This is a genomic window from Blautia sp. Sow4_E7 (genome assembly GCF_052116245.1).
Taxonomy (GTDB): Bacteria; Bacillota; Clostridia; order Lachnospirales; family Lachnospiraceae; genus Blautia_A.
Genome location: NZ_JBQKLL010000001.1, coordinates 115,343 through 173,013 on the forward strand (window position 1 = coordinate 115,343; position 57,671 = coordinate 173,013).

The 57,671-nt window shown below is 44.8% G+C and carries 54 protein-coding genes (2 of these 54 running past the window's edge); 7 read left to right on the forward strand and 47 right to left on the reverse strand.

All coding sequences use genetic code 11. The features are described 5' to 3' along the window. The 3 genes in view from ACTQ50_RS00535 to ACTQ50_RS00545 are tightly spaced (at most 35 nt apart) and all read right to left on the reverse strand, a layout consistent with a single transcriptional unit that may run on beyond the window. Window positions 1–489, reverse strand: the 5' end (the start) of a protein-coding gene (locus ACTQ50_RS00535; RefSeq protein ID WP_441482487.1) for a Na+/H+ antiporter NhaC family protein. 933 nt of this gene lie to the left of the window's left edge; the window shows 489 of its 1,422 coding nt (coding positions 1–489); it begins with the start codon at window positions 487–489; its stop codon lies off the left edge, out of view. Window positions 490–524: 35 nt separating this feature from the next. Then, a complete protein-coding gene (locus ACTQ50_RS00540; RefSeq protein WP_441482488.1) occupies window positions 525–1,697 on the reverse strand; it encodes a MalY/PatB family protein in 1,173 nt (390 codons plus the stop codon). A 23-nt stretch (window positions 1,698–1,720) separates the two neighbouring features. After that, complete coding sequence (locus ACTQ50_RS00545) at window positions 1,721–2,902, reverse strand: MalY/PatB family protein (protein WP_441482489.1); 1,182 nt, start codon at window positions 2,900–2,902, stop codon at window positions 1,721–1,723. A 205-nt stretch (window positions 2,903–3,107) separates the two neighbouring features. On the opposite strand from ACTQ50_RS00545, the gene ACTQ50_RS00550 reads away from it, so the two are divergent. Next, on the forward strand, window positions 3,108–3,779 hold the full coding sequence (locus tag ACTQ50_RS00550; RefSeq protein ID WP_441482490.1) for a helix-turn-helix transcriptional regulator: 672 nt from the start codon (window positions 3,108–3,110) through the stop codon (window positions 3,777–3,779). A 75-nt stretch (window positions 3,780–3,854) separates the two neighbouring features. Here ACTQ50_RS00550 and ACTQ50_RS00555 read toward each other — a convergent pair whose 3' ends face one another. Together ACTQ50_RS00555 and ACTQ50_RS00560 are read right to left on the reverse strand one after the other, a co-directional pair. After that, window positions 3,855–4,271, reverse strand: a complete 417-nt coding sequence (locus tag ACTQ50_RS00555; protein WP_441482491.1) for a GNAT family N-acetyltransferase — start codon at window positions 4,269–4,271, stop codon at window positions 3,855–3,857. Between the two features lie 132 nt (window positions 4,272–4,403). Beyond that, window positions 4,404–5,408, reverse strand: coding sequence for an aldo/keto reductase (locus ACTQ50_RS00560; protein ID WP_441482492.1), 1,005 nt, complete (start codon window positions 5,406–5,408; stop codon window positions 4,404–4,406). Between the two features lie 262 nt (window positions 5,409–5,670). Between ACTQ50_RS00560 and ACTQ50_RS00565 the strand changes: the two genes are divergently transcribed. Together ACTQ50_RS00565 and ACTQ50_RS00570 are read left to right on the forward strand one after the other, a co-directional pair. Further along, on the forward strand, window positions 5,671–6,009 hold the full coding sequence (locus ACTQ50_RS00565) for a hypothetical protein (RefSeq protein ID WP_441482493.1): 339 nt from the start codon (window positions 5,671–5,673) through the stop codon (window positions 6,007–6,009). A 389-nt stretch (window positions 6,010–6,398) separates the two neighbouring features. Next, on the forward strand, window positions 6,399–6,767 hold the full coding sequence (locus ACTQ50_RS00570) for a metal-dependent transcriptional regulator (protein WP_441482494.1): 369 nt from the start codon (window positions 6,399–6,401) through the stop codon (window positions 6,765–6,767). Window positions 6,768–6,917: 150 nt separating this feature from the next. On the opposite strand, the gene glgB is transcribed toward ACTQ50_RS00570, so the two are convergent. Further along, complete coding sequence (glgB, locus tag ACTQ50_RS00575; protein WP_441482495.1) at window positions 6,918–8,699, reverse strand: 1,4-alpha-glucan branching protein GlgB; 1,782 nt, start codon at window positions 8,697–8,699, stop codon at window positions 6,918–6,920. Between the two features lie 180 nt (window positions 8,700–8,879). On the opposite strand from glgB, the gene ACTQ50_RS00580 reads away from it, so the two are divergent. Continuing rightward, window positions 8,880–9,425, forward strand: coding sequence for a TetR/AcrR family transcriptional regulator (locus ACTQ50_RS00580; protein ID WP_441482496.1), 546 nt, complete (start codon window positions 8,880–8,882; stop codon window positions 9,423–9,425). Window positions 9,426–9,450: 25 nt separating this feature from the next. Continuing rightward, complete coding sequence (gene recQ, locus ACTQ50_RS00585) at window positions 9,451–11,343, forward strand: DNA helicase RecQ (RefSeq protein WP_441482497.1); 1,893 nt, start codon at window positions 9,451–9,453, stop codon at window positions 11,341–11,343. Window positions 11,344–11,681: 338 nt separating this feature from the next. Here recQ and pflA read toward each other — a convergent pair whose 3' ends face one another. From pflA to ACTQ50_RS00605, 4 genes are all read right to left on the reverse strand, one after another. Continuing rightward, window positions 11,682–12,410 carry a pyruvate formate-lyase-activating protein gene (gene pflA / locus ACTQ50_RS00590; RefSeq protein WP_441482498.1) on the reverse strand — a complete coding sequence of 243 codons (729 nt, stop codon included), beginning with the start codon at window positions 12,408–12,410 and terminating at the stop codon, window positions 11,682–11,684. 17 nt (window positions 12,411–12,427) lie between these two features. After that, window positions 12,428–14,683, reverse strand: coding sequence for a formate C-acetyltransferase (gene pflB, locus ACTQ50_RS00595; protein ID WP_441482499.1), 2,256 nt, complete (start codon window positions 14,681–14,683; stop codon window positions 12,428–12,430). 357 nt (window positions 14,684–15,040) lie between these two features. Beyond that, the gene (locus ACTQ50_RS00600) at window positions 15,041–16,216 is read right to left on the reverse strand and encodes an FAD-dependent oxidoreductase (RefSeq protein WP_441482500.1); all 1,176 of its coding nucleotides are present in this window, start codon (window positions 16,214–16,216) and stop codon (window positions 15,041–15,043) included. 91 nt (window positions 16,217–16,307) lie between these two features. Next, window positions 16,308–17,171, reverse strand: a complete 864-nt coding sequence (locus ACTQ50_RS00605; RefSeq protein ID WP_441482501.1) for a shikimate dehydrogenase — start codon at window positions 17,169–17,171, stop codon at window positions 16,308–16,310. Between the two features lie 318 nt (window positions 17,172–17,489). Between ACTQ50_RS00605 and ACTQ50_RS00610 the strand changes: the two genes are divergently transcribed. Beyond that, the gene (locus tag ACTQ50_RS00610) at window positions 17,490–18,371 is read left to right on the forward strand and encodes a LysR family transcriptional regulator (RefSeq protein WP_441482502.1); all 882 of its coding nucleotides are present in this window, start codon (window positions 17,490–17,492) and stop codon (window positions 18,369–18,371) included. A gap of 221 nt (window positions 18,372–18,592) precedes the next feature. On the opposite strand, the gene ACTQ50_RS00615 is transcribed toward ACTQ50_RS00610, so the two are convergent. The 16 genes from ACTQ50_RS00615 to ACTQ50_RS00690 form a co-directional block, all read right to left on the reverse strand. Continuing rightward, window positions 18,593–18,760, reverse strand: coding sequence for a hypothetical protein (locus tag ACTQ50_RS00615; RefSeq protein ID WP_441482503.1), 168 nt, complete (start codon window positions 18,758–18,760; stop codon window positions 18,593–18,595). Next, a complete protein-coding gene (locus ACTQ50_RS00620) occupies window positions 18,760–20,628 on the reverse strand; it encodes a heavy metal translocating P-type ATPase (RefSeq protein WP_441482504.1) in 1,869 nt (622 codons plus the stop codon). Before ACTQ50_RS00620 ends, ACTQ50_RS00615 begins: the two co-directional genes overlap by 1 nt. 246 nt (window positions 20,629–20,874) lie before the next feature. After that, complete coding sequence (locus ACTQ50_RS00625; protein ID WP_441482505.1) at window positions 20,875–21,723, reverse strand: hypothetical protein; 849 nt, start codon at window positions 21,721–21,723, stop codon at window positions 20,875–20,877. 321 nt (window positions 21,724–22,044) lie between these two features. Continuing rightward, a complete protein-coding gene (locus tag ACTQ50_RS00630) occupies window positions 22,045–23,721 on the reverse strand; it encodes an alpha-glucosidase (protein WP_441482506.1) in 1,677 nt (558 codons plus the stop codon). Window positions 23,722–23,739: 18 nt separating this feature from the next. Further along, a complete protein-coding gene (locus tag ACTQ50_RS00635; RefSeq protein WP_441482507.1) occupies window positions 23,740–24,576 on the reverse strand; it encodes a carbohydrate ABC transporter permease in 837 nt (278 codons plus the stop codon). After that, window positions 24,576–25,454 carry a carbohydrate ABC transporter permease gene (locus tag ACTQ50_RS00640; protein ID WP_441482508.1) on the reverse strand — a complete coding sequence of 293 codons (879 nt, stop codon included), beginning with the start codon at window positions 25,452–25,454 and terminating at the stop codon, window positions 24,576–24,578. The genes ACTQ50_RS00635 and ACTQ50_RS00640 overlap by 1 nt, the downstream gene beginning before the upstream one ends. A gap of 23 nt (window positions 25,455–25,477) precedes the next feature. Further along, window positions 25,478–26,815 (reverse strand): ABC transporter substrate-binding protein, encoded by a 1,338-nt coding sequence (locus ACTQ50_RS00645; RefSeq protein WP_441482509.1) that lies wholly within the window; start codon window positions 26,813–26,815, stop codon window positions 25,478–25,480. 190 nt (window positions 26,816–27,005) lie between these two features. Further along, the gene (locus ACTQ50_RS00650; RefSeq protein WP_441482510.1) at window positions 27,006–27,998 is read right to left on the reverse strand and encodes a LacI family DNA-binding transcriptional regulator; all 993 of its coding nucleotides are present in this window, start codon (window positions 27,996–27,998) and stop codon (window positions 27,006–27,008) included. A 73-nt stretch (window positions 27,999–28,071) separates the two neighbouring features. Beyond that, the gene (locus ACTQ50_RS00655; protein ID WP_441482511.1) at window positions 28,072–28,803 is read right to left on the reverse strand and encodes a glycerophosphodiester phosphodiesterase; all 732 of its coding nucleotides are present in this window, start codon (window positions 28,801–28,803) and stop codon (window positions 28,072–28,074) included. A gap of 241 nt (window positions 28,804–29,044) precedes the next feature. Further along, window positions 29,045–30,370 (reverse strand): ABC transporter substrate-binding protein, encoded by a 1,326-nt coding sequence (locus tag ACTQ50_RS00660; RefSeq protein ID WP_441482512.1) that lies wholly within the window; start codon window positions 30,368–30,370, stop codon window positions 29,045–29,047. A 135-nt stretch (window positions 30,371–30,505) separates the two neighbouring features. Further along, on the reverse strand, window positions 30,506–31,429 hold the full coding sequence (locus ACTQ50_RS00665; protein ID WP_342978929.1) for a carbohydrate ABC transporter permease: 924 nt from the start codon (window positions 31,427–31,429) through the stop codon (window positions 30,506–30,508). Then, on the reverse strand, window positions 31,429–32,286 hold the full coding sequence (locus ACTQ50_RS00670) for a carbohydrate ABC transporter permease (protein WP_342978927.1): 858 nt from the start codon (window positions 32,284–32,286) through the stop codon (window positions 31,429–31,431). Before ACTQ50_RS00670 ends, ACTQ50_RS00665 begins: the two co-directional genes overlap by 1 nt. Before the next feature lie 63 nt (window positions 32,287–32,349). Next, a complete protein-coding gene (locus tag ACTQ50_RS00675; RefSeq protein WP_441482513.1) occupies window positions 32,350–33,474 on the reverse strand; it encodes an ABC transporter ATP-binding protein in 1,125 nt (374 codons plus the stop codon). Between the two features lie 98 nt (window positions 33,475–33,572). Next, a complete protein-coding gene (locus ACTQ50_RS00680) occupies window positions 33,573–34,367 on the reverse strand; it encodes an HAD-IIA family hydrolase (protein ID WP_342978925.1) in 795 nt (264 codons plus the stop codon). 259 nt (window positions 34,368–34,626) lie between these two features. Beyond that, window positions 34,627–34,902: a metal-sensing transcriptional repressor gene (locus ACTQ50_RS00685; protein WP_295278943.1), complete on the reverse strand. Its 276-nt coding sequence runs from the start codon at window positions 34,900–34,902 to the stop codon at window positions 34,627–34,629. Window positions 34,903–34,907: 5 nt separating this feature from the next. Continuing rightward, window positions 34,908–36,593, reverse strand: a complete 1,686-nt coding sequence (locus ACTQ50_RS00690) for an AAA family ATPase (protein WP_441482514.1) — start codon at window positions 36,591–36,593, stop codon at window positions 34,908–34,910. A 169-nt stretch (window positions 36,594–36,762) separates the two neighbouring features. Here ACTQ50_RS00690 and ACTQ50_RS00695 point away from each other — a divergent pair, with 169 nt between their 5' ends. Continuing rightward, window positions 36,763–38,154 carry a sodium-dependent transporter gene (locus tag ACTQ50_RS00695; protein WP_441482515.1) on the forward strand — a complete coding sequence of 464 codons (1,392 nt, stop codon included), beginning with the start codon at window positions 36,763–36,765 and terminating at the stop codon, window positions 38,152–38,154. 231 nt (window positions 38,155–38,385) lie between these two features. Here the strand turns inward: ACTQ50_RS00695 and ACTQ50_RS00700 are convergent, their stop codons facing one another. The 21 genes from ACTQ50_RS00700 to ACTQ50_RS00800 form a co-directional block, all read right to left on the reverse strand. Continuing rightward, window positions 38,386–38,937: a response regulator gene (locus tag ACTQ50_RS00700; protein WP_441482516.1), complete on the reverse strand. Its 552-nt coding sequence runs from the start codon at window positions 38,935–38,937 to the stop codon at window positions 38,386–38,388. Continuing rightward, window positions 38,906–39,112: a hypothetical protein gene (locus tag ACTQ50_RS00705; RefSeq protein ID WP_441482517.1), complete on the reverse strand. Its 207-nt coding sequence runs from the start codon at window positions 39,110–39,112 to the stop codon at window positions 38,906–38,908. The genes ACTQ50_RS00700 and ACTQ50_RS00705 overlap by 32 nt, the downstream gene beginning before the upstream one ends. Further along, window positions 39,094–39,510 carry a sensor histidine kinase gene (locus ACTQ50_RS00710; protein ID WP_441482518.1) on the reverse strand — a complete coding sequence of 139 codons (417 nt, stop codon included), beginning with the start codon at window positions 39,508–39,510 and terminating at the stop codon, window positions 39,094–39,096. The genes ACTQ50_RS00705 and ACTQ50_RS00710 overlap by 19 nt, the downstream gene beginning before the upstream one ends. Then, complete coding sequence (locus ACTQ50_RS00715; protein ID WP_441482519.1) at window positions 39,507–40,214, reverse strand: hypothetical protein; 708 nt, start codon at window positions 40,212–40,214, stop codon at window positions 39,507–39,509. Before ACTQ50_RS00715 ends, ACTQ50_RS00710 begins: the two co-directional genes overlap by 4 nt. Then, a complete protein-coding gene (locus ACTQ50_RS00720; protein WP_441482520.1) occupies window positions 40,186–40,875 on the reverse strand; it encodes a YoaK family protein in 690 nt (229 codons plus the stop codon). The genes ACTQ50_RS00715 and ACTQ50_RS00720 overlap by 29 nt, the downstream gene beginning before the upstream one ends. A 137-nt stretch (window positions 40,876–41,012) precedes the next feature. Then, entirely contained in the window at window positions 41,013–41,579 is a 567-nt protein-coding gene (locus tag ACTQ50_RS00725; RefSeq protein WP_441482521.1) for a Fe-S-containing hydro-lyase, read from the reverse strand. A gap of 2 nt (window positions 41,580–41,581) precedes the next feature. Beyond that, window positions 41,582–42,424, reverse strand: a complete 843-nt coding sequence (locus ACTQ50_RS00730; RefSeq protein ID WP_441482522.1) for a fumarate hydratase — start codon at window positions 42,422–42,424, stop codon at window positions 41,582–41,584. A gap of 118 nt (window positions 42,425–42,542) precedes the next feature. Next, window positions 42,543–44,156 (reverse strand): FAD-dependent oxidoreductase, encoded by a 1,614-nt coding sequence (locus ACTQ50_RS00735; protein ID WP_441482523.1) that lies wholly within the window; start codon window positions 44,154–44,156, stop codon window positions 42,543–42,545. 14 nt (window positions 44,157–44,170) lie between these two features. Then, on the reverse strand, window positions 44,171–44,845 hold the full coding sequence (locus ACTQ50_RS00740) for a 2Fe-2S iron-sulfur cluster-binding protein (RefSeq protein ID WP_441482524.1): 675 nt from the start codon (window positions 44,843–44,845) through the stop codon (window positions 44,171–44,173). Window positions 44,846–45,017: 172 nt separating this feature from the next. Next, window positions 45,018–45,872: an FAD/NAD(P)-binding protein gene (locus tag ACTQ50_RS00745; protein ID WP_441482525.1), complete on the reverse strand. Its 855-nt coding sequence runs from the start codon at window positions 45,870–45,872 to the stop codon at window positions 45,018–45,020. Further along, window positions 45,872–46,933 (reverse strand): 4Fe-4S dicluster domain-containing protein, encoded by a 1,062-nt coding sequence (locus ACTQ50_RS00750; protein ID WP_441482526.1) that lies wholly within the window; start codon window positions 46,931–46,933, stop codon window positions 45,872–45,874. Before ACTQ50_RS00750 ends, ACTQ50_RS00745 begins: the two co-directional genes overlap by 1 nt. A 3-nt stretch (window positions 46,934–46,936) precedes the next feature. Next, entirely contained in the window at window positions 46,937–47,911 is a 975-nt protein-coding gene (locus ACTQ50_RS00755) for a 4Fe-4S dicluster domain-containing protein (protein WP_441482527.1), read from the reverse strand. Continuing rightward, on the reverse strand, window positions 47,899–48,342 hold the full coding sequence (locus ACTQ50_RS00760; RefSeq protein ID WP_117851105.1) for a hydrogenase iron-sulfur subunit: 444 nt from the start codon (window positions 48,340–48,342) through the stop codon (window positions 47,899–47,901). Before ACTQ50_RS00760 ends, ACTQ50_RS00755 begins: the two co-directional genes overlap by 13 nt. Continuing rightward, complete coding sequence (locus tag ACTQ50_RS00765) at window positions 48,333–50,321, reverse strand: 4Fe-4S binding protein (protein WP_441482528.1); 1,989 nt, start codon at window positions 50,319–50,321, stop codon at window positions 48,333–48,335. The genes ACTQ50_RS00760 and ACTQ50_RS00765 overlap by 10 nt, the downstream gene beginning before the upstream one ends. A gap of 7 nt (window positions 50,322–50,328) precedes the next feature. Further along, entirely contained in the window at window positions 50,329–50,730 is a 402-nt protein-coding gene (locus ACTQ50_RS00770; protein WP_441482529.1) for a 4Fe-4S dicluster domain-containing protein, read from the reverse strand. Then, a complete protein-coding gene (locus ACTQ50_RS00775; protein ID WP_441482530.1) occupies window positions 50,730–51,524 on the reverse strand; it encodes a CoB--CoM heterodisulfide reductase iron-sulfur subunit B family protein in 795 nt (264 codons plus the stop codon). Before ACTQ50_RS00775 ends, ACTQ50_RS00770 begins: the two co-directional genes overlap by 1 nt. Window positions 51,525–51,739: 215 nt before the next feature. Continuing rightward, window positions 51,740–52,687 (reverse strand): L-lactate dehydrogenase, encoded by a 948-nt coding sequence (locus ACTQ50_RS00780; RefSeq protein ID WP_441482531.1) that lies wholly within the window; start codon window positions 52,685–52,687, stop codon window positions 51,740–51,742. A 446-nt stretch (window positions 52,688–53,133) separates the two neighbouring features. Then, window positions 53,134–53,796 (reverse strand): HD domain-containing protein, encoded by a 663-nt coding sequence (locus tag ACTQ50_RS00785; protein WP_441482675.1) that lies wholly within the window; start codon window positions 53,794–53,796, stop codon window positions 53,134–53,136. A gap of 246 nt (window positions 53,797–54,042) precedes the next feature. Further along, window positions 54,043–55,257, reverse strand: coding sequence for a peptidase T (pepT, locus tag ACTQ50_RS00790; RefSeq protein ID WP_441482532.1), 1,215 nt, complete (start codon window positions 55,255–55,257; stop codon window positions 54,043–54,045). Between the two features lie 37 nt (window positions 55,258–55,294). Then, window positions 55,295–56,806 (reverse strand): 4Fe-4S dicluster domain-containing protein, encoded by a 1,512-nt coding sequence (locus ACTQ50_RS00795; protein ID WP_441482533.1) that lies wholly within the window; start codon window positions 56,804–56,806, stop codon window positions 55,295–55,297. A 296-nt stretch (window positions 56,807–57,102) separates the two neighbouring features. Continuing rightward, on the reverse strand, window positions 57,103–57,671 hold the 3' portion of the coding sequence (locus ACTQ50_RS00800; RefSeq protein WP_441482534.1) for a glycyl-radical enzyme activating protein. It continues 223 nt past the right edge of the window; 569 of the gene's 792 nt are visible here — the last part of the coding sequence; its start codon lies beyond the right edge, outside the window; it ends in the stop codon at window positions 57,103–57,105.

Sequence of the window (57,671 nt, forward strand, 5' to 3'; positions counted from 1 at the left end):
TCCTGAAATAACAGCCCCAGCTGCCATTGCAACCGGAATTCCAAGACCTTCTGCCATTCCGCAGAGAACAACACCAATAGTACTGATAGAGCCCCAGCTGGTACCTGCGCACACAGCCATAAAAGCAGGCAGAATGAAACAGATTGGTAAAAATAAACGTGGGGTGATGATCTTCATTCCGTAATAAAGCAAAGTTGGAATTGTACCGGAAGACATCCACACTGCAACCATACATCCTACCAGAAGCATGATCATGGACGCAGTTGCGATCTGCCTTACACCTTCCGACATTGCTCCATCGATTTTGTTCCAGTCAAATCCCAGATACATACAAAATACAATCATTACAAAAAGAGCTGCCAACGCTGCGATCGTTACCTCTGCACCGAAAGCGATCAGAACTACAAGTACCAGAATTGGACCAAAAAAACCAAATAAAGCTCTGCCAACTGTTATTTCTTTCTGATTTTTATTTTCTTTTTTCTCCATAGTAATCTCCCTTTTCATCCTGTGAAAACCTATGATCATTTGCCAAATGAGACACGGATCCTTTCCAACGCCTCTTTCAGGTTCTGATTGGTAACGGCAAAATTAATTCTCACAAAGCCCTCTCCTGCCGAACCAAAATTTTCCTCTCCGTCATCCAGATGAATCTGTGCTTTTTCCATAAAAAACTTGTCCAGATGTTTTGTTCCAATTCCAGCTTTCCTGCAGTCCAGCCACAGAAGGAAACTGCCTTCCGGAACATACGGGATCAGCGGCAGGTCATATTTTTTAATAAACTCAAGAATTTCCTGAAGGTTTTGATAAAGGTACTGGGTAAGCTCCTTCATCCAGTCATCAGCTTCCCCTTTCATGACCGAGGTCACTGCTGCAATTGCAAAGCTATTTACAGCATATCCAAAAGAATATGCTGTAATCTGTTTCATCCATGCTTTTCTCATCTCGGGATCTGCGACTGTAATAATTGCGTGAGGCAGGCTCATAATGTTATAGCCTTTGCTGAGGCTCACAATCTGCACACTGATCTCCTGCGCTTTTTTATTCACTGCAAGAATAGGCGTATGCTTGTTATTTCCGTAAAGTACAAGACAATGTACCTCATCAGAAATGATTTTTACATTGTTTTCATAGCAGATATCAACTAAACGTTCCAATTCTGCCTTAGTAAAAACTCTTCCTGTAGGGTTATGAGGATTTACCATTAAATACAAAGACGGGTGATATTTTTTGATCTTTTCCTCAAAATCAGCAAAATCAATCTCATAATGTCCCTCTACCGGCTTCAGAGGATTTTCGATCAGGTTTTGATTCGCCCCCTCCACCGCCCATTTTAGCGGACCAAATACAGGAGTCTGAACAATAATGTTGTCTCCTGGCTTTGCAAAAATCCCCAACGCCATCCGGACTGCACCTATGGTACTTGGAACATTGCTCAGCCATTCTTTTTCAATTTTCAAGCCATAATTTCTCTCATACCACCCAGTTACTGCATCGTAGTATTCCTTGGTATGCTGCCTGTAGTTATAACAGTTCTCCTGCGCGATCGGCACAAGGGCCTTCTGGATGCATGGGGCACAATAGTAGTCCAGATCCGCGGTTCCCATTCCAATCACTTTTTCCGGCATATCTTCCATTCCCCATCGATAAGAAGCATTCTTCCGGTGATCTGGTGTTGAATCAAAATTGTACTTCATTTCTTTCCTTCCTTTCTTGTATATTATATATGTTTGAAACAAAACTCCTTAAGGCGTGCAGCCCCTTCCTTAAGATGTTCCTCATCGCACGCGAGATTAAAACGAATAAAACCAGCTCCGCCTTTTCCAAGAAAATAACCATTTTCTACTATCATATGTTCTTCCTGTTCCAGCAGGTGTGTCAGCATTTGCGGCTGTATCTTCAATGCACGCATATCGATCCATGCAAAATAAGAGGAATCCGATTTTATTACCTTACACATCGGCATATTCTCTTCAAAATATTTTTCCAGAAATCTATGGGCAGCCATGATCTTTTCCATCACTTTCCTGCGCCATTCTTCACATTCCCCAAGAGCCGCTATCGTTGCTTCAATCCCCATAATGTTCTGTCCGTAATCCATACTCATTGATGTTAAGAATTCCCGGTATTTTTTATAGATTTCAGGATTTTCCGTAACTAAAAAGGCATGCCGAAGAGCTGCTGTATTATATGTTTTGCTGGTAGAATAAAGTGTAACTGTATATCTTGAAATTTCCTTCGATAGCGAAGCAATAGGAGTATAAGAGGTTCCTGAAAACAAAAGTCCGCAGTAAACATCGTCTGATATGATGTATACCTGATATTTTAAACAAAGTTCTGCAATTTTCTCAAGCTCTGCTTTTGTCCAGGCATGTCCAATAGGATTATGAGGATTGCACAGCCATAACAGACGGCTTCCGCTTGCAAAGCAGGCTTCCAGTCTTCCAAAATTAATGCTGTATCCATTTTCTATTAATTCCAGCGGACATTCTATGATTTTTCGATTATTAAGTCTTAAAATTTCTTTATAACAAAAATGAACAGGAGTAAGAATTGTAACCATATCCTGAGGTCTGGTCAAAAGGGAAATGATTGCCCAGGCGCCCATGTAAATCCCAGCACTCTGAGCTATCGAACATCTTGCATCAATGTCCCATCCGGCTATACTCAACAACCAGTTATGAATTACTTCATAGTAGCGTTCCGGAATCATAGGGTAACCAAGATGTCCTCTGTCAAGCACTCCCCTCATAGCATCAAGTATGGGTTCAGGAGAACGGTAATCCATGTCAGCAGTTCCAAAGCACAAAAGATCTGTATAAGAAGTCCTCTCACGCTCATATTCCCATTTCAGACGGTAAAGCCCGTCATTTGATGCGATCACAGGTATTTGCTCACTCATAAAGCCACCTCCTGATTAATTTTCCTCATTATATAGCTAAAATAATTTAACGTCAATATGAAATATTTCATTCAAAAACCCACATTTATTTCATTCCAGAAGACGGTATTACATTGTAAAATTTTCGTTCCTGTGGTACATTAAGCATAGAATAATTAAAATGATTTCTCACTGAACAGTTACGAATAATTTTTCGGAGGTGACTATGAAACTAACCAAAACAGACCGTGCCATCATAAATTCTTATGCTTCCATGATCGAAGGTCTTTCTGTTTATCTGGGTTCCATCTGTGAAATTAGTCTTCACAGCCTGGAAGATTACGAACACTCTGTTGTAAAGATTATGAATGGATACCATTCTGGCCGCTCTGAAGGTGCACCGCTTACAGACCTTGCATTAAATATGTTGAAACGAATTGAGGATAAAGGACTGGCTGCAACCAGTTCCCATATTTCCTATAATGCGATCAACTCCATGGGTGAACGTTTAAAGTCCTCCACCATTCCAATTATAGGAGAAAATAATCGCGTAATTGGAATATTATGTATCAACATGTACCTGGATTCTCCTCTTTCAGAAGTTCTAGAAAGTATTACAGGTTCTGGAACAGAGCCCACCGAACAGGAATATTTCGCAACCAATACTTCCGACACTATCAGTCAGGCCATCATGGCTGCCCGCACTCAGGTTATGTATGATTCCTCAATTTCCTCTGTGAATAAGAATAAAGAACTGATCCGGATTCTTCATGACAAAGGTATTTTCTCCATAAAAAATTCCATCAAACAAGTAGCAGAAGCCCTTGGAATTTCCATAAATACCGTTTATCTTCACCTGCGAAGCATTACAAAAGACACTGAAAAACAGACCGACTAAAATGTTTTAAACTTCATTTTATGCAAAAAAAGTCAGAAAAAGCAAAAGTTTTTATTGCTTTTCTGACCTTTTTAACTATTCCAAATGCTTCTCCAACAGCACCAGCTGCACGTCCGGTATCCCGTTAAATACCGTAGGCACAATCCCGATTTCTTTATAGCCAAGCTTCTTATACAGTCCTCTTGCAGCGACATTTCTCGCATTGGTATCCATTCGAAGCTCCGGGCAGCCGTGACTTAAAGCGTAATCCTCATAGAATTTTACAAACCGCTTTCCATAGCCTTTTCCAGCAGCAGAAGGTGAGATCACCAGGGTGTGAAGGACGCATACCTCCTCGTCCCAGGCTTCGAATTCCCAATCGCCTTCTGCATAGGAATCCACCTGAACTTTATTGATCCGTATACACATACTCATCCACGTACAAATTGTACATTTCCTCATATGGCAGCTGCCGATTGCAATATTCAGGCAGAGCACTGTCATAGTGTACATATAACTGCCCACTGTCCCTGTGATATTCCCATACGGTATCAAAGATTTTTTTGAAAAATGTGATTTTTTCCAGCATGATCCAGTTCCTTCACTGTTATCCTGAATTTTCTATTCTTCTCGTAACTGACGTCTTTATCTGGCTGTATTCTCAGCCGCGATCTCATCAATTCTTGCAAGCTCTTCCTCTGTAAAAGGTGCACAGTGAATTGCTTTTATATTGTCAAGGATCTGCTGTGGACGGGATGCTCCGATAAGTACGCTGGTCACTTCTTCCTGTGCAAGAAGCCAGCCAAGGGCCATCTCAGAAAGCTTCTCATCACGTCCTGCAGCCATGTCGTTCAGCTCCCGGATCTGTTGCAAACGCTCTGGTGTCAGATTGCTTTCCTTCAAAAATCTGCCGTCTGTACGGATACGGCTGTCCTCCGGAATGCCATTGAGATAGCGGTCTGTAAGCTGTCCCTGAGCAAGAGGACTGAAGGTGATCAGACCTTTTTTCAGAATTCCGGTGGTCTTTTTCAGGCCATTTTTCTCTACGGTTCTGTCAAAAATAGAGTAACGGTTCTGATTAATTACAAAAGGACAATGAAGTTCCTGTAAAATCGCCGCTGCCTGTGACAGTGTTTTTCCGTCGTAATTGGAAAGTCCCACATACAGTGCCTTTCCGCTCTGTACTGCACTGGCCAGCGCTCCCATGGTTTCTTCCAGCGGTGTCTCAGGGTCCATTCTATGATGATAAAAGATATCTACATATTCCAGTCCCATACGCTTCAGGCTCTGGTCAAGACTTGCCAGAAGATACTTGCGGCTGCCCCAGTTTCCATAAGGGCCCTCCCACATATCGTATCCAGCCTTGGTGGTAATGATCAGCTCGTCCCTGTATTTTCCCAGGTCCTCTTTCAGGATCCTGCCGAAATTGATCTCCGCACTTCCAGGTTCCGGACCATAATTATTGGCCAGATCGAACTGTGTGATTCCGTTGTCAAAAGCTGTAAAACACAGCTGTCTCATGTTCTCAAAATTAGAAGTATCACCAAAATTATGCCACAGTCCAAGTGACACCTTCGGCAGCATAAGTCCGCTGTCACCGCAGCGGTTGTATTCCATTGTGGTGTAACGTTCCTTTGAAGCAATGTACATAATAAAAAACCTCCCTGAAAACGATAATCAAGTTCATTATACTCCCAGGGGATTGATTTGTCATGGGAAAATGTGAATGTTTACACCATACATTTCCTATAGTATAATGAGAAAGATTTTGATAAATTTCTTTTTTAACGAAAGTGATCTTTTTATTCATGGTAAAGCAAAGCAGACGTTATCCTCTTCTGGACCCGTAGATGATAAACCATTATCTTTTTATAACAATATTGACATTTTTCAGAAAGGATACATTTTAGAAATGCAAAAACAGTTTTTTAAATATATCACCCAGAGCGTAGCTGCTATGATCGGTTTTTCCATCTATATTCTTGCAGACACTTTTTTCATCTCTGTCCAGTCCGGTGCAGATGGACTTGCGGTTCTGAACCTGATCCTGCCTGTTTATGGACTGGTTTATGCCATCGGATCCATGATCGGCATTGGCTCTGCAACCAGATATGCCATTGACAGATCCCGGCAGGAAAATACAGATTTCTATTTTACCCAGTCTGTTTTCTGGGGCTTGCAACAGCGGTCTGCCCTGGGATTACCATGCTCATCTGCACCACACACTTTCTTGGAAAAAGAAATGGCGTAGAATTCAAGTGGAGAAAGCCTTCCGTCCGCCATCTTTTTTCCTGCTGCCAGCTTGGAATTTCCGCCTTTGTAGGTGAAATTTCTTCTGCCATTACTACTATTATTTTTAATATGCTGATCCTTGAAATTGCTGGAAATGTAGGAGTTGCCGCCTATGGAGTGATCGCCATCGCCCTCAGTTGCCGTAATCCTCTCAAAACTTCTGGGATTAAACGGCGTCTGGGGCTCGTTCCTCTGTTCGGAAGTGATCACATTTATAGTAATTCTACTGCTTGCGAAGCTGGGACCTTTTTCTTCTGCAAAAAATAATTGCCCTAATCGGTAAACTATGGTATTCTATAAGTATTATACTTGTACTGTTACACAAACTAGAAATTGAGGTGATCTATCGTGAAATCTAATGAATCCGCTGAGAACTATCTGGAAACCATTCTTGTCCTCAGCAAAAAGAAACCTGTTGTTCGTTCCGTTGATATTGCTGACGAGCTTGGCTTTAAGAAATCAAGTGTCAGTGTTGCCATGAAGAATCTTCGTGAAAAGAACCATATCACTGTCACTCCTGAGGGATATATTTATCTTACCGAATCCGGTCAGAAGATCGCAGATATGATTTACGAGCGTCATGAATTTTTATCATCCTGGCTGATCAGCCTGGGCGTTGATCCGGAGACCGCTACCTCCGACGCATGCCGTATCGAGCATGTGATCAGCCCTGAGAGCTTTACCGCCATCAAGGAACATCTCGCTCCTGATAAATAAGCTATATACATTGCACTTTCGCTTTGCATTTTCTTACACTTACAGAAGCTCTTGATTACGGTACACAGTAATCAGAAAGACCTGTACTCCAGATAAAACCAATGATAGGGTTCCATCATTGTAGAATTTTATCCGGAGACAGGTCTTTTTTTATTTCACCAGATAATATCTTGCAGAGAACGGTCCCATTTTAAACACTGCTTTGCCCCCTGTAATTACCTTTTCCTTCTTGGTATAGCGCTTTTTGCCGCCATATTTTACCATATCGCTGGCAAGGAGAAGTTCATATCCGGCATAATCTTTTTCCAGGGTGTACTCCTGTGTTTCGTCGGAGAAATTGAATACAGCCAGGATCTTCTGGTCTCCGCTGATTCTCTCGAACAGGTACAGGCACTTCTGCTCCTGATGACAGTCTACCCATGAGAAACCATCCTGACTGAAGTCTCTCTGGGAAAAGGCACTGTTTTTCAGATAGCATTTATTCAGATCTGCCATAAATTTGTGGAAGGCCTCATGGATCGGGAATTTCAGCAGGATCCAGTCCAGCTCGTCCTTTTCACACCACTCCTTCAGCTGGGCCAGTTCATTTCCCATGAAATTCAGCTTTGCTCCCGGATGGGCATACATATACATGTAGAACGCTCTTGCCTGTGGGAATTTTCCATCATAACCGCCGTTCATCTTCTGGGCAATGGTCGCTTTCCCATGGACCACCTCGTCGTGGGACAGGGGCAGGATATACCGCTCATTGTAAAAATACATCATGGAAAAAGTCAGCTTATGATATTTTTCCCGTCTCTCGTTTGCATCTGCCTTGAAATAGGACAGAGTGTCGTGCATCCAGCCAAGATCCCATTTGTAGTCGAAACCAAGTCCGCCTTCCCATACAGGTCTGGTTACGCCCTGGTATGGGGTGGAGTCTTCGGCAAAAAGGAGACAGTCCGGGATCCGCTCTTTCAGGCCCTGGTTCATGGTGCGGATGAATTTCAAAGCCGCCAGGTTTTCTCCACGGCTGGCATCTCCCTGCCAGTAGATCAGGTTTCCAACAGCATCCATGCGCAGGCCGTCGAAATGGAATTCGTTCATCCAGTAGTAGGCGGAGGACTGAAGGAAGCTGCACACTTCTCCTCTGGAGTGCATGAAGTTACAGCTGCCCCATTCATTGCGGCCTACTGCCATGTTTGGATATTCGTAAACGGCAGTTCCATCGTATTCTGCCAGTGCATAATCATTTACGGCGAAGTGAACCGGAACAAAGTCCAGAATAACGCCGATTCCTGCCTGATGGCACTGGTCTATAAAGGATTTCAATTCTTCCGGCTTGCCATAGCGGGAGGTAGGACTGAAATAGCCAGTGTCCTGATAGCCCCAGGATTCGTCACAGGGATACTCGCAGAGGGGCATGATTTCTACATAATTATAGCCATGTTCTTTCAGATAGGCGATGAGGATCGGGGCCAGTTCCTCGTAGGTGTACCAGTCTTCCTGGCCTTCGCCACGTTTTTTCCAGGAGCCGAAGTGCATTTCGTAGATGTTTACTGGTTTGTTGTAGCTCGCTTTGCGGTTTTTCAGCCATTTGCTGTCGCCGAATTCATAGCCGCCAAGGGCGTAGGTCTTTGAGGCAGTGCCGGGGCGCATCTCACTGTAGAAGGCGTATGGGTCTGCGTGGTCTACAAAGGAACCGTCCTGACGGTAAATTCTGTATTTGTACATCAGATCAGGACCTACGCCGTTTATGGTACATTCCCAGAAGTTGCCGTCGTGGACGCGGTTCATAGGGGTTTCGGTCCAGCCGTTGAATTCGCCGATTACGGATACGCGCTGAGCTGCCGGGGCAAAGGTGCGGAAGGTGGTGCCACCGTCCCAGACGTGGGCGCCAAGGTACTGGTATGCTTCAAATTCCTTTCCTGTATAAAAGTTGTAAAAATCCATGTTTTTGCTCTCCCATTCATTGTATAAAAAGATATTAGACAGTAGTTGGTTTTCTTTGTATAATGAGTATAATTGCGTGGAGGAGAAAATGCCACCGACGAAAAACGACATTGGTTGGATATCCAACGCTTTTTAGAATGTGTTGGATTTCTAATTTATTGAAATAGGGGATAGATAGGTATGGATATCAGAGTTGAGAAAACCAGACAGAGTATTATTAATGCTTTTATAGAATTGCGTTCGCATAGGGAACTGGAGAGGATTACGATTAAGGAGTTGTGTGGGAAGGCGCAGATCAATAAGTCTACGTTTTATGCCCATTATCAGGATATTTACCATCTTTCGGATACGTTGGAGACGGAGGTGGTGGTGTCGATCATGGAGAATCTGAGCCATCCGGAGAGGGTGTTGGAGGACACGGCGGATTTTTCCAAGGAATTGTTTATGGGGTTTCTGGCAAAGGATTCACTGATTGGGATTTTGTTTTCGGGGAGTAGGAGTAAATGTCTGGTGCAGAAGATCGAGGTGGCTTTGAAGGAGCTGGTGTTTGGGGCTTATCCGCAATATCGGGAGGATAAGGATATTAATATTATGCTCACTTACATCCTTTATGGGTGTTATTATGCATTCTATGAAAACCGAAAATATGGAGATGTGCCGGTGCTTTCCAGTATTACCAGACTTACTGGTGAAACAGCGAATGCGGCATTAAAAATGATAAAGTAAATGAAATCGCAGGAGGACAAAAATAATGTCTTTAACACCCTTACAGATTCTAAAAACTTACTTCGGATACGACTCCTTCCGTGAGGGACAGGAGGAAATTATAGATACGATTTTAAGCGGGCGGGATGCCCTGGCGATCATGCCGACGGGGGCTGGGAAGTCCCTTTGTTATCAGGTTCCGGCGCTGCTTTTGCCAGGGATCACGCTGGTGGTTTCACCGCTTATTTCCCTGATGCAGGACCAGGTGAAGTCACTGAATGAAGCAGGAATTCATGCAGCTTATATCAATTCTTCGCTGACTGAGGGACAGATCAATAAGGCACTTTCTTTCGCAGCCAGAGGCGTCTATAAGATTATTTATGTAGCACCGGAAAGGCTGGAAACGGCTTCATTTCTCAGTTTCGCACTGCATACTCCTATCTCTATGGTGACTGTAGATGAAGCCCACTGTATCTCCCAATGGGGACAGGATTTCCGCCCAAGTTACCTGAAAATCATAGATTTTGTGGAACAATTACCTGGTAATCCGATCATCAGCGCCTTCACTGCCACCGCTACTGAAGTGGTAAAAAATGACATTGCAAGGATCTTAAAACTGAAGAATCCAAACATCGTTGTAACCGGCTTTGACAGGGAAAATCTATACTATCAGGTGGAACATCTCACTGGAAAACAGAAGGATGTCTTTATCCAGAATTACATAGAAACCCATCCCAACGAAAGTGGAATCATCTACTGTGCTACCAGAAAAAATGTGGACACTTTGTATGAGAAACTGTTGAAGCAGGGTGTCTCTGTCACCCGTTATCACGCCGGAATGAACAACGATATCCGCAAAAAAAGCCAGGATGATTTCATCTACGACCGAGCTCAGGTTGTGATCGCCACCAATGCTTTTGGCATGGGAATCGACAAGTCCAACGTGCGTTTCGTTATCCATTACAACATGCCCCAGAGTATGGAAAACTACTACCAGGAAGCGGGACGTGCCGGGCGTGACGGTGAGCCTGCCAAGTGCATTCTTCTCTTCTCCGCCCAGGATGTGATGATCAGCAAACTGCTTCTTGGAAGCAAAGACTTCGAGGGCATGGATTTCCAGGAAATCGACCAGGTAAAGCGCCAGGATTCCCGCCGGCTCCAGCTTATGGAAGGCTACTGCATGACCACCAACTGCCTTCGCAATTACATCCTGGAATACTTCGGCGAAACCACAGATGCGCCCTGCGACAATTGTGGCAACTGCCACCAGGAATTTGAAGAACTGGATATGACCCAGGATGCCAAATGGGTAGTCGGCTGCATCACCGAAATGCGCGGCCGCTACGGTCAGGCTCTTGTAATCGGCACTCTCCTTGGCTCCAAAAAAGCCCGCCTGAAAGACATCGGTGCCACCTCCTACAACTGCTACGCCCAGCTGCAAACCCGCACCGAAGCCGACCTCCGTCTCCTCGTAAACCAGATGATCCACATGGGTTATATCATCCAGACAGAAGGTGAATACAGTGTCCTAAAGATAGGAAATATTGCAGATTTACAAGACAAAAATACAAAGATTATCATAAAGAAATTCAAAGAAAAAGAGAAAATATCAGCCTCAAAGAAACGCAAAAATCCATTCGAAAAAGACAGTTTTTCCGCTTCCAAAGTGGGCTCATCCGCTGGCTCCACCGACGCAAACTCCAGCCGTAACTCTGCCCTTTTCGAAACCTTACGCCAGCTCCGCCTCCAAATTGCCAAAGAAGAGTCCGTCCCACCCTACATTATTTTCACCGACAAAACCCTTATCGACATGTGCGAGAAACTTCCCCAGAACGAGTCCGAAATGCTCGACGTATCCGGCGTAGGACAGAATAAGCTTAAGAAATACGGACAACGATTTTTACAGGAAATTTCTACATTTCTATCTACCAATTCGTAAAACTCATCTGCTTATTTAGAGGTATAAACCAACTGGAGCAATTTTAGCTTCAGTTGTCGATAACCAGCGATTTTGCAATGTATATTCATGTAGCCGTGCATTTCAGGAGCGGTTTTAGTGTAGCTGAGATCCGATGGTTACGAAGACTTAGCCGAGAGGGCTCTCCCGAGCGGCTTAGTCGCAGTTACCAGCTAGCTCAGCGGAACGTTGCGACGCACGGCGGTGAATATACATTGTAAAAGCGCATCCGAGAAACCACACAAACCTAAAAAGAGGCTGACACGAACTATTTTCCAGTTCATATCGGCCTCCCTTTAAGGAGTTTTTATTTCACGCTCTTAAATCGCCCCAAGAATCCGTCTGGCATTATCAATCCTCTCCTGCACCGGAGGTTTCACGCCCTCCAGCGGATAAGGAATCCCCAGCTTTTCCCATTTAAAGGTTCCCAGTGTATGATACGGAAGAACTTCCACGCGCTCAACGTTTTTCAGCGTCTTAATGAAATCCGCCAGCTGGTGCAGATACTCATCCTTGTCGCTGCCCCCCGGTACCAGTACGTGCCGGATCCAAACAGGCTTACCCATATCCGAAAGCTCACGGGCCATGGCAAGAATATTGGTATTCGTCTGCCCGGTAAGCTTCACATGCTCCTGCTCATTGATCTGCTTGATATCCAGAAGCAGAAGATCCGTATACTTCATCAGCTCCAGCCATTTAGAATGCCACGGCTCTTTAGTAGTATAAGGATTCCCACTGGTATCCAGGGTGGTATGAATCCCCGCTTCCTTTGCCTTACGAAAAAGCTCCGTGAGAAAATCCATCTGCAAAAGGGGTTCCCCGCCGCTCACCGTGATACCGCCTTTTTCTCCCCAGTAAGTCTTAAACCGGAGTGCAGTCTTCAAAAGCTGATCCGCAGTGTACTCTTTTCCATCTGTCATATTCCAGGTATCCGGATTGTGGCAGAACTGGCAACGCATAGCACAGCCAGAAAGAAAAATCACATATCTCACTCCAGGTCCATCCACAGACCCGAAGCTCTCCAGAGAATGAACATAGCCTTTTAACATTTCAAAATCCTTTACAATTACATTCTGTCGTGGCAGGTTCTGGCAATAACATCCAGCTGCTGCTCTCTAGTCAGATCAATGAACTTAACAGCATAACCGGAAACACGGATTGTGAAGTTTGCGTACTCCTCTTTTTCCGGATGCTCCATAGCATCGATCAGTTTCTCTTTACCAAATACATTTACGTTCAGGTGATGTGCACCCTGGTTGAAATATCCGTCCAGTACATGAACCAGATTATCTGTGCGCTCCTCATTAGTATGTCCAAGAGCGTCCGGATTAATGGTCTGTGTATTGGAAATTCCATCCAGCGCATCCTCATAGTCAAGCTTTGCAACAGAGTTCAGGGAAGCAAGAAGTCCGTTCTGCTCTGCGCCGTAAGATGGGTTTGCACCAGGTGCCAGCGGCTCGCCAGCTTTTCTTCCGTCCGGAAGAGCTCCAGTAGCTTTACCATAAACAACGTTAGAAGTAATGGTAAGAATGGAGGTGGTTGGCTTTGAATCACGGTAGGTATGGATGTGTTTCAGTTTGTCCATAAATGTGGAAAGCAGGTTTCTTGCGATCTCATCTGCTCTGTCATCATCATTGCCATAACGTGGGAAATCACCCTCAACCTGGAAGTCTGTTGTGATTCCATCCTCATCACGGATAGCCTTAACCTTCGCATATTTAATAGCAGACAGGGAGTCTACTACATGTGAAAATCCAGCGATACCGGTTGCAAAGGAACGGTCAACCTTGGTATCGATCAGAGCCATCTCAGCTGCCTCATAGTAATATTTATCATGCATGTAGTGGATCATGTTCAGGGTTCCTACATACAGATGAGCCAGCCAGTCCATCATCTGGTCGTATTTCTGGATGACTTCATCATAATCAAGATACTCGGAAGTGATCGGCTTGTACTCCGGTCCTACCTGAGTCTTTAACTTCTCATCCACACCACCGTTGATCGCGTAAAGGAGGCATTTTGCAAGGTTTGCACGAGCTCCGAAGAACTGCATTTCCTTACCTGTCTCAGTAGCAGATACACAGCAGCAGATGGAATAATCATCGCCCCAAACCGGACGCATAACATCATCGTTCTCATACTGGATAGAACTTGTTGTAACAGAAATATTAGCAGCATATTTCTTGAAGTTCTCCGGCAGCTTGGAGGAATAGAGAACAGTCAGGTTTGGCTCTGGAGCTGGTCCCATATCCTCAAGAGTATGAAGGAAACGATAGTCGTTCTTTGTAACCATGTGACGTCCGTCAACGCCAATACCAGCAACCTCAAGAGTTGCCCATACCGGGTCACCGGAGAACAGCTGATTGTAGGACTCGATTCTTGCAAATTTAACCATACGGAATTTCATTACCATGTGGTCAACAAGCTCCTGGGCCTCTTTCTCTGTGATCACGCCGTTCTTAAGGTCTCTTTCAATATAGATATCAAGGAATGTGGAGATACGTCCAACACTCATTGCCGCACCGTTCTGAGTCTTGATCGCTGCAAGATATCCAAAGTACAGCCACTGGAATGCCTCATGTGCATTCTTAGCAGGCTGGGAAATATCATAACCGTAGATCTTCGCCATCTCTTTCATTCCTTTCAGAGCGCGGATCTGGTCTGCGATCTCCTCACGAAGCTGGAAATCATAACGTCTCATACCCTGACGGTCACTGTCTGCAAAGTCTTTCTCTTTGCCCTCGATCAGCGCATCAATACCGTACAGAGCCACACGTCTGTAATCGCCAACGATACGTCCGCGTCCATAAGTATCCGGAAGTCCGGTAAGGATATGGCTGTGACGTGCTTTTTTCATTTCTGGTGTGTAAATGTCAAAAACGCCCTGGTTATGTGTTTTGAACTCATATTTTGTAAACATATCGTGGATCTGGGGATCTACCTTGTAGCCGTACATTTCGCATGCCTGCTCAGCCATTTTGATTCCGCCGTATGGCATAAACGCACGCTTCAAAGGCTTGTCTGTCTGAAGTCCTACAACCTTCTCAAGATCCTTCAGGTCTTCAGCAATATATCCTGGTCCGTATGCAGTCAGGCCTGTGACAACCTTTGTCTCCATGTCAAGCACACCATTGTTGGCACGCTCTGCTTTCTGCAGCTCCTGCAGCTTTCCCCACAGTTTGTCAGTAGCCTCAGTTGGGCCTTCCAGGAAAGAATCGTCTCCGTCATAAGGGGTATAATTGTGACGGATAAAATCACGAACGTTGATCTGTTCTTTCCAACGACTTCCTTCGAAGCCTTCCCACTGTGCAAAATCTTTCATTCTTGTACCTCTTTCTTTATTTTTTAGTTCTCCGCGTATATTGAAGAATTGTTATTGGTTTAACGGTTGTAGTATACGAGATTGTTTTTTCCCCGTCAATCGGTTTGGCGCATGCTTTTAATAAAGTACAATCCGTCTGGAAAATGATGGAATTTTCGGGACATAAGTCCTATATTCTGTACTTTATGTTCTTTGCATATTCTCTAGTATCTTCCATTGTTACGGATTGATTCTGATAAATATTCTCAACCTTATCATTGATAATTTTTATCAGTTTAATACAAGGGGCAAAAATAGCTTTGCCCCTTGACTTGTTACATTTATTCGGGACAAAAGTCCCTTATTTTATTTTCCTACTTAAACCTGTAAAGCAGCCTCAAAAGCATCATTCACCGCAACTACTGCATTGCCTGGAGCCTTTGCCGCTTCCCCGATCACCAGCACCTGTCCGGCAACTTTTTCCGCTGTTTCTTTTAAAACACCGTTTGCTCTGGAGCCCATAGCCAGCACTACATTGTCAAAGCCCCTGAGAGATCCTTCTGTATCATCTGCCAGTGCATAATCCACACCATCTGTATAGAAATGACCAACCTTTGCACCAGGACAAAGCTGTACATGGTTTTCCTCAAAATTCTGGAAAATGTATTTGCGGCTTTCTGCTGTCACATCACCTGCAATGACATCTTTCATTTCGATGATCCCAACCTGATGTCCGCGCTCAGCAAGATACTCAGCAGCCTCGCAGCCAACCATTCCGCCACCCACTACCAGCACCTTTTTGCCAGCTTCTTTTTTTCCATCCAAAAGCTCCTGGGCTGTGATATAGCCGCAGTCAGCCAGTCCTGGGATTGGAAGTACCAGTGGATTGGAACCGGTTGCAACAATGATGGTATCTGGGGAAAGGCTGCGAAGGGTTTCCTCATCTGCCTCTGTATTACATCTCAAACCTACTCCGGCGTTCTGACATCTTACGATAATGGAGCGGATCACCTCGGTAAGCTGTCCTTTTCCTGTTGGATAAGCTGCAATACGGAAGTTTCCGCCAAGTTCCTCTTCTTTTTCCAGAAGTGTGACCTGATGTCCACGAAGAGCACACAGCCATGCTGCGTAAAGTCCTCCAGGACCGCCGCCTACAACGACTACTTTTTTCTTACTGTCAGCAGGGGTAAGCTCTGTTTCTCTTCCCACGCACGGGTTTACTGCACAGGTGATGGGCTTTCCGGCAAACATATTCGGCACACAGCCAAGAAGACATCCAATACATGGAGCCAGAGTTTCCAGCTGCCCATTTAACGCTTTATTTGGAAGGTCAGGGTCAGCAATGCTCTGACGGCCAAGGCCGATCGCAGCGATAACTGCCACAACACCGGATACGTCATAGCTTCCGTTTTCCAAAACCTTTGCGCCCCACTGGGCTGCAAAATTCCGCTTGTACTGTCCCATGATGGTGGCTGCAATGCCCAGAACAAAGTATGTAATGTAAAGGGCCAGTGCTGTAGGGTAATATTTTTTTGAATCTGTAGTCTGGTTCATTTTGTTAGACCTTCCTCGTATGTTTTTTGTTTTCTCTGATACTTCATTTATTACGGCTTATTTCTTGTTTTGCCTGTAATTACTAAGTTGTTTATTTATAAAGCAGTTCCCGGATTTCCTCCACCGGCATCTCCAGCCCGCTGTACAGTCTGAATGCTTCGGCGCCCTGCCATAAAAGCATGCCCAGGCCATCACAGGTCTTGCAACCGGCTGCTTTTGCTTCCCGCAGCATCTTTGTCTCTGTCGGAGAATAAACCACATCGGTTACCACCAGCTCCGGGCGGAACCAGGAAAGGTCTGTAATGTTGCTCTGCTCCTCGTATGGTGCCATTCCCACTCTTGTGGCATTGGAAAGAATGTCGCTTTCATCAATTGCAGCTTTTAGTTCTTCTCTGTTTTCAAGATTATGGAGAGTAATTTTACATTCCGGCGCTGCCTTGCTGATTTTCTCAAGTCCTGCCTGTACTCTGTCCCAGAAGCTGTCCTTTAGGTTAAATACGGTAATCTCTTTCGCACCTTCTAAGGCCGCCTGGATCGCGATCGCGGAAGCAGCTCCGCCGCCGCCAAGAAGAACAATTTTTTTGCCGGCTGCTTCTACACCATGAGCCCTCAGATTCAAGGTATAACCGCATCCGTCTGTAATATGCCCTGTGAGCACGCCATTGTCATTCACGATGGTATTTACTGCCTGGATTGCTTCTGCTACAGGAGTCAGCTTATCCAGATATGGAATGACTGCGTTTTTGCATGGCATTGTCACATTTGCCCCTTTGATGTTCAGGGTTCGAATGGCCTGCACCGCTTCTCCTGATTTTTCCTTTGGTACGTCAAAGGCCAGATAAGCGCAGTCGAGACCATATTTTGCAAAACAATAATTATACATTGCCGGGGATTTGGAATGCTCTACAGGGGTTCCGATCAGACCCAGCATAGTGGTGGTTCCTGAAATATGCAATTTTTTCTCCTTCCTGGATGTCTCATATGCTTTTTGCACTCGGTTGATAATGCCCAGTTGCTACTTTTAACATTATGGCCTATAAACTTTATTGTTCGCACCATACCGTTAGCTCTTCTTTTAGATTGAGACATTTACATTTTTCCATGTTTTTTAAGACCTTTAAAACTTTTTTCTCATCGACCTATGCCTGTACTTTAACTTGTTGTTAAAAAAAAGACAAATTGATTTTTTCTTATAGAACAATAGATTATTTGAATATACAGGTTTATAATAGAGTTGTTTCATTGATTGAAAGAATAGTTGAGGGAATTGAATATGAATTTACTACATTTGCGATATTTTGCAGAATTAGCACAAACACTACATTATACACGAGCTGCAGAACACCTTTGCATCGCCCAGCCAAGCCTTAGCCATGCCATCTCACAGATGGAGGCAGAGCTTGGAGTTCCCCTTTTTGAGAAGGTTGGAAAAAGCATTATGCTCACACATTATGGGGAGCAGTTTCTCGCCTGTGCACAGCAGACGCTTATGACTCTGGACAATGGAGTAGACGCACTCCAGCGGGTTGGACGTGGGGAGGGACTGATCCGCCTGGGGCTTCTTCGTACCTTGGGAGAAGACTTTGTTCCCGAGCTTGCAGCGCGTTTTTTGAAACAGTACCCTGAGAAAAATATCCGTTTTACTTTTAATACCGGAACCACAGGACAGCTGCTCGAAGGGCTTACTGCAAGACGTTTTGACCTGGTTTTCGCTTCCCAGCCACCTGCTGATCTGGGGCTTACCTCTATCCCAGTACACCGGCAGGATCTGGTGCTGATCACTCCAAGAAAGCATCCTCTGGCACAGTTTCATACCATTGATCTTGCACAGACTATTCCTTACCCCCAGGTCTATTTTGCAAAAGGCTCTGGTCTTCGCTCCGTAGTTGACGGCTTATTCCGACAGATCGGGCAGGAGACTCAAATCGCCTACGAGACAGAAGAAGACAGCGTAATCGCCGGACTTGTGGCGCACGGATTTGGTATTGCTGTTGTCCCCTACATGGAAATGCTTCTCCGCCTGGACGTAAAGATCATGCAGATTTCCAATCCCGCCTGGGAACGAAATTTCTACCTGATCAGCAATGACAGGTCTTATCTTTCTCCAGCTGCAAGGGAATTCAGACAGTTTATACTGGAAGGGGTAACATTATAAATAAGTTATAGAAATGAATGATAGATTTTTTGAATGATTCTATATGAAATAAATCATAGTGTAACATGTGACTTATTCCCATATAAATAGAATATGCCTGAAATGCATTCCAACCAAGCCTTCTGAAGCATTAAAGTTCTTGAAAGTTTTCCTACTTTCGGTCGAGAATACATTTCAGGCATATTTTTTTGGTAATAGTTATTTTCTTTAAAAAAGATTTGTTACATAAATAGAAACACTGCTGCCACAATTGCGATCACAACTCCCACTACACTTACAATACTATAAATCTTACGGGATTCCGGGTCTTCTTTCTCCTGGGTGAGGTAGTAGATTTCGGCACAGAGAATTAAGATTCCTATGATAAGTCCAATTACTTTGATTGTCATTATTTTTTCCTCCACTTCAATAAAAATGCTGAGTTTGTAATTACCAGTACTGATCCCGCGTTGTGAACGAGAGCGCCTACGATGGGGTTCAGGATTCCGGTGATGGCCAGTACGATTGCGATAAAGTTCAAGGTCATAGAAAAGGTCATATTCAGCTTGATGGTAGTCATCATACGCTTGGAGAGAGCGATGAGGTGTGGAAGTTCTTTTACTTCATCGTCCACAAGGGCAATGTCAGCTGCGTCTACTGCGATATCACTTCCTACGCCGCCCATGGCGATTCCTACTTCTGCGCGCTTCAGGGCTGGGGCGTCGTTGATTCCGTCACCAATCATACAGACCATTTTGTTTTCCTGCTGGTAGGTATCAATGTATTTCAGCTTGTCTTCCGGGAGACAGTTGGCGCGAACTTCATTGATATGAAGCTGGGATGCGATAGTTTTCGCCGCGTTTTCGTGGTCACCAGTCAGAAGGACTGGCTGAACGCCAAGACCGTTAAGTGCGTCGATCATGCCGGTACTCTCTTCTCGAAGGGTGTCGGAAAGGGCTATGAAACCTGCATATTCTCCGTCAATTGCTACATAGGTAACCGTGCAGCCAGCTTTTATGTACTGTTCTGGATCCAAAGAGTGTATTTCCACACCATTCTCTTTCAGCAGCTCCGGATTTCCAGCCAGAATCTTTTTCCCATCTACCACTGCACAGACACCCCGTCCAGGGATCATCTGGAAATCCTCTGCCTTGGAAAGCACTGCTCCTTCTCTCTTACAACAATTCACAATTGCCTTTCCAAGAGGATGTTCCGACAGCTGTTCCGCAGATGCTGCCAATCTGTAAATGTCATTATTGTTATAATTTTCACTGTTGCTGACGGCTGCGGTCACCTTTGGTGTGCCGTATGTTAAAGTTCCGGTTTTGTCAAATGCGATAACATTTACTCTGGCAAGCCGTTCCAGGGCGTCACCTTCACGAACAAGAAAGCCGTGTTTGGTGGCATTGCCGATAGCTGCCATAATTGCAGTGGGTGTTGCAAGCACAAGGGCGCATGGACAAAATACAACCAGGATGGTCACCGCGCGGATGATCTGACCGGAGATAAGCCAGGTAAGGGCTGCGGCTGTGAGCGCGATCACCACAATCCAGGTAGCCCATCGGTCTGCGATTCCTATGATCTTCGCCTTACCAGCGTCTGCTGATTGGACCAGACGGATCATTCGCTGAATGGAGCTGTCTTCCCCAACCTTGGAAGCTTTCATCTCGAAGGCTCCAAACTGATTCACCGTTCCACTGGATACCTCATCTCCCACCGTCTTATCTACCGGAAGGGATTCCCCAGTCATAACCGCCTGGTTTACAGAGGTCTGTCCGGAAATAATGATTCCATCTACTGGTACCCCTTCACCCGGAAGTACCCGAAGGATGTCTCCTACCTGAACTTTTTCTGCAGGGATGATATTTTCTTTCCCGTCTTTTATTACCCTGGCGATCCGGGGTGTGAGGTGGACCAGCTTCTCAATTCCTGCTCTGGCCCTGGCTACCGTAAGCTCTTCCAGAAGTCCGCCAAGCTGCATGATAAATGCCACTTCTCCAGCTGCAAAATCTTCTCCGATACAGACGGAAGCGATCAGCGCCAGAGATACAAGAACGTCTGCCTTAATGTCGAATTCAGTTACCAGACCAATGATGGCTTCCAGGATAATAGGAAGTCCGCACAGCACAATGGCAATCCAGGACATGTCAAAAGGGAAGGGGGAGATTCCCAGCAGACTTAAGACAATGGCGATTCCAGAGATTACCAGAAAGGTAATATCCTTCTTGGTCCCGCCAAGATCAAGTAACTCTTCTAACTTTCCCATTAGATTTTTCATGATTTTCCTCTTTTCTATACCATACCAGGTATAGGCTTATTATACCTATAGGGGTATAAGTTATCAAGTTGCTGAATTACAGTTTCTTGTTTTCTAATTGAGAATTTTTTTCAACGCATACAAAAAACAGGGTACATTCCACATGCAAACTGACACATAAAAATGTGTACCAATGATTTGCTTTGTAAAATGAACCCTGTTCTTCTATTATTGTTCTATTGTATTTATGTTATGCGTTTATACCTTTTATTTCATTTTCACCATTTCCGAAACATATTTCTCACTAACTTCAAGAATATCTGCAATCTCTGCAGCAGACATTCCTTTTTTGGCCAATGACTGTGCGATTTCCCTATCACGCAATTGTATACCTCTCTGCTCTCCAGCTTCGAATTCGGCTTTTCTCAGCTTTCGTTCTTCCTCTTCTTTGTCATACTCAAATATACTCACCGCGATAACCTCCGCTCTATTCCTTTGAAGAAATTCTTCCAGAATTCCATCATGAATACATTTGTCTACAGCTTTTTCCACTGCTGCCTCTAATTCCATAGATTTTGCATATTTACGTACTAGTGCTACATATGCTGCATATTCTCTTAAAGTCTGGCACTGCTCTAATAATTCATGGTTTCTGCCTTCATTAATATTTAAAGTTACTACTTTTAGCTCCAACTTCGGCTCACCGAACAAATTCTCGTACGCTTCTGACAAGCAGTTCTCCCATCTATCTTCTTTCTTATCCATTCCATTGTAGAATACAATAAAATTCGGTGCTGGAATTTTCTGCAACGCTGACGAATACAGAGACTTCTGATTCACCAGCTTCTGGTATTCTGCTGAGATATAGAAAAGATCCCGTAGGGGCATGTTCGGTGTGTAAGTTGACTGGTGTTCATACAGGAAAAGATTCGTGTCAATAATAAATGCCAGATCATTTTTCATTCCCATATAAATAGCATTCTCAAGTGTCACAATTTCCAACTCTTCCGGATTATCATAGGATGTTCCATTAATCGCATTATAAAGCGAAAGCAGATTTTCCCGGTCGGAAAAGAGCATTCTGAATATAGTATCCTTGTAGTTTCTGTTTACCATAAGCTGGTCCTCCTTTTCAGACAGGAGTCAGAAAATACAACTTACACTTACTGTCCGGCAATTACTTTCAGAACTCCTGCTTTTTGAATTTTAATGGGTTTCAAAGCATGAATTTCTGAAATGCAATTAGATGAATCAGATGGCAGATATGCCATGAACTATATGAGAAATATGCTTTTTATAATAGTAACATTGTCAGTGCTGATTTACAAGTACTATATTTATTTTTATCTATTTTTTACTTTATTACTTAAGGATAATTTCCCCCAATTATCCTCATGCGAAAAACGGAATCCCCCTTCAAAGATTCCGTTTTTTGCATTATTTATTCTGTTTTTCTTTCACCGTCATAATTGTCTGATATGGTAATAATTTACCTGTTAATACTTCTGTTCTATTATTCAGCAAAATATGCTTCTCCTCTGCTGCCTCTGGCAGGTCGCTTGTCTCATTGCAGAAATTTATCCAGACTGTAATCTCATATTTTTCATCGGTTCTTCTATAACCAATCAACGTGCCCTTTTCTGTTTCAATTGCTTCAAAATCGCCAAATGTCAGTGTTCCTCCATATTCTGGATCTTTACGCAGGCTCACCATTTTTTGGTAAAAATGATATACACTATGCTGTTCTTCAACCTGAGACTTTACATTAATTGCTTTATAATTTGGATTTACGGAAATCCACGGCTCTTTCTCTGAAAAACCAGCATAAGAAGAATCATCCCACTGCATAGGAGTTCTGCTGTTGTCTCTGCCCCTTGCGCGGAAATATTCCATGTCTTTTCCCGTGTCTTCCCCATCTTTTATGCTCTGCTCATAGCGGTCAATTGCAAATGGATCCCGAAGTTCACTGGCATCTTTAAATGGATAATTCTCCATTCCTATTTCCTGTCCCTGATAAATAAAGGGGGTTCCACGCAGGAAGAAATACAACGCGCCAAGTGCAGTCTTGCTTTCATAACCAATCTCCGCTTTCGGAACATATTTGTCGACGGAACGGGGCTGATCATGATTTTCCAGATAAGGACTTCCCCAGCCATGCTTCTGGATTGCTGCCTGACTCTTAAAAATCCGTTCCTTCAGTTCCTTTACAGACCACTGTCTTTTCCATTCTTTTCCGTTTCGTTTCTCAATATCCATGTCTGTGTAGGTGAAGTCAAATACCATGGAAAAAAGCCCGTCTTCCCCAATAAAGCGCTCCATTTTCTCTTCCGGTACTCCAACCTCAGCAACGGTCATCATATCATATTTGTCGAATACTTCTTCCTTTAGCTCCTGAAGATAATCTTCAATTCCGTCCTGCATCAGCACATGATTTTCCATAGACGCCATGCCGTCTGAGCCATCTGCGGGGATCGGCTTTTGTTCCAATGCCTCCCTGGATTTCTTGATATTTCCAATTGCATCAATCCGGAATCCGGCAATTCCTTTTTTCTGCCAGAATTTCATCATCTCAATGATTTCTTTTCGAAGCTCTGGATTTTCCCAATTCAGATCCGGCTGCTCCTTGGAAAAAGAATGGAAGTAAAAACGATTGCTGTCCCTAATTCGCTCCCAAGCACTTGTGGCATTGTAGCATCGCATATTGTTCGGTTCTTTTCCAGCAGTCTCTTCTATGATAAAATAAGAAGCATATTTACTCTCCGGATCTTTCACTGCTGCCTTGAACCACTCATGTTCATTGGAGCAGTGGTTTACCACCAGATCCATCAATACTTTTATTCCCCGCTTTTTCGCCTCTTCCACCAGTTCTTCCAGATCTTCATTGGTTCCAAAACTTGGATCTACATTATAATAATCCGCAATATCGTAACCATTATCCATCATTGGGGATACATTAATAGGACATAACCAGATGGTGTCAGCTCCAAGTTTTTCTATATAATCCAGTCTCCGAATAATCCCCCTCAGATCTCCGATTCCATCCCCATTGGTATCTTGAAAGCTTTTGGGGTAAATCTGATATACAACTGTATTTTTCCACCACTTTTCTTTCATAATCTTACTGCACCTCTCTTACTTAATAGCACCTGCAACCACACCATCAATGATCTGTTTCTGCAAAAATGCGTAAATAATGATAACCGGAAGGATTGACATGATCAGTCCGGAACACACCAGTGAATAATCTACAGAATATTGCCCAAAGAAAGAATATGTCATAAGCGGCAATGTTTTTAATTTGTTGCTCTGAAGCAGGATATATGGAAGCAGGAAATCATTCCAGATTGCCAGAATATCCAGCACTGCCACTGTAGAAATAATAGGTTTCAATAAGGGAAAAATAATCTTAAACAAAATCTGAAACTCACTGCATCCGTCGATTCTGGCAGCCTCATCCAGTTCCACCGGAATATTTTTTATAAATCCCTGAAGCATAAATACTGCCATGGAAATATGTGCCCCTATGTAAAATACAACCACCATAAAAATATTATCTACGGCATTAATTGCAGAAAAGTTCTTTACAATTGGAATCATGATCGTCTGGAACGGAATGATCATAGATGCAACCATGATCATAAACAGGATCCTGTTAATTTTCCAGTTGTTTCGTGCAAAGAAATAGGCACACATCACTGCAAATAAAATGATTAAAACAATACTTAATACCGTGATGATCAAGGAATTACGGAATGTCTGCAGGTAATTCATTGCAGAAAAAGCTTTCATATAACCTGCAATATTAAGCTTTTCCGGTAATGCCAGCGGATCTAATATAATTTCTTTATTTCCCTTAAAGCTGTTTAACAGAACAAGGAAAAAGGGGACCAGAAAGATAACCAGCAAAATGGAAAACAATACATAAATGAGCGGTTGGCTGATATTGCTTTTTTTCATATTCTTTTTCATTACGCTTCAACCTCCTTACTCTTGGATAGTCCAACCTGTGTCAAAGTGATCACTACAACAATTGCGAACAGAATCAATGCCTCTGCCTGTCCTACTCCATACTGCTGGGATGTAAATGCCCTTTCATATACCTGCATTGCAACAAGCTTTGTAGAAGCAAAAGGTCCGCCATTTGTCAGTGACATATTTACATCATATGCCATAAATGCAGCTTTAATTGACATGAATCCGCAAACTGTGATAGATGGCATGATCAGTGGCATGATGATGTAGCGCAATTCTTTCAGACCAGTTGAACCATCCAGCCTGGCGGCTTCCAACACATCCTTTGGAAGTCCAACGATTCCAGCCATATAAATCAGCATCAGATAACCTGCTAACTGCCATACGGCAACTGCAATCAGTGAGCCAAAAGCTGTACCAGGCTGACTTAACAGATTTTTCTGTAAAAAATCTATATTTAACAGGTTCCCAATAGTGGGAAGTGCTGTGGAAAAAACAAATTTCCAGATAAGTCCTAATACAACTCCACCGATCAGGTTTGGTGTAAAGAATCCTACGCGGAAAACGCCCTGTGCCTTGATTCCTCTTGTAAGTTCATATGCAATGAAAAAAGCTACAATATTGGTAATCACAACTACGAATAAAACATACTGAAATGTCTTTAATAGCGATGTGATAAATTCTGTATCCTTAAAGGCATTGATGAAGTTCTGAAGCCCTACAAACTGGTAGGAATCAGATAATCCGTTCCAGTCTGTAAAGCTTAACTGTACACCACTTACAAATGCTGCACCTATAATTGCAAAGAAAAAGAAAAGTGCCGGTCCTGCAAAACAGATAAATCTTCTTATATTTCTTGCTCTCTTACTCTTCATAGTTTCCCTCTTCTCATCAAGCTCTATTCCTGTCCCTTCCAGTATTCCTCAATTCCGGAAGCCAGTCCTTCACGGTCTATTTCACCAGCTAAGTACTGCTGCATCAGGTTTCCTACTTTTTCATAATGATCTGCTGGATATTTCGTATACATAGGTAAAGAATTGCCATCTGCGATATATTCATATGCAGATTTTACAAGGCTCTCTGTCATCTCTTTATCGTTATTTGTATATGCCGGAATATTTCCATCATCCACCACATACTGCTGTCCTTCTTCGGACTGGGTTGCAAACTCAATAAATTCTTTAGCTGCTGCCTGTTGTTCCTCTGTAGCACAAGCTGTGTCTACACAGAAATACCCTGGTACAAGTGAACAGATTTTTCCGTAATTGTTCTCATCTTCAGATGCCAGCGGAACCGGAATAAATCCATACTCATTTTCTGTATCCAGCTGACGGATCACACTTGATTCCCAGCTGCCCTGGAACCAGAATACGGATTGCTCAGTATATAATGTCTGTGACTGCTTCACAGCCTCATCTGCAACATCTTCCAACGGATTATCTTTATAATAATTGTACTTCATCAATGTATCAAAAGTATCCATATAACTATTGAACACATCATTATTGACCAGATCTGCAGTTCCCTCTTTCAGGGATGTTACAAATGCATCCGGGTCATCCTGTCCGGAATATACCATGTTAAAATAGTGATTTCCGAGAGACCAGTTATATGGGCTGATCACCGTAGGTGCAACATCTTTTTTCTCCAATTCGTCACATACATTTGTGAAGTCATCTAGTGATTGAATACTGTCTACATCAAAGTCATCACCAAGCAGCTTGGAAAGGGTTGTCTTATTATAGATAATTCCATATGCCTGTGTTTTCACCGGAACTCCAAGGATTTTCTCATCATAAGTTACGTCATCCAAAGTTCCCTCAGATGCATTCTTGATACATTCCATATCGGACAGATCTGCCAGCTTATCCTGAAGCTTATTCACATCACCAGATTCCAAGAAAAATACATTTGGTGCACTGTTTGAATTATACATAACGGTAAGCATTTGATATCCACTCTGTCCATCTGTCAATGTAACAATTTCTGCTTCTGCATCTGTGCTCTGTGCATTAAATTCATCTACAAGCTGAGCATTTAGATCTGCGTTGTCACCTCCGATATAAACACGGATCTTTGTCTTACCACCGCTTGATGTCTGTGTAGTCTCTGTCTGTGCAGCTTCGTTACTCTCTGCAGTCTGTACTTGGTCAGATCCATCATCTGAACCGCATCCTGCTAATAATCCCATTGTCATAGCTGAAATCAATACTGCGCTGAATAATTTTTTTCTCATTTCTTCCTCCTCATAATAATCTTTTCTTAAAAGTGATAGTTTCGATCGTGTGAAACATGTTTCATTCATGGCTATACAATATCATATGAAACATGTTTCGTCAAGGACTTTTTTTATAAAAAAAAGAGCTTTCTGAACTGAAAAATATATTTTCTCATAATATTTTTACATTTCAGAAAGCCTCTTCTTTTTATTTCGTGGTTATTCCCTTTTCCAGCTTTACAGGCAAAATAATTTCACCTGGAGACTGCTCTATTTTCATTTCCTGATGTAATCCCTTCATCAGATACTCCACTGCTTTTTGTGCAATCTCTTCATAGGGCTGACAGATGGTGGTCATCTGTGTGGTGCAGGTTTTCGTCACAAAGGTTCCATCATACGCCACAATTGCCAGGTCCTCGGGAAGTTTTTTTCCAATTGCAAGGGCTGCTTTCAAAAAAGCAGTTGCCGGAATATCTGCTGCCATGACACCGTCCACATCCGGATACTCTTCAAGAATACATTTTGCAAGTTCAAAATAACCGCTGAAATCAAAATCGTTCCAACAAATCTCAACTCTTCTGGATCTTATTCCTGCTTCCTTTAGTTTTTGATCCAGTACTTCGTGACTTTGGAAAGACATAATATTCTTATCCCTTCGATTTCCCGATATATGGATCACATAATGACAGCCACTATTTATAAACTCCTTTGCAGCCAGTTCTGCTCCCATAGCATGATCTGATACAATAACAGGAAAATGTTCTCCCACCTTATAGTCTAACATAACCATTGGCTTTTCCACTTTTTTGTACTCGGAAGCCGACATGGTTGATGTTCCGCAAATAATTCCATCCACGATGTTTGATTTCAGGGTCTGAAAACACTCTTTTTCCCTGTCTTTCTTATCATCCGTGCTGAACAGCATAAGTTTGTACCCCTGTTTATATAAAATCCGCTCAATTGCTGAGGCCAAGGAAGAAAACCAGGGATGCTGGATATTTGGTACCAGCATGGCAATGGTGTTTGATTTTCCCTTGAACATTCCACGCGCCAGTTCATTGGGCACATAGTTTAATTTTTTCATTGCGTCTTCTATTTTTTTCTGAGTTTCTGGTGCTACCTTTGCCGTTCCATTTAATACTCTTGAAACTGTACAGCTTGCCACACCAGCTTCTTTTGCTACATCTCTTATACTTGCCATAAAAAGCACTCCTTATGAAACTTGTTTCATAAGGAGTATAGCACAATCTGTTTTATTTTTCAAACCGAAATTTTTATACCAACGCAATCGCTCTATCCGGATAATCCGTGATCACAGCTTCGGCTCCGGCTTCTTTTACAAGCTGGATATGTTCCGGCTTATCGGCGGTCCAGACATGCATTTTCAGGCCGGCGCGTTTTACTTCTTCGCGGAACTGAGGGTATTTCAGATGATAAACGGCAGGATGGACTGCGTTAATCCCCAGTTTTTTTGCATACATGGCAGGATTTACCCAGCCATCACTGAAAAGAATACCAGTCTGTACCTGGCTGTCAAGCTGTTTCATTTTTAACAGGCTGTAATGATTGAAGGAAGAATAAATCAACTGCTCTTCCATTTTCATCTCTTTCACTGCTTTCAGAACCTTTTCTTCCATTCCCGGGTAAAAACAGATGCTGTTTTTCAGTTCGATATTCACCATCATATCGGTGGTGCGCATCAGGTCCAATACCTCCTGAAGAGTCGGGATTCTGTAGATTCCTTCTGGCTCAGCGGATGTACTGACTTTCAGTTCTTTCAACGCTTTCAGTGTTTTTTCTCCTACAAGACCGGTTCCATCTGTAACACGGTCTACGGTTTCATCATGAATAACGATCAGCTGGCCGTCTGCACTTGTATGTACATCAAGCTCAATACCGTCAGCTCCCTGTCTTATGGCAAGCTCAAAGGCCTCCATGGTGTTTTCAGGTCTGTAACCGCTGGCACCTCTGTGTGCCCATACTTTTGTTTCTCTTCCTTTTTCCATCTTTCAAATTTCCTTTCCATTTCTTTGCCTGAAAAATCTTAAATAAACATCTCAATAGTTCTAAAAACTACTGCTCCTAGCTGTTATCAACTATAAAAACACTCCATACAAATTTCAAAAGATATTTCGTGCAAACCTGTACCTTAGCGTGTTTCCCTCGTAAATAATAACATGAACAGGGAACCAGCTGTGCCGTCCCCTGCTCGTGTTTTATCACCTATTATACATTTTTCGAATAAGATTACTCATTTAATAGGTTGTATTCCTCAATAGACTTATTCATATCAGAAGCCATCTTCTCCACAGCCTCTTCTGCTGTCTCATTGCCGTTCAGCATGTTCTCGATCTCAGTTTCTACAATAGAACGTGCCTCCGGGAAAACGCTGAGAAGAGCGCCTGCATACTCCGGCGCAGAGTCATGAAGCTGGTCGATTGCGGTCTGGAACTGCGGATACTGTGCAATGTTGTCTTTGAATACCGGCTCGTCATGTGCAGCTGTGGTAACTGGGAAATAACCGGTCTGTGCATTCCAGTATGCCTGGGATTCTGCAGATACAAGGAATTTTACGAATTCCCAGGTTGCAGCTTTCTTTGCCTCATCCTGGTTGTCAAGCATCCACAGGGAAGCACCGCCGATGGAAACACCGCCCTGATCTCCATCTGTAATAGATGGGAAGTATGCAGTACCAACCTCAAAGGAACCATTTACATCCTGAAGGATCTGTTTCAGGGAAGCAGTAGAGCCTAATGTCATAGCTGCTTTTCCAGCAGAAAAATCAGCCAGACCAGAATCCCCGCCCCGTCCTACATTTGGTGCATAGCCTGCATCATAAAGGGATTTCCACTCATTTAAAATGTTCAACGCTCCGCCATTCTCATCAAATACCACTTTTGTAGCGGCGCCCTCACGTCCGTTTCCGTTGTCTACATATTCCAGTCCCTGTTTGCACATAAACTGCTCGAAGAACCATCCGTAAATTCCCATAGATAAGGCTTCCCCTGCGCCGCCTTTGTTTACAAGGTCATCTGAGATACCGGCAATCCCCTCCAGGCTTGTGGGAATCTCAGTGATGCCTGCTGCATCAAACATATCCTTGTTGTAATACAGGATCGGTGTGGAGGAGTTAAACGGCATGGAATATAACTCATCATCAACCGTGTAATATGCCGTAATGTTTGCCTCCAGATCAGATACATCGTATCCTTCTGCATCAATCATATCCTGCATTGGAATCACCCAGCCGGAATCGATCATGAATCGTGTTCCAATATCATAAACCTGTACCAGATCTGCGCCCATGTTTCCAAGCTGTGCACTTTTCAGTTTGTTGATGGCGTCGTCGTAGGAACCCTGATACTGGGAATCTACAGTAATTCCAAATTCATTTTCTTCGTTAAATTTATTTACCAGATAATCAAGTGCCTCACCATTTACACCGCCCATTGCGTGCCAGAATGAGATGGTAGTTCCTTCCGGGATATCTGCGGCTGCTGCCATGCAGTTCACTGGTAAAACACTTCCAAGTAAGGTTGCTGCGGTTACTAAGGTAAGTAATTTTCTTTTCATCTTCTACCTCTTTCGTCTCTCTTCGATTTTTTTCTTCTCTATTCAGTTTTCATCTTTTTGCTGCCGTTTACAACAAACACATTGACTGATTCACACCACAGTCCATATTTTCTCGTAAACAGTAACATCTATTTCTCAGCCTTTTACGGCACCTGAGAACATACCACGGATCAGCTGCTTCTGTCCTGCAATAAATATGGAAATGGACGGAAGGATGATCAGGACAACACCAGCGATCATCAGGGTGATAGACTGGGAGTCCACGCTGTCCAGCATACCGATACCGATCTGGACAGTACGCATTTTGTCGGATCCGGTTACAAGCAGCGGCCACATATACATGTTCCATGCATTGATAAAGGTGTAAACCGCCATAGCTCCCATTGCTGATTTTGTCAGCGGCATCAGGATCTGCCAGATAAAGCGCAGATTGGAGCAGCCGTCGATCTTCGCCGACTCATAAAGGGAGATCGGGAAGCTAAGGTAAAACTGTCTGAACAGGAAAATTCCCATTGCAGAAGTCAGATACGGAATGATCAGTACCTTGTAGGAATCCAGCCAGTGCCAGCTGCTGACAGTCAGGTAATTGGAAATGATGGTCGCCTCTCCGGGAATCATCATGGTTGCCATTACCAGCATGAACAGCACATTTTTTCCCTTGAAATCCAGAAAGGAGAAGGAAAAGGCTGCCAGGGAGCAGGAAATGATCTGCCCGAAGGTGATCAGGCCTGCTACCAGAAAAGAGTTCACTACAAAACGTACAAGGGGAACTTTATGTAAGGCCTGGATAAAGTTTTCCAAGGTTGGATTCTTTGGCAGAATGTTCATTTCCATGGTAAAAAGCTCACCAGATGGCATGAATGCAATGCTGATGGCATATAAAAGCGGTGCCAGGACAATAAATGTCACTACAATATTCAGTGCAATGTGTCCGGCTGTTTTCGCTGCTCTTTTATATTTCTGCTGGGCCAGCATTTTTGCCTTTGTTTCCTGGAACTTCTGGCGTTCCAGTGCCATTTGTTTTTCTTTTTCAGTGGTAATGCTGATGGTCTGTGACATTAGTATTTCACTCCTTTTTTCTCAATCTTAAACATGATCAGTGTGAGTACCAGCACGATCAGGAACAGTACCACTGACTGGGCTGCAGCACTTCCGAAACGGTAATTAAAGAATGCATCCCGGTAAATAGAATATACGATCAGGTTGGTAGACTCTCCAGGGCCTCCCTCAGTCAGGATCTTTACCTGTCCAAAGGACTGGAAGGCCTGGATAATGTTTACTACCAGGGTATAGAACATCATAGGTGCCAGACCGGGAAGTGTAAGGCGGTAAAATTGCTGGAAAGCACTTGCCCCGTCTACAGAAGCTCGCTCGTAAATGGTTTCATCAATGTTGCTGAGACCTGCGGAAAAATACAGGAAATTGATTCCGGTGTTCAGCCATGCTGTGAGAACTGCCACACAGATCAGCGCATATTTCGGATCACTGACCCAGTTGATATCCAGATTAAAAATCTTGTTGATAATTCCAACAGAAGGGTGAAGCATGATCTTGAAAACCATTGCGGCTGAACTGGAAGCAATTGCCATTGGCAGGGCATACGCTGTACTGAAAAAACGGATTCCAGGAAATGTTTTGTTGCAAAGCATGGCGGTAACCAGTCCAAGAAACATGCTGACCGCTACTACGATCACAACAAAGATCAGGGTTACGGTAAGACTGTTCCAAAATGAGGAAGACTGAAGCAGCTCCTGATAATTTCCCAGTCCTACAAATAATTTTGCCTGTCCCATTTTATTCGTTTTAAAAAGACTTAAATATAAAGTTTTGAAAAACGGAAAAAACAGGAAGATTCCAAAAATAAGGAAACTTGGCACCAGGTACCAGTAGGCACCTGCGTTTTTTAACTTTTTCATGAAATAAACTTCCTTCCTTTTTGTGTTATGATAAACCTCTGTATCTATGGCTGTGAGTTTCGGTTACGGCTCACACAGCAGTATGTTTTTCTGATTTCCCATGTCAAACATACAGATGCGCTCCATATCGATCCAGAGTGTTACTTTATCCCCTTTATCCAGGGTACTGTCTCCGGAAACCTTTGCGCAGCAGTCCTGGCCCATGTAACTGAAATGCAGGATCACCTCTGCTCCAAGAAGTTCTCTGGCGGTGACAGTTACTTCGATTTTCCACTCGCTGAATACATCGCCGGATGCAGGCTTTTCCAGGAAATGCTCCGGGCGGATACCCAGCTCGATATTTTTTCCAAAGTATCCCTTTTTCCGAAGGGGCTTCCACAGGAAATCCGGAATAGTAATGGCTGCGTCCTCTTCCAGTTCAAACACCTTTTCATTCTTTTCTTCCCAGACACGGGCCTGGAGGAAGTTCATGGATGGAGAACCAATGAAGCCTGCCACGAAACGGTTTACAGGATATTCATAAAGGCTCTGTGGGGTGTCTGCCTGCTGGATCAGACCATGGTTCATAACCACGATCCGGTCGCCTAATGTCATGGCCTCTGTCTGGTCGTGTGTTACGTAGATAATGGTATTTCCAAGGGATTTATGGATGTTTGCCAGTTCCACGCGCATCTGGGTACGAAGCTTGGCATCCAGATTGGAAAGGGGCTCATCCATGAGAAGCACCTTCGGTTCCCGGATAATGGCATTTCCGATTGCAACACGCTGGCGCTGTCCGCCGGAAAGGTTCTTCGGTCTTTGTTTCAGAAGATTTTCAAGTCCCAGAAGTCCGGCTACCTTGTGAACCTTCTCGTTAATTTCTTTTTTTGGCACTTTTCTTACCTGTAAGGAAAATGCAATGTTGTCATATACGTTCATCTGGGGATAAAGAGCGTAGCTCTGGAAAACCATTGCCAGGTCTCTCTCTTTTGGCTCCAGATAATTGACCAGCCTGTCTCCGATCCACAGTTCTCCGTCTGAGATATCCTCCAGACCGGCAATCATTCGAAGGGTTGTGGATTTTCCACAGCCAGATGGACCGACAAATACAATAAACTCGCCTTTTTCTATTTCCAGATTAAATTCATTGACTGCGTGGAAGCCATTTTCGTAGCTTTTGCAGATGTCTTTTAGCATTATTTCCGACATGTTGTTATTCTTTTCCTCTCCTTCTATTGTGGTAAAGCGGAACCGTTGATCTGATATCTATCTTCACTTATACAGCAAATGTTCTGCTGATTAGTTTTCTACATCAGATACCCTGCCAGTTTTCCCAGCGACGGGCACTGGAAACCATTTTTCCACTCTTCTGCTGTGCCTTCCCCGGTCAGTACCAGACAGCTGTCGATTCCAGCCCTTTTGCCGCATTCCATATCTGTGTAGATCCGGTCCCCGATGAGAAGTGTCTGCTTAGGAGTGCAGCCGGTCTCTTCCAGACAGGCGTACACCATTCCAGGTGCCGGTTTGCCGATGTATTCCGGTTCTCTTCCAACGGAGGCGGTGATCATTTTGCAGATGGATCCACAGTCCGGAACCATTCCGAAATCAATGGGACAGCGAAGATCCGGGTTTGTGGCAAACCAGGGAACCTTTGTCTTGGTAAGCTGCCGGCATACCTGAACCAGCTTTTCGTAAGTCAGCTCTGTATCGTAAGCACAAAGCACACAGTCCACATCCTCCCCGGCCTGGCAGGTAATATTCAGTCCTGCTTTTTCTAATTCTTTACAATAAGTCTCTGTGGCTGCTACCAGTATTTTCTCGTTTCTATAGTATTTTTTCAGAAAATCTCTGGCGTAGGTTCCTGCTGTAACAAACTCTTTTTCAGTTGTCTCAATTCCCCATTCCCGGAATTGCCCTACATAATCTTCTGCTGCTTTGGAAGAATTATTTGTAAGGAAACGGAGCATTCCGCCGCTGTCTCTCACTGTTCGGAGAAAGTCTGCGGCGCCCGGTAGAATTTCACTTCCAAGTGCTACTGTTCCGTCAATATCCAAAAGGAATAATTTCTTTTCTTTTATCATTGATGCAAGATCGTGATGCATAAAAATATATTCTCCTCTTTCCATCCTGCTGCAGATGGGTTACTGTGCCTTCCAGCCAGTAACTCCAGCCGCTCCCTGACACAATGGTATTATAAAATTTTTCAGGTCTCCTTAACAATCTTAGTTGTGTCAAATGGATGTTAAATTCAGGCAAAAAAAATCACGGCTCTTCACCGTGATTTTTTACATTCATCTGTCCATGTTAAATTCGGGTAAAAATAACGAAATCAAACGCACATTGAGGTTTTTCAAGCCGTCCTTAGCTCATATTGGAAAAACGTTCCACAGCTTTCGTAAAGCTCTCAATAGTTTTATCCGCGTCACCGTGTTCGATGCCATCGCGGACACAGTGCTTGATGTGGCCTTCTAACACCACTTTTCCGCAGCCGTGGAGGGCAGATTTGGCAGCGTTGATCTGGGAGAGCACGTCCTCACAGGGAACGTCCTCGTCGATCATACGGTCAATGGCCTGTACCTGGCCGATTATTTTTTTCAACCTGCGATGCAGGTTTTCGGAATCCATACATTGTCTCATTTGTGTTATACATCCTTTCTGATCAGTACTTTTTTCCCCTCAAAGGCAAATCCGTAATGATGGATATTCTCTTCTGGAATCCCCCGGGATTTCAAATCCTGATCATATCTTTTATTTTTAATCTGGTTTAAAGCGTTTTCCACTGTATCTTCCAGGGTTTTCTCCTTCACAGCCTGCCGGACTTTAAATTCAAATATATAGGCATTTTCCTTCTTATCCGTAGGCTCCAGAACTACATCATACCTGCCAAGGCCACTTTCACGGTTGGAAGTTATCAGATATCTTCCACCAAGGTCTACAATCAGTCCAAGCACGAATCCATGATAAAATCGTTCTGGTTCAGCTTCTTCTGAGGTCTTTTTTCCTGTGTCAAAAGAGCTGAACGTCTGGAGGGAAATCTGGTTCATGTATTCATTCATGTAATCTACATCATCAGCCAACAGTGCCTTAATAAAATCATTATAACGTACATTGGATTTCTGGAACCAGCTGCGAATCATTTTTCGGAACATATTTCGCACTTCATGGTTGGTAATAGAAAGCAGATATACTTCTTCTCCATTTTCCGGAATATGGTCCGCTTTCAAATAGCCGGAGGCCAAAAGCAGACTCCAGACTGCACAATCGCTTTCCTGAAGCTGATCAAATACCAGTTCCTCTTCTATTGGAGATGCAATTGTTTTTCCTGCAAGAAGATCTTCCATTTCGATTTTAATATCCGGGGAACCTTCCTGGATCAGTTTGCCAACCAGACTGTTCGAGCTGGTGTTGGCCCAGAAATTCTCAAACTTCCCGGTATCCAGAAACTTGGTAATGGACCACGGATTATAGATATCTGTGCGGCTGCCAAAATGAAAGCCATCATACCAGTATCGAATCTGTTCCAGCTTGTCTGCACAATTAAATTCTGTCAGAATCTGTTCCACTTCTTCCTCAGTAAAACCAAAAGTAGTCTCATATTTCCGCGAACCTGTTGTAACGATTTCCAGATTATTCAGATCTGAAAAAATGGATTCCTTGGATATTCTGGTAATTCCTGTGAGGATTCCTCTTTCCAGATATGGATTCGTCTTAAAAGCTGAGTTAAAAAGCCCGCGCAAAAACGCTGTTAATTCGTTCCAATATCCATTTACATAGGCTTCCTGAAGAGGAGTGTCATATTCATCCAGAAAAATAAGGACTTTTCGGTCATAATGTTTCGTCAGACATAGCGCAAGCCGATAAAGTGCAAGCCCTGCCACAGAATCAGAAACATCTTCTTTTATATAATCCAGATATGCCTTTTCTTTTTTATTTAATGCAGAAGATGTTCTTAAAAAATCATACTTTGCATACAAGTCCATCAGAACCTGTATGATTCCCATTCTGGAGTCCTCATATGTTTTTCCTTTTACAGAGGCAAAGCTGATAAAAATAACAGGATAGCTTCCCTGCAATTCCCGATATTTCTCATTCGCCCAGATATGCAGATTCTCAAAATATCTGCCATATCCGGCGTACTGATTAGAAAAGAAGTATTCCAGCATACTCATATTCAAAGTTTTTCCAAAACGGCGCGGTCTGGTGATCAAAGTTACCACATCTCCGTTTTCCCACCATTCGCGGATAAAATCAGTCTTGTCCACATAGAAATACCTATTTTCTCTAATAGAACCAAAGTCCTGATTTCCAATCGAAATAACCGGTTTCATATTGCGGTATGCCTCCTTTCCCAAACATTTATGCCTCTACTTTAACATTTATGTCCTTAATTTACAAGTTATCAACTCGGTGTATTCAGAAAAAATCTGCGTATTTGTTTTACTATTATCTTACCATATGTTATCATATTCTTACAACATTAAGGGGGAAACAAATGTAATGGAAAAGAAATCGAATCATTTTTCAGGGCAGCTTGGTTTTGTCCTGGCCGCAGCCGGAAGTGCTGTGGGAGTGGGAAATCTTTGGCGATTCCCATATCTTGCCGCAAAAGATGGAGGCGGCTTATTTTTAATTGTCTATCTGATCCTGGTATTAACCTTCGGATTTACCCTTCTCACCTCTGATATTGCCATCGGACGGCGCACACAGAAGAGTGCCATCGGAGCCTATACCCAGATGCGTCCTAAGTGGAAGTTCCTGGGCATCCTTACCTTCCTGGTACCAGTACTGATCATGACCTATTACGCGGTGATCGGCGGATGGATCACCAAATATGCAGTGGTATATGTAACCGGACAGGCACAGGCCGCTGCCGCAGATGACTATTTTACATCCTTTATCACCTCTTCCACTTCACCGGTGATCTTTGCACTGCTGTTCATGGGTGTCACTGCTTTCATCGTGTACAATGGCGTGGAAAAAGGCATCGAAAAGGTATCCAAATGGATGATGCCCATCCTGCTGGTTCTGGTTGTGGTGATTGCAGTTTACTCGCTGACACTTTCTCATACAGATGCTTCTGGTCAGGTGCATACAGGATGGCAGGGATTTCTTTACTACCTGACACCGGACTTTAGTGGACTGACGGTGCAGCGCTTTTTGCAGATCCTGCTGGATGCCATGAGCCAGTTATTTTTCTCACTCAGCGTGTCCATGGGAATTATGATCACCTACGGTTCTTATGTAAAACCTGAGGTAAACTTAAACAAAGCGATCAACCAGATCGAAATTTTTGATACCGGCGTTGCCTTTCTTGCAGGTGCCATGATCATTCCGGCTGTATATGTATTTTCCGGTACAGAGGGAATGGGGGCTGGACCAAGCCTGATGTTCATTTCCCTGCCAAAGGTATTTTCCGCTATGGGAAAAGCTGGTACCTTCGTAGGAATCCTGTTTTTCGTGACTGCTATTTTTGCGACCTTGTCTTCCTGTATTTCCGTACTGGAATCCATCACCGCAAACTGCATGGAAATTTTCCATACCAGCCGCAAGAAAACAGTCCTGGTTTTATCTGCAATCTACCTTGCCGCTTCTGCTGTCATCGCTTTGGGATACAGCATTTTCTATGTGGAAGTAAAGCTTCCAAACGGTTCTGTTGGACAGCTTCTTGACATTATGGATTACATCAGCAACAGTGTTATGATGCCTTTCATTGCACTGCTTTCCACTATTCTCATTGGCTGGATCGTAACGCCGGATTATGTCATTGACGAGATGGAACGAAGCGGAGATAAGTTCCGGAGAAAGAAATTATACCGTGTCATGATCCGCTTCGTTGCGCCGGTTATGATGTTTATTCTGTTTTTACAATCTACTGGGATTTTATCTTAAATGAGACAAATGCCAAGGTCGCGTGCAAGTATGGGGTAAAATTCACCTGTCCCATAAATATCAACGCGCAAACAAGCTCTGCGATTTTTTCTCATTATCGCAGCAAACGCCAAGGTCTCATGCAAGCACGGACTTTGGCTCGACGGTCGCGAAAAAGGAAGAGTGAGGCTGTGATTCAAAAGGTAATCAGCCCCACTCTTTCTCTATAGCACAATATATGCTTCTTTTGTTTTATTTCATAACTTTCTGTATCATCTTCACCAGAGTATCCGGGTTCACAGGTTTGGCCAGGTGGCCGTTCATGCCGCTGGCCAGGGCCTTTTCACGGTCTTCCCCAAAGGCGTTGGCAGTCATGGCGATGATCGGGATGGTAGTCAGTTCAGACTTCAGGGAGCGGATCTCCCTGGTGGCTTCGTAACCATTCATGATCGGCATCTGGATGTCCATTAAGATCAGATCATAATCCCTATTTTTCGCCTGTCTTATTTTTTCTACGGCGATCACACCATCATTGGCAGTCTCTACTGAAAAACCGGCATCTTCCAGAATGGTCTGTGCAATTTCCTGGTTCAGTTCATTGTCCTCCACCAGAAGGATCTTCTTTCCGGTACAATCAAAATCTTCCTTCTTTTCTTCCTCCTTTACCAGAACCGGCTGGGACAATATGTTCCTAAGCTCAGACATAAACAATGGCTTGGAACAAAAAGCGGTAACCCCCGCTTCTTTTGCCTCTTCCTCCACGTCTGACCAGTCATAGGCGGTAAGGATGATGATGGAATTCATCCCCGATCTCCGTGGCAAGCTTAGCCCGGATCACAGCCTCTTTTCCGGAGACAGTCCACTCGGAGCGCATACCGATCTCTGTAAGCATCTTGGAAATGCTGATGCAGGTATCTGTATCGTCATCTGCAACCAGAACTTTCAGTCCCTGAAGCTTTTCTATTTTCTGATATACCACTTTTTCTCCTGTTTGATCCTTAAACTGAGCATGCCGCCGGTTTTATTAAATTTCACGCCATTTCCCAGAATGTTCAAAAGAACCTGGGTTAATCTCAGCTTGTCTGCAATCATATCCTCATCCACCACATCTACGGTATCAATGAGGAAATCCAGCTGCTTGGAGCTGACTGTAGGCTGGATGATGGTTCGGATATCATTCAGCAGTTCCGGCAGATGAAGGGGATTTTCGTCAATCTTTACTTTTCCGCTCTCAATGCGGCTCATATCCAGCACATCATTGATCAGGGAAAGAAGATGCTCACTTGAAGTTCCAATCTTCTTCAGATACTCTTTCAGCAGTTCTTTATTGTCAATGTGGGAGCCAGCCAGGGAGGTAAAACCTATGATGGCGTTCATAGGGGTACGGATGTATGGGACATGTTGTTGAGGAACTGGGTCTTGGCCCGGTTGGCGTGCTCTGCTGCTGCAAGGGCTGTAGCAAGAGCCTCGTTTTTCTGCATTTCCGCAAGCATCATATCGTTGACATTCTTAAAACCAACTACGAAATCATTGCTTTCCCCGCCATCTGTAGCCGTGAAGTTTGCCTGGAAATATTCTTCTTTTCCCTGATAAGCACTTCTGTAGGTTACACTGTAAACAGGCTGCTTCCGGATTTCCTGCTGGACCGTTTCGTAAGCAACCTTCTGGGCAAATTCTTCCCGGATGTCTTCACAGATGTAATGGTCAATATACTCCTGCATGCCTACGCTGTAGTCAATTTCTTTTTTATCAGAAAATCTTGCCTCACCAGCCACACCGATTTGTCCGTTATTTTGAAATTTCACACTGGTTCTGCCGTTGTTGGTAATATACCATACAGCGGAGTACTCTCTGGAAAGTCCGCTGATCACATGGTTCTGATTTTCCAGTGTATCGTTGATGGACTGAAGCTGTTTATTCTCTGTAATATCCAGAAAACATGAAAAAACGGAACCTCCATCCGGGCAATGTGATTTCGCTAAGACATTGCATCTCTGAAGATTCCGTTTTGTAAATTCTGTATTTTTTATGTTTCTGATAGAAGCCGTTCTTTTACTGCCAGTGATGTTCTGCTTCTTCAATCTCCTCGATGAACATTAAGAGGAAGCTGATGAGAAGCAGGATGCTGGATACCCAGATGGCTCTTACACCGTAGGCCAGGGAAAGTCTGCCGCCAACTCCTGCGCCGATGGCGAACAAGAGGATGATGGCGAAGTAGCATGATGCCTGGTGAAGCAGACGCGGCTTTCTTTCCCGCATGTAGGCGGAAAGGGCTGCGGTACCGCTCCTTAAGTTTCCGATGCACATAGTGCTGGCGTAGGCGTTTCCTTCTACTTTTCGGAAGGTCTGCACCTGAAGGGCGCAGGAAAAGGATACCAGGGTGGTGGCTAGTACGTTCAGGTTTCCTGGGATGAAGCCTACCAGAAACAGCAGGATGATTTCTACCAGAAGAATTCCCTGGCGCCAGTGAAGGCGTTTGGCGTAGCGGAATTTGTCCTGGATGCATTCCGCTAACAAAACTCCAAGGAAGAATGCGGACAGGGGGATCAGGTAATGCAGGCCTGCCTTCACTTCACCGTTCATAAACCGCTCACTCATCAGTACCACGTTTCCGGTCTGGGCGTTGGAAAATACGCCGTCGCGAGTAAAGTAGGTATAGGCATCCTGAAATCCTCCTGACACTGCAAGAAATGCACTGTTTATGAATGCTTCTGAGGTCTGTACCCTTCTATGATGGTCCATAATAAGCTCCTTCTTTCATCTTTTGTCTTTCTTATCCATACATATCCTCAAATTATAGAATAAACATTGGATCCTGTAAACACCTAATTTGATATATGGAGTATATATATCTTATATACCTAAGACAAAACCGCCAATCAGTCTGCTTTGTGTGCTTCCAGATACTCTTTTCTTCCCTCTTCATAGAGGTTGTTGCCTTCGCTGTCGATAATAACAACAAGTGGCATGTCTTCTACGTAAAGTTTACGGAGGGCTTCGGCGCCAAGATCTTCGTAAGCGATAAGTTCAGCTTTTTTGATGCATTTGGCAAGAAGGGCGCCGGCGCCGCCGATGGCTCCGAAGTAAACACCGTGATATTTTTTCATAGCTTCTACAACTTCAGGAAGGCGGGCTCCCTTGCCGATCATGCCGCGGGCTCCTACGGACATCATGGTTGGTGCGTAGGCATCCATACGGCCGCTGGTGGTCGGGCCTGCGGAACCGATAACCTGTCCTGGTTTTGCAGGAGTTGGTCCTACATAATAAATAGTTGCATCTGTTGGATCAAATGGGATTTTTTCTCCCTTTGCAAGGGCTTCACACATACGCTTGTGGCCTGCGTCACGGGATGTGTAAATGGTTCCGGTAAGGAGAACCTGATCTCCTGCGTGAAGGGTTTTTGCCAGTTCTTCTGTCAGAGGCAGTGTAATATGTCTTCTTTCCATGATCAGATCACCTCCGTTTTGTGACGGGTAACGTGGCAGTTGATGTTGACTGCACATGGCATTCCCGCAATATGTGTAGGCATTGTTTCAATGTTCAGGCCGATGGCTGTGGTCTTTCCGCCAAAGCCCTGTGGTCCGATTCCAAGCTGGTTTACTTTTTTCAGCATTTCATCTTCCAGGTCTGCGTAGAATGGATCCGGGTTGTGGGAATCCAGCGGACGCATCAGTGCTTTCTTGGCAAGAAGGGCACATTTGTCAAAGGTTCCGCCGATTCCAACGCCAACTACCATAGGCGGGCATGGGTTCGGTCCAGCTGTTTCTACTACTTCCAGGATGAAATCTTTGATTCCCTGAAGTCCGGCTGATGGCTTGAACATACGGATCATACTCATATTCTCGCTTCCGAAGCCTTTCGGTCCTACTGTAATCTTTACTTTATCGCCTGGAACGATCTCTGTATAGATCATGGCTGGTGTATTGTCACCTGTGTTTCCACGGCGTACCGGGTCTTTGACTACAGATTTGCGAAGATAGCCGTTTGTGTATCCGCGGCGTACGCCTTCATTGATGGCATCGGTGAGATCTCCGCCGACAAAGTGTACATCCTGTCCGATTTCCAGGAACACACATGCCATTCCGGTATCCTGGCAGATGGGCACATTCTCGTTATCTGCAATGTCAAAATTCTCAATAATGTTGTCAAGGATGCCCTTGGCAATCTCTCCGTCTTCGCATGCGCGGCATGTTTTGATGGCGCATTTTACGTCTTCCGGAAGATGTTCATTTGCTTCGATACAGAGTTTCTCGATCACGTCTGTAAGTCTGCTTACTTCTACTTCACGCATTTGGGTAAGCTCCCTTCTTTAATAATGATATCGCCTGCAGGCGGTATGTTCTTTTTTCATTATAGCAAATGCCTCCGGCACCGGCAATTCCCTGGCGATACCGGAAGCAGTTATTTCATTATCTCTGCTCGTGACGGGCGTAGTTTGGAAGCAGTAATGGGGATACCTTATCTGTTTCTGCACCTGCCGCTTTTAATTCTTTCTCATATGCGTAGATATGATCCAGGTTCATTTTTCCAAGCTCTACCTCTTTGCATTTTGCAGCTGCCTTTTTACCAGCATTTCTTCCGAAAACGATCACGTCCAGAAGAGAGTTGCCCATCAGTCTGTTTCTTCCGTGGATTCCACCTGCTGCTTCTCCTGCAACTAAAAGGTTCGGGATTTCTTTTGTAAATCCGTCTCCGTTGATCTCCAGACCACCGTTCTGGTAGTGAAGAGTCGGGTAGATCACGATCGGGACTTTTCTCATATCTACACCGTAGTTCATGTACATACGGAACATAGCCGGGATTCTCTTCTCGATGGTTCCCTCGCCGCCCAGGATCTCGATCATCGGAGTATCCAGCCATACGCCTTTCAGTCCGCCAGGAACTTCTACGCCGCGGCCTTCCTCACACTCGCGGATAACACCGGAAGCGTTGACATCACGGGTTTCAAGTGGATGGATATAAGCTTCTCCGTTTGCATTTACCAGCTGTGCACCAACGGAACGAACCTTCTCTGTTACCAGCGCGCCAAGGATCTGTGACGGGTAGATGGCTCCTGTTGGATGATACTGGATGGAATCCTGATAGAGAAGGGATGCGCCTGCTCTGTATCCCAGTACCAGTCCGTCAGCAGTTGCGCCATAGTGGTTAGAGGTAGGGAATCCCTGATAGTGCATTCTTCCTGCACCGCCGGTTGCAATGACAACTGTCTTTGCTCTTGCAACAGAGTAATCGCCAGTTTCCATGTTCAGAAGAATAGCACCTGCTACCTGTCCTTTTTCATCCTTCAGAAGTTCAACAGCAGAAGTAAATTCTACTACCGGAATGCCAAGGTTTAAAACCTCGTCACGGATGGTACGCATGATCTCTGATCCGGAATAATCTTTTGCAGCGTGCATTCTCTTTCTGGAAGTTCCGCCGCCGTGTGTAGTGATCATGGTTCCGTCGTCTTCTTTGTCAAACTCAACACCAAGGTCGTTCAGCCATTTGATGGCATCCGGAGCTTCCATTACCAGTCTTTTTACCAGCTCTGGTTTCGCTGCAAAGTGTCCGCCGCCGAAGCAGTCCAGATAGTGCTGTACCGGAGAATCGTTTTCTTTGTCAGCTGCCTGGATTCCGCCTTCTGCCATCATAGTGTTGGCATCACCAATACGAAGCTTAGTTACGATCATAACATTTGCACCTGCATTATGAGCCTCGATGGCACAGGAGGAACCTGCACCGCCGCCGCCGATTACAAGCACATCTACATCATAATCAATCTTGGTAAGGTCGATTTTTTCGTTAAGCAGACGGCTTTCGGAGTGAAGCATTTCAGCCAGTTCAAGTGGTGCTTTCTGTCCTTTGTTGGGACCTACTTTGATCTCGGCAAATGCGTCCGGGTTATAGTCTGGATGGAATTTCTTCAGAAGGGCATCTTTCTCATCAGCAGTCAGACGTCTTGGCTCGGTTGCCATACGCTGTGCTCTTGTAGCCTCTACCTTTTTGATGGATTCCATCATATTTTCTGGATATGGTGCGTACATGTTTTTTGCCCTCCTTATTTCTCGATTTCTCTGTTGTTGTAAAGTTCCTGCATGTCTGTGATCGGTTTCTGCATGATCTGCTCGATCAGGTCGTCGTATTTGCCTTCGTGGATTTCTTCTACACGTTTTTCAAGGTGTTCGCTCCTCGGAGCAATGTATTTTCCTGTGAGACGTCTTGCAAGAAGTCCTACCATCGGGTGGGAAATTCCGGCCGGACATCTTACGGAGCAGCAGCCGCAGCTTACGCAGTCAAAGGATTCTTCGGCGCATTTCTCAAGCTCGCCTCTCTGTGCGTATGCAATGTACTGCATAACGTTTAATCCCTGTGTGCAGGCTTTTGTACAGGCGTTGCAGCCGATGCAGCTGTAGATTTCCGGGTACAGTTCCATCATGACCTGCTGGTTTGGCTGAAGGTCTTCGATGTTGTAGAGTCTCTTGTCTGTTGGGAAGAACGGGATGCTTGCTACATACATGCCTTCCTGTACCTGTGTCTGACAGGCGAGACAGGTTTTCAGTTCGTTGTCGCCTTTGATCCTGTAGATGGTGGCGCAGGCACCGCAGAAGCCGTGGCGGCAGCCGCAGCCGCGTTTTAAGGTGTATCCGGCGTATTCCATGGCCGTCATGATGGTCAGGTCAGCTGGTACGGTGTATTTTTTACCGAAGAAATATACGTTTACCATATTTTCCATGTTGGGTTGTTCCTTTCTTCTACTTATTCTACTCCGCAGTGCGGGGGCTCGATTCCACTTCGTTACATCTCGCTTGAGGGCATTCGCCCTATGCAGATATGCAGCCATACATTTCTTACGTGCAAGCACAACGAACTGCATGTCAGCATATCTGCGCACTGCTCATTGCTTATCAATACTCGTCTGGTAACTGGTCAATTTCATCCATTCTAAATACCGGACCATCTTTACATACGTACTTAGATCCAATATTACATCTTCCGCATTTACCAATACCGCACTTCATACGAAGCTCCAATGTTGTATAAACCTGAGTTCTTGTAAATCCAAGCTCCTCAAGGCCCTGAAGTACGAATTTGATCATGATTGGCGGGCCGCAGACTAATGCGACTTTGTTGGTGTCGAAGCCGATTTCTTTTAAGTAGGTTGGTACGAAACCTACGTGGCCGTCCCAGCCTTCCTGCTCGCGGTCGATGGTCAGGTAGACGTTTACGTCTTTGGCGTTCATCCAAACTTCCTGGATCTCTTTTAATTTTACAAGATCATCTGCGGAACGGGAACCGTAGAGGATGTCTACTGTGCCGTAGTCGTCGCGGTTATCAAGAACATAGTTGATCACGGAACGAAGCGGAGCAAGACCGATACCACCGGCGATAAACAGAAGATTTTTGCCTTTCAGCTTGTCTTCCACCGGGAAATGGTTTCCGTATGGTCCACGGACTGTGATCTCATCTCCCACCTGAAGGCTGTGGAGATAAGAAGTCAGCTCGCCGCATTTTTTAATACTGAACTCCTGGTACTCTTTGTTTGTAGGAGAAGAAGTAATGGAAAACATACCTTCGCTTACACCTGGTGCGCAGACCATTGCGCACTGGCCAGGCATGTGTTCGAAAAGCTTTCCCCCTTCCGGTGCTGTTACACAGAAGGTTTTTACATCCGGTGTCTCCTCGTGAATGTCGGTGATCACGCCAACCTGCGGGATCAGAGTATCCAGAGTATAATTTTTATGACAGGTACACTCGCTCATTACTTTTCACCTCCATGGTTTTCAAAAGCCTTGATCACCTTCACAATGTTCAGGGATGACGGGCATTTTTCCACGCAGCGGCCGCATCCTACGCAGGAATACATGCCGCCATTGTTGGCCGGAAAATATACAAGCTTGTGCATAAATCTCTGACGGAATCTCTGCATCTGGCTGGTACGGTTATTTCCGTGAGCCATCATTGTGAAATCGGAATACATACAGGAATCCCAGCAGCGGTAACGTTTTACGCCATGACCTGTGTCATAATCCTTGATGTCGTAACACTGGCAGGTAGGACATACAAAGGTACAGGTTCCGCATGCCAGGCATGGTTTATATAAGGTCTCCCAAACTGGAGAACCAAATTTCTCATCTGTGGCATTTCCATCCCAGCCTTCCAGGGAAAGATGGGTGTATGGAAGCTTTTCCACGATGCTTCTGATCGCTTCTTTTTCAGCATCCACTTTTGCCTGATCGTCGTCAGCCGGAGTAAGCAGTTCTTTTACGGCTTCTGTAAGAGCCTCGCCCTTCTCAGTAAGAGCTTTCCAGTAAAGGCTTCCCTCCACCATCCAGGCAGCCACATCGGCTACACCCTTGGTGTCAGCGTCTGCGGAAGGATCTGCTGCGTCTGTTCCAAATATTTTACAGAAGCAGGATTCCTCTGGCTCATGACAAGCCATGGCCACGATGGTTCCATGATCTCTTCTTGCTGCGTAGAAGGTATCAACAGGATCTGCAAGGAAAACCTTGTCCAGAACTGCCACACCCTTTACATCGCAGGCTTTCATGCCAAATACAACAAACGGACGGTTTCTAAGTTTTTCTGGCTCTACAGTCAGCTTCTTTCCATCACGGACAACCGTGTAAAGTGTCTCGCTCTGTGGGAAAAAGGCATCTTTGCCGGATTTTACGGTTTTCAGTGTATCCAGATCTGCCTCTTCGCTCTCATTCCAGAGGCCAAAGTTTGTCTGGCCTGCTTTCTTAATTGGAAGGATCAGATCCTGGCTTTCTGCAATCTTCCGGAATAATGCTTCCAGATTTTCTTTCTCAATCTTATACATACATTATCCCCTTTCTGCCACTATGCCTGGCTCTACATCGTCAAATGTAAAGCTGGTCAGCGGGCCTTTTGACTCTGCATCTGCGCCAGCCTGATATTCCCCGTAGAAAGTATCAATATCTTTGATGAACTTACGGTTAAACAGGTGAAGCGGAATTCCCTGCGGGCAGACACGGCTGCACTCACCGCAGTCTGTACATCTTCCTGCAACGTGGAAGGCACGGATAATGTGAAACATTTTCTCCTCGAAGGAATCCACATTTGCCTTCTGTGCGCTGTCAAACTTGGTGCTGTCAAATACGCACTTGCGGCAGCTGCATGCAGGGCAGGCATTGCGGCAGGCGTTGCAGCGGATACATTTACTAAGCTCTTTCTGGAAAAATGCGAAACGCTCTTCCGGGCTCATTTTCTCGATTTTTTCAACCTCTGCGAAACGGTCTGCATCTTTGGTATCCTTGGATTCGCCAATGATCTCGTCGTAGATCATGTGCTCTTTTCCCTTACATACGTGGCAGCGTTCCAGCATGGCATCTTTGTATGCTACGGTCTTATCGCCGTAGATGGTGGAAATGTGAAGTTCTTCACAATCATCAGTAAGCTCAGCACCGGAAATACTCTGGATTCCCTTGATTCCCATTTTACGAAGTTTTTCCACATCCAGCTTTCCTTTACATCCAACACCAATAATGTAAGTCTTTTCACGGTCTACACGGTGTTCTTTGATCAGCTGGTTAAAACTATAGGTATCACAAGGCTTCAGACAGACAAGTGTTTTGCCCTCTAACTTGGAAGCCTCGATCATCATTTTGCTTAAGTTGGCACCGCAGAAGCCGTTGTAGACAAATTCGTCCAGGCTTTCGGCGGTCTCGAAATATGCTGCTTCCGGATTGTAAGGCAGGTCTCCGGCTTTCCAGCCAAGAACACGTGCTACGGTTCCGTCAGCCAGCAGTTCTTTTGCACGGGCGATCAGTTCCTGCATCTTAAATCCTCCAATCTGACGTTTTTACCCAGAGAATAGATTTTTTCCACAAATTCGTTCATGGTCTGGGAGAATTTTACACCTTCTGCGGCAGATACCCACTCTACACGGGTACGGCCGTTTTCCACACCGATGAAGTCCAGCATGGAGAAAAGAAGGGTCATACGTCTTCTTGCGTAATAGTTTCCAGTTGTGTAATGGCAGTCTCCCGGGTGGCAGCCGCACATGATCACGCCGTCAGCGCCTTTCTCAAAAGCACGGAGGATGAACATTGGATTTACACGGCAGGAGCATGGCACACGGATGATCTTTACATCAGCCGGATAGGAAAGACGGCTGCTTCCTGCAAGGTCTGCACCTGCGTAGCTGCACCAGTTACAGCAGAATGCCACGATCTTGGGTCTGAATTCTTCTTTTGCTTCTATCGACATATTGCATCTACCTCCGCTAAAATCTGTCTGTTGGAGAATCCCTGCAGATCCATTGCTCCGGACGGGCAGGTTACGGTACATGCACCACAGCCCTGGCAAAGAGCATTGTTGACTACTGCGATTCTTCTTGTCTCACGGATTCCGTGGTCATTTACCTGTTTTTCCTCATAGGAGATCGCACCGTATGGGCACACATTTGCACACTGGGAACAGCCGTTGCAAAGGAGCTCGTCGGAATGTGCTGTACACGGGTTGGTTGTCAGCTTGTCTTTTGCAAGAAGGCCGATTGCCTTTACTGCTGCTGCGCCAGCCTGTGCAACTGTCTCCGGAATGTCTTTTGGTCCCTGGCAAACACCAGAAAGGAAAATACCAGCTGTAGGGGACTCTACCGGACGAAGCTTTGCATGTGCTTCTGTAAGGAAGTTGTTGGTATCAATACTTGCGGTAAGCATAGTTGCAATTTTTCTTACATCTTTATTTGGCTCGATGGCAGCTGCAAGGACTACCATATCTGCTTCCATAAGGATCTGCTTGTTTTCCAGAAGGTCAGAAGCCTGAACCATAAGAGTTCCGTCTGGCTGTGGGATAACCTTTCCAACCTGGCCTTTGATGTAGTTTACGCCATAATCCTCAACGGCTCTTCTGTAGAACTCATCGAAGTTTTTACCTGGGGTACGAACGTCAATGTAGAAGACGGTAACGTTGGTATCCGGGTATTTGTCACGGATCAGCATAGCGTGTTTTGCAGTGTACATACAGCAGATCTTGGAGCAGTAGCTCTTTCCTCTTTCATCGGAGCAGCGGCTTCCAACACACTGTACGAATACAATGTTCTTCGGGGCTTTTCCATCGGAAAGTCTCTCAAGATGGCCTTTTGTAGGTCCTGCTGCGTTCATGATACGCTCCAGTTCCAGGGATGTGATCACGTCCTTGCTCTGGCTGTAAGCGTACTCGTCATATTTATCAAGAGGGATCACATCGAAACCGGTTGCAACTACGATTGCACCGTATTTCTGTGTAATGATCTCGTCCTTCTGGTCGTAATCGATAGCACCAGCTGCGCAAACCTTGGAGCAGGCACCGCATTTTCCGGTTTTGAACTTGATACAGTTCTCACGGTCGATAACCGGAACATTTGGAATAGCCTGTGCGAATGGAATGTAGATGGCACTTCTGTTGTTCAGGCCGCGGTTAAACTCGTTTGGATTTTTCTTGGATGGGCACTTGGATGAGCAGACACCACATCCGGTACATTTGTCCATGTCTACGCTTCTTGCTTTCTTGCGGATGTCTACTGTGAAATCTCCAACAAAGCCGCTTACCTTCTCAACTTCACTGTATGTATAGATATTGATCTTCTCGTGTGCTGCTGCCTCTACCATCTTAGGTGTAAGGATACAGGCGGAGCAGTCCAGAGTTGGGAAAGTTTTGTCAAGCTGGGACATTCTTCCGCCGATACTTGGAAGCTTCTCCACAATATCAACTTCATAACCAGCCTCTGCAATGTCAAGGGCAGACTGGATTCCGGCAATACCTCCGCCGATCACAAGAGCACGCTTGGTTACAAGGCTCTCACCTGGCTGAAGAGGTGCGTCTAAGTTTACTTTTGCGATTGCGGCTCTTGCAAGGATCACGGCCTTTAAGGTAGCCTCCTCCATATCCTTGTGGATCCAGGAGCAATGCTCACGGATGTTGGCAATCTCTACCATATATGGGTTTAAGCCCGCCTTTGCTGCTGCCTTACGGAAGGTAGCCTCATGCATACGCGGAGAACAGGAACAGACTACGATTCCTGTCAGATTTTTCTCATGGATGGCGTTAATGATCTTGGCCTGTCCTGCTTCGGAGCACATGTACTGATAATCTTCTGCATGGACAACACCTGGCTCTTTTGCTGCCATCTCTACTACTTTTTTTACATCAACTGTGGCTGCAATGTTTGTACCACAATGACATACGAATACACCTATTCTCTGCACCTGTTTCTCACCTCCTGTATCTTCTAAATGCACTTACCAGCAGCTGCTGTGGTGTGTCTTCATCAAGCAACGCCGGGATCTCATCTGCGGTCAGATAGTTCTGTCCACGCTCGCGGACAACCAGCTGTCTTGCAGCGTCGATCAGTTTTCCCGGTTTTACATCCCTTGGACAGCGCTCTACGCATGCAAAGCAGGAGAGGCATTTCCATAAGGACTGTGACTGTGCCAGGGCTTCGATGTCGCCGTTTTGTACATAGGTTACAAACTGGTGAGGTTTGATATCCATCTCGTTGAATGCAGGACAGGTTGCGGAGCATTTACCGCATTTCATACATTTCAGGGGATTCACTCCGGAAATCTCTTTGATACGCTCTGCTGCATTCTGGGTATTTCCATATGTATAAGCCATTACTTCGCCACCTCCTCTTTTACTCCCAGAGCTTCTGCAAGAAGTTCTGTAAAATAGTAAACCGGGAGATCGCCAGTTCCGTTCTTTCTAAGGTTATACATGCAAAGTGGACAGGCGGTGATCAGCATATCGGCTTCAAAGCCTTTTGCACTGTCCATGATCTTTTCGCACATATTCTGTGCCATTTCTTTTTCTTTCAGGGAAATGTAGCCGCCGCAGCACTCATTGCGGTATGGATATACCACAGGATCTGCGCCAAGGGCACGGATGAAGTCTTCCATGATGGTCGGGTTCTCCGGGTTGTCAAAAGCCATGATCTTTCCTGGTCTTAAAAGGAGGCAGCCGTAGTAAGCGCCGATTTTCTTGCCTTTTAATGGATTTACCACTTTCTTTTTGATCTCGTCAAATCCTACTTCGTCACGGAGTACTTCCAGATAATGAAGGACATTTGTCTCTCCTTCATATGGAGCATCCAGTTTCAGATAATTGTTGGCTCTGGTGCGGATGTCCTCTACATTTTTCATGTCGTCATTCACACGTTTGAGCACATGATGACAGGCTGAACAGACAGTGATCAGGTCCTGTCCTTTTTCTTTTGCGTCGTTTAAAGCACGGACGGAAGAAAGCTTGGTTGCAATTTCGTCGCTGCCAAGGGGATATACGCCGCCGCAGCACTGCCAGTCTTCTATCTCTTCCATTTCGAAGCCCAGTGCTTTCGCAGAAGCTCTGGCATAGGCGTCCAGATCTTTTGCCTTATTCTTCAGGGTACATCCTGGATAATAACTGTACTTCATGCTTCTTGTTCCTTTCTTGTTACTGTTCACGAAGTGGGATTTTTTACTCACTGATGTAAACAGCAGCTATTTGGGTTGCCTTTGCAAAGGGGAACCCGACTTATCGCTTTCCGCGATAGAAGCCGGGGCCTTGCTGGTATGGTTAAATTAATGTCTTGCCAGCTATATCAGAAAACAATTTTCTTCTGTAAAATACAGCCTGCAAAACCAGATTTCTAAAGCTCGATCTGTGCAATTACTTCTTTTAATGCATTGGCACTCTTCTTAAGAAGTTCGATTTCTTCTTTGTTCATACGCATCTGAACTTTTCCCTGGATTCCATTTGGACCTACCAGGGTAAGGGTGCTCAGGCACACATCTTCGATTCCATACTCCCCGTGAAGCATGGAGGATACAGTTGCAAGGGAATCGGAAGCAGCCAGGATCAGGCCTACCAGCTGGCAAACAGTTGCGGATACTGCGTAGAAGGTTGCACCTTTCTTTGCAATCACTTTTCCGCCGGATTTCTGCACATACTCCAGCATAGCTTCTTTATCAAGTGGTTTTACGTCCTTGCCATGTGCTTTCATTTCCTCATAGTACTCATCTGTGCTGAGGCCGGAAATGTAAGCGCCTGTCCACGGGATAAAGGAAGTGTCGCCATGCTCGCCGAAAACGTATGCGTGGATATTTCCCTGGGCTACTTTGAAGTGCTCGGAAAGTCCGTAGCGAAGTCTTGCTGTATCAAGAATGGTTCCGGATCCCATAATCTGATTCTCCGGAAGTCCGGAAATCTTGGTGAACACATAGGTCATAATGTCAACTGGATTGCTTACGATGATGTACTTGGCATTTGGAGCTTCTTTTACGATCTGAGGAGTGATGCTCTTCAGGATGTTTACATTTGTCTGAGTAAGCTCAATTCGGGTCTGTCCAGGTTTTCGGGCGATTCCGGAAGTAATAATTACGATGTCGGAATCTTTGGCATCTGCGTAATCTCCGGCTACCAGAGATACCGGGCTTCTGAAGCAGGTTCCCTGCTCGATGTCCATAACCTCGCCTTCTACCTTTTCCTTGTTGATGTCGATCAGAACAATCTCGGAAGCGATCTCATCGTGTGCCAGTGTGTAGGCGATTGTGGAGCCAACGCTTCCAGCTCCGATAATGGTAATTTTGCTGCTCATAAAGAACTCCTTTCATGGGGCTTGTGGGATTGTGTCAACTTTCCCGCCTGTTTGATTGTTTTTCTGTGGGGTTCGTTGGTTTTCCCTGTGTGTTGTCCTTTGTTTTTTGTTTATTTTTTAACAATCACAGTTGGAAAAAAAGCGGGTAAAACTTTATTTTCTGCCTTATGACATGGCCTAAACCAGAAATGCAGGCTGGTTTTCTCCTGTTTTCCTGGGTTAAGTCATGTCACGCCATGTTTTTTGATAAACAATTCTCAACAAAAGGACTTTTCCCTCTTTGTCTCCGCATTAAATATTGGTTTTTCTCCGCTTTTTCTAAGATACCACAATGACAATCTTTTAACAACTGTTTTTTGAAATTTTTTATCATTATTTAGGGGCTTCTACATATTGTACAAATATGGTGGTGCTGTTTTGTGTATTTTTATGTATGCAACTTACTTCTACAGCACTTTGCGTCCATTTACAGTCAGCTTAAATGTGGTTTTCAAAACTTCCGCTGATTTTCTGCAAAGCATTATTCGGTCCAGAAAAATTTCGAAATAATCGTACATGGAACAGATGCTTTCATCCACTTGAAGATTCAGTGCAAGTACAGACTTGTCTTTCTCAATTTTCAGCTTGGATTCTGTGACAGCGTAATTTACGCGGTCGTGGATGTCATATGCGGAGCTTTCCTTCTGGCGCACTCTGCTTCTTCTCACATCTGTCTTGTCTGCAATGATCAAAGCTGCGGAAACAACATCTTCCGGATTTCCAGTGGACTCATCGTGATTTCCAATGGCAGATACAATGGTGATCCGGTCTTCCAGCGGCATATTGGTTTCCTTTAAAAGATCGTTTGCAAGCAGGGCACCGTATTCTGCGTGATGGGTTCTGTTGATGGCGTTTCCAATGTCGTGCATATATCCTGCTATTTTTGCCAGTTCCACATCATGTTTGGAATAGCCCAGCTTTTCCAGTATTTTTCCGGCTCTGTGTGAAACCTGTATACAGTGGGCCTTGGAATGGTCCGTAAAGCCCATGGTTCCCAGATTGGCGTCTCCCTTTTTCAGATATGCGTTAATTTCCTTATTGTTTAAAATTTCCTGGTACTTCAAGTAGATCAGTTCTCCTTTTTATTCTTTTAACTTTTTTCGCAGGATCATTGTAGGGGAGAAAAAACAGGTTGTTGTCTTGTTGGTGTAAAATTTTGTTTAAATTTTGAAATCTCTGCAAAGTGGGGCGTAGAGATTGCGGGAATGATTTTTCAAACACACTCCATGGCTTGCCACCCGCGAAAAAAGCACCTACCGTCAATATCCAGGCAGGTGCTTTTCTTCTCATTTCCTCAAAGTTCTATCTCTCACATCTTAAGCGTACAGCTTCACAATATTCTTCAGATTCTCCACCGCATAGTCCATTCCCTCTACAGTAATGTGCTCGCATGGACCGTGGAAGGCGTAGCCGCCGGTTCCAAGGTTCGGGCAGGGAAGGCCCATGAAGGAAAGACGGGCACCGTCAGTGCCGCCGCGGATGGCTACGGTTACTGGGGAAAGACCTGACTGCTGAACGGCTTTCTTTGCGTTGTCGATCAGGTGCATGCAGGGCTCGATCTTCTCTTTCATATTGCGGTACTGCTCTTTAATGGTGAGGGAGACGGTGCCTTCGCCGTATTTTTCATTAAGAAGCTTGGCGATATGTCGCATCATCTCCTGACGGCAGGCAAACATGACACTGTCATGGTCACGGATAATGTAATCAAGGCTTGCAGAAGATACATCTCCGCTCATTTCACAGAGATGGAAAAATCCCTCGTACTCCTCTGTGTTCGCCGGGGTATCGCCCGCCGGAAGCATATTGTTGAACTCCATGGCAACCAGAGCTGCATTGATCATGGTATTCTTGCTGCTGCCCGGGTGTACGGAAAATCCTTTGATCTTTACCTTTGCACCTGCGGCATTAAAGTTCTCATACTCGATCTCATTCTCTGCACCGCCGTCTACGGTATAGGCAAAATCCGCTCCAAAGCCCTCTACATCGAAAAAGTCTGCACCACGGCCAACCTCCTCATCCGGGGTAAAGCCGATACAGATTTTTCCATGAGGAATGTTCTCTGCAAGGATCTGCTCTGCCATGGTCATGATCTCCGCTACGCCCGCCTTGTCATCCGCACCAAGAAGAGTGGTTCCATCTGTGGTGATCAGGGTTCTGCCTTTTAAAGAGGACAGGTGTGGAAAATCCTTCAGGGTAAGGGTATATTCGCTCTCTCCCAGCTTCACATCCCCGCCATCATAATTCTGGATGATCTGTGGATTTACGTTCTCACCAGGGAAATCAGGTGCTGTGTCCATGTGTGCGATAAAACCAATGGCTGGCTTATCTTCAAGCCCCTTTGTGGCCGGGATCACACCATACACATAGCACTTGTCATCAATGCGCACATCCTGAACTCCTATCTTTTTCAGTTCCTCTGCCAGCTGGTTTCCCAGGTCAAACTGGCGGCTGGTAGACGGCACGTTCTCCTGCTCATCCTCACTTGTGGTATATACTTTTACATAGTTTAATAAACGTTCGTATGCACGCATTTTGATTTTCTCCTTTTCATTTACATTTTTTATCGGATTACAGTTCTTCCAGCTTCTCCAGCTCCCCGCCAAATGAAGTATCCATACACTCCTCAAATGACGCTTCCTTCTTCATCTTCTCCAGTGCCACTCCTGCCTTCTTTACATTCTGTACAGTTCCGGCACCGGCTATACATCCGCCTGGACAGGCCATGCCCTCCAGCAGATAGCCGTTGTATTTTCCAGCCTTGGCAGCCATCATCATCTTTTTGCACTCCTGAAGGCCGTTGGCACTGACTACCTTCACCTCGCGGTCCGGGTCCATACGCTTCACAGCTTTCACAACTGCAGCTGCTACACCGCCGCTGGCAGCAAAGCCACGGCCGTCACTGCTGGCCTGGGTAAGAGGCTCTTCCTCCGGAATGCTGGCAAAATCAACGCCTTTGGCATCAAACATGCCCTTCACTTCCTCGAAAGTAAGAACGAAGTCCACATAGCTTCGGACAGACTTACGACTTGCCTCCAGCTTCTTCGCTGCACAAGGTCCCACAAACACGATCTTGCAATCCGGCTCTTCCTGCTTCAGAAGTCTGGCGGTCAGTACCATAGGGGTGAGCGCCATGGAAATACAGTTGGCATACTGCGGAAACATCTTTTTCGCCATAACAGACCATGCCGGACAGCAGGAGGTTCCCATAAACGGAATCTTCTCCGGTACTTCCTCCATGAAGTCTTTAGCTTCCTCAATGGTACAAAGGTCTGCACCAACAGCAACTTCCTTGATATCTGTAAATCCAAGAGCCTTAAACGCTCCGCGAAGCTGGGTATTCTTCAGCTCCGGCTCAAACTGGCCAGCCACAGCAGGCGCTACAATGGCATAAACTGGTGTGTCACTCTTTAACGCCATAATGGTCTGATAAATCTGTCCCTTATCCACAATGGCACTGAACGGACAGCTGACCAGACACATTCCACAGGAAACACACTTGTCATAATCAATCTCAGCCCTGCCATACTCATCGGAATGAATGGCATTCATTCCACAGGCCTTGGCACATGGACGCTCCTGCTTGATAATGGCATTGTAAGGACAGGATTCCAGGCATTTTCCACATTTGATACATTTGTCCTGATCGATCACAGACCGCCCATTTTCCATATGGATGGCCTGCTTGGGACAGACTTCCTGACAGGGATGCTCCAGACAGCCCTGGCAGCCCTCAGTAACGATCACACGCTTCTCCGGACAGGAGTTGCATGCAAATTTAATAATGTTGATAAGGGGCGGCTCATAATATTTCTCTTCAATTAAGCTGGCCTCCACGCCTTTGGAAATAGGCGCATGCTCGGAAATATTTCGAAGAGGCAGTCCCATTGCCACGCGAAGCCTCTCTCCTACAATGGCTCTTTCCAGGAAAATACTGTCACGATAGGTAGCCACTTCTCCTGGAAGGATCTTGTATGGAAGCTCGTCCATCTCCTTCTCCATATCGCCCTCATAGGCAAGTCGGGCAATTTCAGTAAAAATCTGGTGTCTGATTTTTGTCTTTGATGAGTATAGTCCTCTCATTCTCTTTTCTCCTTAAGCTGTAGTATTTTGCACCAGCCAGATTTTACCGCATTCAATCTAACTGTCTTTATGGGTTTTCTTTGCATGCCTCCGCTTCATATCCTCTATCATACACAAAAACCTGAAATTATTCAAATATCTTTCGCTATTTTTCCATATGAAAGGAACCGAAATCCCCGCATCTGGAAATTCCGGTTCCTGATCTGATTCATTTTATCCATTCCCGTTCCACACAAAAAATGTGCCTCAAAAAGCGGTTCCTGGTCATGGAATTATACAATTACATCTTTCTATTCTCATCCACCGATCTGGCAATCCAGGTCACAGACAGAATGTACGGCCTTCTTCAGAAGCTCCATATGCTCTGGCTCCGGAGGAAGGATCTCTGGAAGCTTGTATTCTCTTCCAAGCCAGTCATACTTATCCTGACCAAGGCGATGATAAGGAAGAAGGTGGATCTTCTTCACACCTGGCAAGGTGGAGGCAAAAGAGGCGATGGACTTAATCTCTTCCACACTGTCATTGAATGTAGGGATGACAGGTACACGGATCACCAGGTTCGTCTGTCCAGATAAGGCTACTTTTCTGGCATTCTCAAGAGCCAGTCCATTGGGCTTGCCGGTAAACTGCTTGTGCTTCTCCTGATTGGTATGCTTGATATCCATCAGATACGTGTCCAGATAAGGCAGTACCATCTCGATATTTTTCCAGGGAACGCAGGCCATGCTTTCAATGGCGGTATTGATTCCACGCTCCTTGGCCGCACGAAGGAGATTGCGGGCAAATTCCGGCTGACAGAGACATTCGCCGCCCGAAAGTGTCATTCCACCGCCGGAGCGGTAGTAATATGGGCGATCCTTCTCCA

Coding starts and splice junctions, on each gene's coding strand:
- ACTQ50_RS00680 (WP_342978925.1), bottom strand. CDS start 34,367: ATGCATCACGATCTTGCATCAATGATAAAAGAAAAGAAATTATTCCTT.
- ACTQ50_RS00775 (WP_441482530.1), bottom strand. CDS start 51,524: ATGAAGTACAGTTATTATCCAGGATGTACCCTGAAGAATAAGGCAAAA.
- ACTQ50_RS00550 (WP_441482490.1), top strand. CDS start 3,108: ATGAAACTAACCAAAACAGACCGTGCCATCATAAATTCTTATGCTTCC.
- ACTQ50_RS00560 (WP_441482492.1), bottom strand. CDS start 5,408: ATGTACATTGCTTCAAAGGAACGTTACACCACAATGGAATACAACCGC.
- ACTQ50_RS00580 (WP_441482496.1), top strand. CDS start 8,880: ATGGATATCAGAGTTGAGAAAACCAGACAGAGTATTATTAATGCTTTT.
- ACTQ50_RS00700 (WP_441482516.1), bottom strand. CDS start 38,937: ATGAATTCCATCATCATCCTTACCGCCTATGACTGGTCAGACGTGGAG.
- ACTQ50_RS00735 (WP_441482523.1), bottom strand. CDS start 44,156: ATGTACGCACCATATCCAGAAAATATGATGGAATCCATCAAAAAGGTA.
- pflA (WP_441482498.1), bottom strand. CDS start 12,410: ATGTTAAAAGGCTATGTTCATTCTCTGGAGAGCTTCGGGTCTGTGGAT.
- ACTQ50_RS00710 (WP_441482518.1), bottom strand. CDS start 39,510: ATGAACGCCATCATAGGTTTTACCTCCCTGGCTGGCTCCCACATTGAC.
- ACTQ50_RS00555 (WP_441482491.1), bottom strand. CDS start 4,271: ATGTACACTATGACAGTGCTCTGCCTGAATATTGCAATCGGCAGCTGC.
- ACTQ50_RS00545 (WP_441482489.1), bottom strand. CDS start 2,902: ATGAGTGAGCAAATACCTGTGATCGCATCAAATGACGGGCTTTACCGT.
- ACTQ50_RS00745 (WP_441482525.1), bottom strand. CDS start 45,872: ATGAGCGAGTGTACCTGTCATAAAAATTATACTCTGGATACTCTGATC.
- ACTQ50_RS00625 (WP_441482505.1), bottom strand. CDS start 21,723: ATGGTAAACAGAAACTACAAGGATACTATATTCAGAATGCTCTTTTCC.
- ACTQ50_RS00670 (WP_342978927.1), bottom strand. CDS start 32,286: ATGAAAAAGTTAAAAAACGCAGGTGCCTACTGGTACCTGGTGCCAAGT.
- pepT (WP_441482532.1), bottom strand. CDS start 55,257: ATGCGTGCATACGAACGTTTATTAAACTATGTAAAAGTATATACCACA.
- ACTQ50_RS00750 (WP_441482526.1), bottom strand. CDS start 46,933: ATGTATAAGATTGAGAAAGAAAATCTGGAAGCATTATTCCGGAAGATT.
- ACTQ50_RS00615 (WP_441482503.1), bottom strand. CDS start 18,760: ATGACAATCAAAGTAATTGGACTTATCATAGGAATCTTAATTCTCTGT.
- ACTQ50_RS00725 (WP_441482521.1), bottom strand. CDS start 41,579: ATGGAAAGAAGACATATTACACTGCCTCTGACAGAAGAACTGGCAAAA.
- ACTQ50_RS00660 (WP_441482512.1), bottom strand. CDS start 30,370: ATGAAAAGAAAATTACTTACCTTAGTAACCGCAGCAACCTTACTTGGA.
- ACTQ50_RS00630 (WP_441482506.1), bottom strand. CDS start 23,721: ATGAAAGAAAAGTGGTGGAAAAATACAGTTGTATATCAGATTTACCCC.
- ACTQ50_RS00650 (WP_441482510.1), bottom strand. CDS start 27,998: ATGGCAAGTATAAGAGATGTAGCAAAAGAAGCTGGTGTGGCAAGCTGT.
- ACTQ50_RS00565 (WP_441482493.1), top strand. CDS start 5,671: ATGCAAAAACAGTTTTTTAAATATATCACCCAGAGCGTAGCTGCTATG.
- ACTQ50_RS00620 (WP_441482504.1), bottom strand. CDS start 20,628: ATGAAAAATCTAATGGGAAAGTTAGAAGAGTTACTTGATCTTGGCGGG.
- pflB (WP_441482499.1), bottom strand. CDS start 14,683: ATGAAAGATTTTGCACAGTGGGAAGGCTTCGAAGGAAGTCGTTGGAAA.
- ACTQ50_RS00755 (WP_441482527.1), bottom strand. CDS start 47,911: ATGCAGGAACTGATCGCCCGTGCAAAAGAACTGCTGGCTGACGGAACC.
- ACTQ50_RS00770 (WP_441482529.1), bottom strand. CDS start 50,730: ATGGCTTATACATATGGAAATACCCAGAATGCAGCAGAGCGTATCAAA.
- ACTQ50_RS00635 (WP_441482507.1), bottom strand. CDS start 24,576: ATGAAAAAGAATATGAAAAAAAGCAATATCAGCCAACCGCTCATTTAT.
- ACTQ50_RS00795 (WP_441482533.1), bottom strand. CDS start 56,806: ATGAGAGGACTATACTCATCAAAGACAAAAATCAGACACCAGATTTTT.
- ACTQ50_RS00610 (WP_441482502.1), top strand. CDS start 17,490: ATGAATTTACTACATTTGCGATATTTTGCAGAATTAGCACAAACACTA.
- glgB (WP_441482495.1), bottom strand. CDS start 8,699: ATGGATTTTTACAACTTTTATACAGGAAAGGAATTTGAAGCATACCAG.
- ACTQ50_RS00600 (WP_441482500.1), bottom strand. CDS start 16,216: ATGAACCAGACTACAGATTCAAAAAAATATTACCCTACAGCACTGGCC.
- ACTQ50_RS00695 (WP_441482515.1), top strand. CDS start 36,763: ATGGAAAAGAAATCGAATCATTTTTCAGGGCAGCTTGGTTTTGTCCTG.
- ACTQ50_RS00540 (WP_441482488.1), bottom strand. CDS start 1,697: ATGAAGTACAATTTTGATTCAACACCAGATCACCGGAAGAATGCTTCT.
- ACTQ50_RS00720 (WP_441482520.1), bottom strand. CDS start 40,875: ATGGACCATCATAGAAGGGTACAGACCTCAGAAGCATTCATAAACAGT.
- ACTQ50_RS00675 (WP_441482513.1), bottom strand. CDS start 33,474: ATGTCGGAAATAATGCTAAAAGACATCTGCAAAAGCTACGAAAATGGC.
- ACTQ50_RS00640 (WP_441482508.1), bottom strand. CDS start 25,454: ATGAAGAGTAAGAGAGCAAGAAATATAAGAAGATTTATCTGTTTTGCA.
- ACTQ50_RS00685 (WP_295278943.1), bottom strand. CDS start 34,902: ATGAGACAATGTATGGATTCCGAAAACCTGCATCGCAGGTTGAAAAAA.
- recQ (WP_441482497.1), top strand. CDS start 9,451: ATGTCTTTAACACCCTTACAGATTCTAAAAACTTACTTCGGATACGAC.
- ACTQ50_RS00730 (WP_441482522.1), bottom strand. CDS start 42,424: ATGCGTGAAGTAGAAGTAAGCAGACTTACAGACGTGATCGAGAAACTC.
- ACTQ50_RS00645 (WP_441482509.1), bottom strand. CDS start 26,815: ATGAGAAAAAAATTATTCAGCGCAGTATTGATTTCAGCTATGACAATG.
- ACTQ50_RS00655 (WP_441482511.1), bottom strand. CDS start 28,803: ATGGAAAAAGGAAGAGAAACAAAAGTATGGGCACACAGAGGTGCCAGC.
- ACTQ50_RS00780 (WP_441482531.1), bottom strand. CDS start 52,687: ATGAGCAGCAAAATTACCATTATCGGAGCTGGAAGCGTTGGCTCCACA.
- ACTQ50_RS00760 (WP_117851105.1), bottom strand. CDS start 48,342: ATGTCGATAGAAGCAAAAGAAGAATTCAGACCCAAGATCGTGGCATTC.
- ACTQ50_RS00665 (WP_342978929.1), bottom strand. CDS start 31,429: ATGTCACAGACCATCAGCATTACCACTGAAAAAGAAAAACAAATGGCA.
- ACTQ50_RS00740 (WP_441482524.1), bottom strand. CDS start 44,845: ATGGAAAATATGGTAAACGTATATTTCTTCGGTAAAAAATACACCGTA.
- ACTQ50_RS00690 (WP_441482514.1), bottom strand. CDS start 36,593: ATGAAACCGGTTATTTCGATTGGAAATCAGGACTTTGGTTCTATTAGA.